This is a genomic window from Pseudomonas sp. HTZ2, assembly GCF_033173945.1.
Lineage (GTDB): Bacteria > Pseudomonadota > Gammaproteobacteria > Pseudomonadales > Pseudomonadaceae > Aquipseudomonas > Aquipseudomonas guariconensis.
The window spans coordinates 3,355,502-3,412,294 of sequence record NZ_CP137332.1; the positions used below are offsets into that span (position 1 = coordinate 3,355,502).

Annotated in this window: 49 protein-coding genes, 1 tRNA gene and 1 pseudogene (2 of these 51 only partly in view); 30 read left to right on the forward strand and 21 right to left on the reverse strand. The window is 61.6% G+C overall.

The features are described from left to right. Both rlmKL and R6G97_RS15580 read left to right on the forward strand, forming a co-directional pair. Positions 1-1,941, forward strand: the 3' portion of a protein-coding gene (gene rlmKL, locus R6G97_RS15575; RefSeq protein WP_090343852.1) for a bifunctional 23S rRNA (guanine(2069)-N(7))-methyltransferase RlmK/23S rRNA (guanine(2445)-N(2))-methyltransferase RlmL. The gene continues 252 nt to the left of window position 1, outside the view; the window shows 1,941 of its 2,193 coding nt (coding positions 253-2,193); its start codon lies beyond the left edge, outside the window; it ends in the stop codon at positions 1,939-1,941. Positions 1,942-2,037: 96 nt separating this feature from the next. Continuing rightward, positions 2,038-4,431: a sensor domain-containing diguanylate cyclase gene (locus R6G97_RS15580; protein ID WP_317847199.1), complete on the forward strand. Its 2,394-nt coding sequence runs from the start codon at positions 2,038-2,040 to the stop codon at positions 4,429-4,431. A 262-nt stretch (positions 4,432-4,693) separates the two neighbouring features. On the opposite strand, the gene dacB is transcribed toward R6G97_RS15580, so the two are convergent. Further along, positions 4,694-6,157 (reverse strand): D-alanyl-D-alanine carboxypeptidase/D-alanyl-D-alanine endopeptidase, encoded by a 1,464-nt coding sequence (gene dacB / locus R6G97_RS15585; RefSeq protein ID WP_317847200.1) that lies wholly within the window; start codon positions 6,155-6,157, stop codon positions 4,694-4,696. Between the two features lie 187 nt (positions 6,158-6,344). On the opposite strand from dacB, the gene R6G97_RS15590 reads away from it, so the two are divergent. Beyond that, on the forward strand, positions 6,345-6,692 hold the full coding sequence (locus R6G97_RS15590; protein ID WP_043206729.1) for a YggL family protein: 348 nt from the start codon (positions 6,345-6,347) through the stop codon (positions 6,690-6,692). A gap of 30 nt (positions 6,693-6,722) precedes the next feature. On the opposite strand, the gene R6G97_RS15595 is transcribed toward R6G97_RS15590, so the two are convergent. The 6 genes from R6G97_RS15595 to R6G97_RS15620 form a co-directional block, all read right to left on the reverse strand. Continuing rightward, positions 6,723-10,343 (reverse strand): transporter substrate-binding domain-containing protein, encoded by a 3,621-nt coding sequence (locus R6G97_RS15595; RefSeq protein ID WP_197853093.1) that lies wholly within the window; start codon positions 10,341-10,343, stop codon positions 6,723-6,725. A gap of 8 nt (positions 10,344-10,351) precedes the next feature. Further along, the gene (locus tag R6G97_RS15600) at positions 10,352-10,972 is read right to left on the reverse strand and encodes a response regulator transcription factor (protein ID WP_043206726.1); all 621 of its coding nucleotides are present in this window, start codon (positions 10,970-10,972) and stop codon (positions 10,352-10,354) included. Positions 10,973-11,244: 272 nt separating this feature from the next. Further along, positions 11,245-12,576, reverse strand: a complete 1,332-nt coding sequence (locus R6G97_RS15605) for a deoxyguanosinetriphosphate triphosphohydrolase (protein ID WP_090343858.1) — start codon at positions 12,574-12,576, stop codon at positions 11,245-11,247. Positions 12,577-12,651: 75 nt separating this feature from the next. Then, positions 12,652-12,981 carry a hypothetical protein gene (locus R6G97_RS15610; RefSeq protein WP_317847201.1) on the reverse strand — a complete coding sequence of 110 codons (330 nt, stop codon included), beginning with the start codon at positions 12,979-12,981 and terminating at the stop codon, positions 12,652-12,654. Further along, entirely contained in the window at positions 12,978-13,352 is a 375-nt protein-coding gene (locus R6G97_RS15615) for a phage holin family protein (RefSeq protein WP_043206723.1), read from the reverse strand. The genes R6G97_RS15610 and R6G97_RS15615 overlap by 4 nt, the downstream gene beginning before the upstream one ends. A gap of 9 nt (positions 13,353-13,361) precedes the next feature. Next, on the reverse strand, positions 13,362-13,676 hold the full coding sequence (locus R6G97_RS15620; RefSeq protein WP_043206722.1) for a DUF883 family protein: 315 nt from the start codon (positions 13,674-13,676) through the stop codon (positions 13,362-13,364). A 289-nt stretch (positions 13,677-13,965) separates the two neighbouring features. On the opposite strand from R6G97_RS15620, the gene R6G97_RS15625 reads away from it, so the two are divergent. The 4 genes from R6G97_RS15625 (at position 13,966) to R6G97_RS15640 (ending at position 16,791) form a co-directional block, all read left to right on the forward strand. Then, positions 13,966-15,174: an ammonium transporter gene (locus R6G97_RS15625; RefSeq protein ID WP_090343860.1), complete on the forward strand. Its 1,209-nt coding sequence runs from the start codon at positions 13,966-13,968 to the stop codon at positions 15,172-15,174. A gap of 73 nt (positions 15,175-15,247) precedes the next feature. Beyond that, positions 15,248-15,484, forward strand: a complete 237-nt coding sequence (locus R6G97_RS15630) for a glutaredoxin family protein (RefSeq protein WP_043206719.1) — start codon at positions 15,248-15,250, stop codon at positions 15,482-15,484. A gap of 63 nt (positions 15,485-15,547) precedes the next feature. After that, positions 15,548-15,856 carry a transcriptional regulator gene (locus R6G97_RS15635; protein WP_070573380.1) on the forward strand — a complete coding sequence of 103 codons (309 nt, stop codon included), beginning with the start codon at positions 15,548-15,550 and terminating at the stop codon, positions 15,854-15,856. A 50-nt stretch (positions 15,857-15,906) separates the two neighbouring features. Next, positions 15,907-16,791 (forward strand): pseudouridine synthase, encoded by an 885-nt coding sequence (locus R6G97_RS15640; protein ID WP_102081933.1) that lies wholly within the window; start codon positions 15,907-15,909, stop codon positions 16,789-16,791. A 77-nt stretch (positions 16,792-16,868) separates the two neighbouring features. Here R6G97_RS15640 and R6G97_RS15645 read toward each other — a convergent pair whose 3' ends face one another. From R6G97_RS15645 to acnA, 3 genes are all read right to left on the reverse strand, one after another. After that, entirely contained in the window at positions 16,869-18,434 is a 1,566-nt protein-coding gene (locus R6G97_RS15645) for a methyl-accepting chemotaxis protein (protein ID WP_043206714.1), read from the reverse strand. A gap of 198 nt (positions 18,435-18,632) precedes the next feature. After that, on the reverse strand, positions 18,633-19,409 hold the full coding sequence (locus R6G97_RS15650; RefSeq protein WP_043206713.1) for a CPBP family intramembrane glutamic endopeptidase: 777 nt from the start codon (positions 19,407-19,409) through the stop codon (positions 18,633-18,635). Positions 19,410-19,518: 109 nt separating this feature from the next. Next, complete coding sequence (gene acnA / locus R6G97_RS15655; RefSeq protein ID WP_090343865.1) at positions 19,519-22,260, reverse strand: aconitate hydratase AcnA; 2,742 nt, start codon at positions 22,258-22,260, stop codon at positions 19,519-19,521. 277 nt (positions 22,261-22,537) lie between these two features. On the opposite strand from acnA, the gene rlmM reads away from it, so the two are divergent. From rlmM to pdxB, 3 genes are all read left to right on the forward strand, one after another. Continuing rightward, entirely contained in the window at positions 22,538-23,602 is a 1,065-nt protein-coding gene (gene rlmM, locus R6G97_RS15660; protein ID WP_317847202.1) for a 23S rRNA (cytidine(2498)-2'-O)-methyltransferase RlmM, read from the forward strand. A 105-nt stretch (positions 23,603-23,707) separates the two neighbouring features. Further along, positions 23,708-23,950 (forward strand): sulfurtransferase TusA, encoded by a 243-nt coding sequence (gene tusA, locus R6G97_RS15665; protein ID WP_043206710.1) that lies wholly within the window; start codon positions 23,708-23,710, stop codon positions 23,948-23,950. Between the two features lie 57 nt (positions 23,951-24,007). Then, positions 24,008-25,150 (forward strand): 4-phosphoerythronate dehydrogenase PdxB, encoded by a 1,143-nt coding sequence (gene pdxB, locus R6G97_RS15670; protein WP_102081932.1) that lies wholly within the window; start codon positions 24,008-24,010, stop codon positions 25,148-25,150. Positions 25,151-25,294: 144 nt separating this feature from the next. Here the strand turns inward: pdxB and R6G97_RS15675 are convergent, their stop codons facing one another. Continuing rightward, a complete protein-coding gene (locus R6G97_RS15675; protein WP_167358070.1) occupies positions 25,295-25,468 on the reverse strand; it encodes a PA1571 family protein in 174 nt (57 codons plus the stop codon). A gap of 263 nt (positions 25,469-25,731) precedes the next feature. Here R6G97_RS15675 and R6G97_RS15680 point away from each other — a divergent pair, with 263 nt between their 5' ends. The 4 genes and pseudogenes from R6G97_RS15680 to mqo all read left to right on the forward strand — a co-directional run bounded on the left by R6G97_RS15680 (position 25,732) and on the right by mqo (position 31,308). Next, the gene (locus R6G97_RS15680; RefSeq protein ID WP_090344035.1) at positions 25,732-27,495 is read left to right on the forward strand and encodes an ABC transporter transmembrane domain-containing protein; all 1,764 of its coding nucleotides are present in this window, start codon (positions 25,732-25,734) and stop codon (positions 27,493-27,495) included. Positions 27,496-28,258: 763 nt separating this feature from the next. Then, positions 28,259-28,417, forward strand: a pseudogene (locus R6G97_RS24985) (HAMP domain-containing protein); the annotation flags it as partial. Between the two features lie 171 nt (positions 28,418-28,588). After that, entirely contained in the window at positions 28,589-29,302 is a 714-nt protein-coding gene (locus R6G97_RS24990) for a methyl-accepting chemotaxis protein (protein ID WP_390483911.1), read from the forward strand. A gap of 419 nt (positions 29,303-29,721) precedes the next feature. Then, complete coding sequence (mqo, locus tag R6G97_RS15690) at positions 29,722-31,308, forward strand: malate dehydrogenase (quinone) (protein ID WP_043206707.1); 1,587 nt, start codon at positions 29,722-29,724, stop codon at positions 31,306-31,308. Positions 31,309-31,514: 206 nt separating this feature from the next. On the opposite strand, the gene R6G97_RS15695 is transcribed toward mqo, so the two are convergent. Both R6G97_RS15695 and R6G97_RS15700 read right to left on the reverse strand, forming a co-directional pair. Next, a tRNA-Pro gene (locus R6G97_RS15695) sits at positions 31,515-31,591 on the reverse strand. Between the two features lie 82 nt (positions 31,592-31,673). Beyond that, positions 31,674-31,895 carry a YgdI/YgdR family lipoprotein gene (locus R6G97_RS15700; RefSeq protein ID WP_043206706.1) on the reverse strand — a complete coding sequence of 74 codons (222 nt, stop codon included), beginning with the start codon at positions 31,893-31,895 and terminating at the stop codon, positions 31,674-31,676. Between the two features lie 179 nt (positions 31,896-32,074). Here R6G97_RS15700 and moaB point away from each other — a divergent pair, with 179 nt between their 5' ends. Together moaB and R6G97_RS15710 are read left to right on the forward strand one after the other, a co-directional pair. Then, on the forward strand, positions 32,075-32,614 hold the full coding sequence (moaB, locus tag R6G97_RS15705; protein WP_317847204.1) for a molybdenum cofactor biosynthesis protein B: 540 nt from the start codon (positions 32,075-32,077) through the stop codon (positions 32,612-32,614). 22 nt (positions 32,615-32,636) lie between these two features. Beyond that, complete coding sequence (locus R6G97_RS15710; protein WP_182819130.1) at positions 32,637-33,824, forward strand: molybdopterin molybdotransferase MoeA; 1,188 nt, start codon at positions 32,637-32,639, stop codon at positions 33,822-33,824. Here R6G97_RS15710 and R6G97_RS15715 read toward each other — a convergent pair. Beyond that, positions 33,813-35,060 (reverse strand): glycosyltransferase family 4 protein, encoded by a 1,248-nt coding sequence (locus tag R6G97_RS15715; RefSeq protein WP_043206704.1) that lies wholly within the window; start codon positions 35,058-35,060, stop codon positions 33,813-33,815. The two genes, R6G97_RS15710 and R6G97_RS15715, sit on opposite strands and share 12 nt — an antisense overlap. 183 nt (positions 35,061-35,243) lie before the next feature. On the opposite strand from R6G97_RS15715, the gene yegS reads away from it, so the two are divergent. Beyond that, positions 35,244-36,131: a lipid kinase YegS gene (yegS, locus tag R6G97_RS15720; RefSeq protein ID WP_043206703.1), complete on the forward strand. Its 888-nt coding sequence runs from the start codon at positions 35,244-35,246 to the stop codon at positions 36,129-36,131. On the opposite strand, the gene R6G97_RS15725 is transcribed toward yegS, so the two are convergent. The 3 genes from R6G97_RS15725 to R6G97_RS15735 all read right to left on the reverse strand — a co-directional run bounded on the left by R6G97_RS15725 (position 36,115) and on the right by R6G97_RS15735 (position 38,546). Beyond that, positions 36,115-36,774 (reverse strand): response regulator, encoded by a 660-nt coding sequence (locus tag R6G97_RS15725; protein WP_043206702.1) that lies wholly within the window; start codon positions 36,772-36,774, stop codon positions 36,115-36,117. The genes yegS and R6G97_RS15725 overlap by 17 nt on opposite strands. Continuing rightward, complete coding sequence (locus R6G97_RS15730) at positions 36,764-37,660, reverse strand: sensor histidine kinase (protein WP_043206701.1); 897 nt, start codon at positions 37,658-37,660, stop codon at positions 36,764-36,766. Before R6G97_RS15730 ends, R6G97_RS15725 begins: the two co-directional genes overlap by 11 nt. Positions 37,661-38,030: 370 nt before the next feature. Further along, positions 38,031-38,546: a histidine kinase gene (locus R6G97_RS15735; RefSeq protein WP_317847205.1), complete on the reverse strand. Its 516-nt coding sequence runs from the start codon at positions 38,544-38,546 to the stop codon at positions 38,031-38,033. A 343-nt stretch (positions 38,547-38,889) separates the two neighbouring features. Between R6G97_RS15735 and R6G97_RS15740 the strand changes: the two genes are divergently transcribed. Further along, positions 38,890-39,825, forward strand: coding sequence for a chemotaxis protein (locus R6G97_RS15740; protein WP_317847206.1), 936 nt, complete (start codon positions 38,890-38,892; stop codon positions 39,823-39,825). Between the two features lie 58 nt (positions 39,826-39,883). Beyond that, complete coding sequence (locus tag R6G97_RS15745; RefSeq protein WP_182815921.1) at positions 39,884-40,687, forward strand: MOSC domain-containing protein; 804 nt, start codon at positions 39,884-39,886, stop codon at positions 40,685-40,687. Between the two features lie 271 nt (positions 40,688-40,958). Here the strand turns inward: R6G97_RS15745 and R6G97_RS15750 are convergent, their stop codons facing one another. Continuing rightward, on the reverse strand, positions 40,959-42,887 hold the full coding sequence (locus R6G97_RS15750) for a transglycosylase SLT domain-containing protein (RefSeq protein WP_317847207.1): 1,929 nt from the start codon (positions 42,885-42,887) through the stop codon (positions 40,959-40,961). Between the two features lie 221 nt (positions 42,888-43,108). Here R6G97_RS15750 and R6G97_RS15755 point away from each other — a divergent pair, with 221 nt between their 5' ends. Further along, positions 43,109-45,043 carry an ATP-binding cassette domain-containing protein gene (locus R6G97_RS15755; RefSeq protein ID WP_043206696.1) on the forward strand — a complete coding sequence of 645 codons (1,935 nt, stop codon included), beginning with the start codon at positions 43,109-43,111 and terminating at the stop codon, positions 45,041-45,043. A gap of 106 nt (positions 45,044-45,149) precedes the next feature. Here R6G97_RS15755 and R6G97_RS15760 read toward each other — a convergent pair whose 3' ends face one another. Next, positions 45,150-45,593: a universal stress protein gene (locus R6G97_RS15760; RefSeq protein WP_043206695.1), complete on the reverse strand. Its 444-nt coding sequence runs from the start codon at positions 45,591-45,593 to the stop codon at positions 45,150-45,152. 108 nt (positions 45,594-45,701) lie between these two features. Here R6G97_RS15760 and R6G97_RS15765 point away from each other — a divergent pair, with 108 nt between their 5' ends. The 7 genes from R6G97_RS15765 to R6G97_RS15795 all read left to right on the forward strand — a co-directional run bounded on the left by R6G97_RS15765 (position 45,702) and on the right by R6G97_RS15795 (position 53,865). Beyond that, positions 45,702-46,139 carry a hypothetical protein gene (locus R6G97_RS15765; protein ID WP_043206694.1) on the forward strand — a complete coding sequence of 146 codons (438 nt, stop codon included), beginning with the start codon at positions 45,702-45,704 and terminating at the stop codon, positions 46,137-46,139. A gap of 404 nt (positions 46,140-46,543) precedes the next feature. Further along, the gene (fadB, locus tag R6G97_RS15770) at positions 46,544-48,691 is read left to right on the forward strand and encodes a fatty acid oxidation complex subunit alpha FadB (protein ID WP_317847208.1); all 2,148 of its coding nucleotides are present in this window, start codon (positions 46,544-46,546) and stop codon (positions 48,689-48,691) included. Positions 48,692-48,722: 31 nt separating this feature from the next. Continuing rightward, positions 48,723-49,898 (forward strand): acetyl-CoA C-acyltransferase FadA, encoded by a 1,176-nt coding sequence (fadA, locus tag R6G97_RS15775; RefSeq protein WP_043206692.1) that lies wholly within the window; start codon positions 48,723-48,725, stop codon positions 49,896-49,898. 77 nt (positions 49,899-49,975) lie between these two features. Then, positions 49,976-50,227 carry a DUF1653 domain-containing protein gene (locus tag R6G97_RS15780; RefSeq protein WP_043206690.1) on the forward strand — a complete coding sequence of 84 codons (252 nt, stop codon included), beginning with the start codon at positions 49,976-49,978 and terminating at the stop codon, positions 50,225-50,227. A gap of 100 nt (positions 50,228-50,327) precedes the next feature. Further along, the gene (topA, locus tag R6G97_RS15785; RefSeq protein ID WP_070571021.1) at positions 50,328-52,937 is read left to right on the forward strand and encodes a type I DNA topoisomerase; all 2,610 of its coding nucleotides are present in this window, start codon (positions 50,328-50,330) and stop codon (positions 52,935-52,937) included. Positions 52,938-53,058: 121 nt separating this feature from the next. Next, positions 53,059-53,580, forward strand: coding sequence for a DUF6586 family protein (locus tag R6G97_RS15790; RefSeq protein ID WP_317847209.1), 522 nt, complete (start codon positions 53,059-53,061; stop codon positions 53,578-53,580). 51 nt (positions 53,581-53,631) lie between these two features. Continuing rightward, positions 53,632-53,865: a hypothetical protein gene (locus R6G97_RS15795; protein WP_043215749.1), complete on the forward strand. Its 234-nt coding sequence runs from the start codon at positions 53,632-53,634 to the stop codon at positions 53,863-53,865. Between the two features lie 50 nt (positions 53,866-53,915). Here the strand turns inward: R6G97_RS15795 and sulA are convergent, their stop codons facing one another. Together sulA and lexA are read right to left on the reverse strand one after the other, a co-directional pair. After that, the gene (sulA, locus tag R6G97_RS15800; protein ID WP_182815917.1) at positions 53,916-54,404 is read right to left on the reverse strand and encodes an SOS-induced cell division inhibitor SulA; all 489 of its coding nucleotides are present in this window, start codon (positions 54,402-54,404) and stop codon (positions 53,916-53,918) included. A gap of 13 nt (positions 54,405-54,417) precedes the next feature. Continuing rightward, complete coding sequence (lexA, locus tag R6G97_RS15805; protein WP_043215752.1) at positions 54,418-55,026, reverse strand: transcriptional repressor LexA; 609 nt, start codon at positions 55,024-55,026, stop codon at positions 54,418-54,420. 242 nt (positions 55,027-55,268) lie between these two features. On the opposite strand from lexA, the gene R6G97_RS15810 reads away from it, so the two are divergent. The 3 genes in view from R6G97_RS15810 to nagZ are tightly spaced (at most 39 nt apart) and all read left to right on the forward strand, a layout consistent with a single transcriptional unit that may run on beyond the window. Further along, the gene (locus tag R6G97_RS15810; RefSeq protein ID WP_043215753.1) at positions 55,269-55,982 is read left to right on the forward strand and encodes a TetR/AcrR family transcriptional regulator; all 714 of its coding nucleotides are present in this window, start codon (positions 55,269-55,271) and stop codon (positions 55,980-55,982) included. A gap of 39 nt (positions 55,983-56,021) precedes the next feature. Then, positions 56,022-56,546, forward strand: a complete 525-nt coding sequence (locus R6G97_RS15815) for a L,D-transpeptidase (protein ID WP_090343877.1) — start codon at positions 56,022-56,024, stop codon at positions 56,544-56,546. Between the two features lie 23 nt (positions 56,547-56,569). Next, positions 56,570-56,793 carry the 5' end (the start) of a beta-N-acetylhexosaminidase gene (nagZ, locus tag R6G97_RS15820; RefSeq protein ID WP_177343680.1) on the forward strand. Its footprint extends 775 nt past the window's final position, so only the first 224 of its 999 coding nucleotides appear in the window; the start codon lies at positions 56,570-56,572; the stop codon falls past the right edge of the window.

Sequence of the window (56,793 nt, forward strand, 5' to 3'; positions counted from 1 at the left end):
CAAGATCACTTGGCTGCTGACGGCACCTTGGCCGTGGAATTCAGTGGTCATGGCTCCGGAATCGACAACACCCATTTCGGTGCCCTTAAGGTCAAGGACGCGATCGTCGACAAGCTACGCAACCGCGAAGGACAGCGCCCGTCCGTGGACAAGATTGATCCTGACGTGCGTGTGCATCTGCGCCTGGATCGTGGCGAGGCGATCCTCTCCCTGGACTTGTCCGGACACAGCCTGCATCAACGCGGTTACCGTCTGCAGCAAGGTGCTGCGCCCTTGAAGGAGAACCTGGCGGCGGCGGTGCTGATCCGAGCCGGCTGGCCACGCATCGCCGCCGAAGGCGGCGCGTTGGCCGACCCGATGTGCGGTGTGGGCACGTTCCTGGTAGAAGCCGCGATGATCGCCGCGGATATCGCGCCCAACCTCAAGCGTGAGCGGTGGGGCTTCACGGCCTGGCTTGGCCATGTGCCGGCGTTGTGGCGCAAAGTTCACGAGCAAGCCCAGGCCCGCGCCCAGGCGGGTCTGGCCAAGCCTGCGCTGTGGATCCGCGGCTATGAGGCCGATCCGCGGCTGATTCAGCCGGGGCGTAACAACGTCGAGCGCGCAGGTCTGGGCGACTGGGTGAAGATCTATCAGGGCGAAGTCGGCAGTTTCGAACCGCGTCCGGACCAGAACCAGAAAGGCCTGGTCATCAGCAACCCACCCTACGGTGAGCGTCTGGGTGACGAAGCCAGCCTGCTGTACCTCTACCAAAACCTTGGAGAGCGTTTGCGTCAAGCCTGCCTGGGCTGGGAGGCGGCAGTGTTCACTGGCGCCCCCGAGCTGGGCAAGCGCATGGGTATTCGCAGCCACAAGCAGTACGCCTTCTGGAACGGCGCCTTGCCGTGCAAGCTGCTGCTATTCAAGGTTCAGCCCGACCAGTTCGTTACCGGCGAGCGTCGCCCGGCCGAGCCGGATGCAGGCGCTGCGCAGCGTCCGGCAGCCGTGGCCAGTGAACCGGCGCGCCTGTCCGAAGGCGCGCAAATGTTCGCCAATCGCCTGCAGAAGAACCTCAAGCAGTTGGGCAAGTGGGCCCGTCGCGAGCAGGTCGATTGCTACCGCTTGTATGACGCCGACATGCCCGAATATGCCCTGGCGGTGGACCTTTACCAAGACTGGGTGCACGTGCAGGAGTATGCCGCGCCACGCTCTGTCGATCCGGACAAGGCTCAAGCGCGTCTGCTCGATGCCTTGGCCGCCATCCCGCAGGCCCTGGGTATCGACCCACAGCGTGTGGTGCTCAAGCGCCGGGAGCGCCAGAGTGGGACGCGTCAGTACGAGCGCCAAGGTGCCGAAGGCCGCTTCCAGGAGGTGAACGAAGGGGGTGTAAAGCTGCTGGTGAACCTCACGGACTATCTGGACACCGGCTTGTTCCTCGACCATCGTCCGATTCGTCTGCGCATCCAGCGCGAGGCGTCGGGCAAGCGCTTCCTCAATCTGTTCTGCTATACCGCGACGGCCACGGTGCACGCCGCCAAGGGCGGGGCCCGCAGCACCACCAGTGTCGATTTGTCCAAGACCTATCTGGACTGGGCGCGTCGCAACCTGGCGCTCAACGGTTTTTCGGACCGCCATCGCCTGGAGCAGGGCGACGTGATGGCCTGGCTGGAAGGCAACCGGGACAGCTACGACCTGATCTTCATCGACCCGCCGACCTTCTCCAATTCCAAGCGCATGGAAGGGGTGTTCGATGTGCAGCGCGATCATGTGCAGTTGCTGGACTTGGCCATGGCACGCCTGGCGCCAGGCGGGGTGCTGTACTTCTCCAACAACTTCCGCAAATTCCAGCTCGATCCGAGTCTGGTCGAGCGATATGCCGTCGAGGAGATCAGTCATCAGACCCTGGATCCTGATTTCGCGCGCAACAATCGAATCCACCGGGCGTGGCGCATTCAGGCGCGATAAGCGGCGTGTATGAGGTTGCGTGGCTAGTGGCCAATAGCTATAACTGACGCGAAGGGCCCGACAATTCGCAGGACGCTGACGTGATGAGATTGCTTTATGTCGAAGTGTGGCGTTCGTGCGAAGGTACTCGGCATGTTCCGCGAAGCGCTGCCCGCCTGGGGGGTGGCGTTGGTGGTCCTGGTCGCTGGCGGTCTGTTGACGGCGGCCTTGGCCATTGCCACGCAGAGCTTCTACACGCAGCAACTGCGTCAGCGCTTCGAGCTGTTGGCTAACGAGCGGTACAGTCGCATCGCCGAACGTTTCGACGACCAGGAGCAGCGCTTGGATGGCCTGCGACGGTTTTTCAGTTATTCCAACGAAATCACCCCGCAGGAGTTTGACGGTTACGCGCGGCCACTGTTGTACCGGACCCAGGCGTATTCCTGGGCGCCCCGGGTCGATGCTGGACAACGCGCCGATTTCGAGCGACGTGCCAGTGCCTGGCTTGGGCAGGCGTATCAGATTCGTGATCAGGACGCACAGGGTATCTGGCATCCTGCGCCCACGCGTGACTATTACTATCCGGTGCTCTATACCCAGGCGGCGTCCCTGCAAGGGCAGCCTTACGGCCTGGACTTGCGTGGACAGCCCCTTCGCGAGGCCACCCTTGTTCGGGCTAAGTCACCCGGCAGCATGGCGGTCTCTGCGCCGCTGGACATGATCAATGTCGAGCCTACCTATGCCCGTGGGGTGCTGGTCGTGGCGCCGGTGTTCGCTGATGGTGATCCCGGTGGGTTGCCTTCTGGCTATGTCATGGCGTTGCTGAGCATGCAGCGCTTGGTCGCCGAAGGGCTGCCGCCTGCCGCGGATGACAACCTGGTGGTGCGCATTATCGATACCTCCGGAGCCAAAGGGCCGGAGGTGCTGTTCGACTCACGCAACACCGTCGCCCAGGTGCCATTGGCCAGCACCCACCTTTTGCATCTGGCCGATCACCATTATCAGCTCGATATTCGTCCCAGCCGGGCTTTTCTCCAAGCCAACCGCTCCTCCGCGGTGGTGGTGGTCAGTTTGCTGGGTGGTTTGCTCAGCGTCTTGCTCAGTGCCTTGCTCTACAGCCTGTTCAGCCAGCGTCAGCGTGCCCTGGCACTGGTCGATCAGCGCACTGGCGAATTGCGGGTCAGCGAGCAGTCCTTGCGCGATACCCACAATCAGCTGCGCAGCGTATTGGACGCCGCGACACAGGTCGCCATCATCGCCACCAGCCTCAAGGGCCTGGTCAGTACCTTCAATGCCGGTGCCGAGCGCATGCTGGGCTATTCGGCAAGCGAAGCCATTGGTCAGTTGCGGCTGGAGGATCTGGTCCCCCCTGAGGAACTCAGCCAGCGCGCCCACGCCCTGAGCGTGCGCTATGGACGCGAGATCGGCGGTGGCCAGGCGATGTTTGCCGAGACCGTGCAGGAAAAAGGGACCGAGGCAGGGGAGTGGACCTTGGTGCGCAAGGATGGCAGCCGCCTGCTGGCCAACATGCTGGTCACTGCGGTACTGGACGAGCAGGGGTTGTGGGTTGGCTACCTGGCCATCTGCATCGACGTCACCGAACGGCGGCGCGTCCATGAAGCGCTGGCGGCCCGTGATCGGTTGTTGGAGAAGCTCAGCGCCGAAGTGCCCGGTGGGATCTACCAGTACCGCCTGGATGCCGACGGACACTCTTGTTTCCCCTATGCCAGCCAAGGCCTGCACGATATCTATGAAGTCGATCTGAAGACGCTGCGTGAGGATGCATCGGCGGTGTTCGAACGCATCCACCCCGATGACCTGGAGCGCGTCCGTCGCTCGGTCCGTTATTCGGCCTTGCACCTGACACCCTGGCGTGAGGAGTACCGCGTGATACTGCCTCAGGCGGGCCTGCGCTGGGTGCGCGGGGAAGCTACCCCCGAAATCGGTGAAGGAGGATGCACCTTGTGGCATGGCTACCAGACGGACATCTCCGACCTCAAGCGGGTGGAGGAAGAGCTTCGGGCGCTTTCGGTCACCGATGCCTTGACCGGCATCCATAACCGGCGACATTTCCAGGAACGATTGCAGAACGAGCTGGAGCGTGCACAGCGTGACGGATTGGAGCTGGCGGTGATCATGCTGGATATCGATCATTTCAAGCGGATCAATGACCAGTACGGCCATGCGGTGGGCGATCATGTGTTGCGCAGCCTTTGCCAGCGGATCGGCAGTCGCCTGCGGCGTACCGATGTGTTTTGCCGTTTGGGGGGCGAGGAGTTCATGGTGCTTTGCCCGGGTAGCAATGCCGAGCAGGCACGATCATTGGCATTGGAGCTGTGGCAGGGGGTTCGCAGTGTTCCGGTCGATGGAGTGGGCCGGGTGACGGCGAGCTTTGGAGTGGCGGGTTGGCGACCGGGGGAGGGAGCTGATGCGTTGCTGTTGCGGGCTGACGCCGGGGTGTATGCGGCCAAGCAGGCGGGGCGGGATCGGGTTGAGGCGGAGTTGCGCTGAGGGTGGGATTGCCTGTAGGCGCGGCGGTTCGGCGCTCTGATTTACCCGCGAATTGGCCGGAACAAACAACACATTAATTAGCTTGTTTGCCTTTGGTGCGCTGTAGTTCAGTCGCCGCCGATCGTGACCTCAGGAGGCCGGAGGTGGGAGCCAGCGGTTTTGCCTACTTTGCTTGCGAGCAAAGTAGGTCGCCGTAAAGGCGAAAAGCGCCGGTGGCGCCCCACCCAGAATGGATATCACACTATCTGAAAGCCCAAGCCGATCAAGGCACGCCAGCCGCCGCAGTATTTCCCACCTTCGGCTGCCGGTAAAGATCCAGCAACACCTGATCCAACACCTGCGATGCCCCCCAGGGCTTGGGATCATTCAGAATCGCCGCCACCGCCCAGGTGTTTCCATTGCTATCCCGGCTGAACCCGGCAATCGCCCGAACGGTGTTCAGGGTGCCGGTCTTGATGTGCCCTTCACCGGTCATGGCCGTGCGCTTGAGCCGCTTGCGCATGGTGCCATCCATGCCTACCAGCGGCATGGAACTGATGAATTCGGCGGAGTAGGGGCTCTTCCAAGCTGCCTGCAGCAGCGCCGCCATCTCGCGAGTGCTGACCCGCTCTGCACGGGACAGGCCGGAGCCGTTTTCCATGATCAGGTGCGGCGCGGTGATGCCTTTTTTCGCCAGCCACTGACGTACCACACGCTGGGCTGCGCGGGCGTCGTCGCCGTCGGCATCCGTGCGGAACTGCGCACCCAGGCTCAGGAACAGCTGCTGGGCCATGGTGTTGTTGCTGTACTTGTTGATGTCGCGGATCACCTCGACCAAGTCCGGCGAGAATGCCCGTGCCAGCAGGCGTGCACCTTTGGGCACGTTCTCGATGCGATCGCGGCCCTGAATGCTACCGCCCAGTTCGTTCCAGATCGCTCGCACCGCACCGGCGGCATAGGTCGGATGATCGAGCAGCGACAGATAGGTCTGTGAGTTGCAGCCTTCGCCAAGCTGGCCACTGACGACTACGCTGACGCCGTCGGCCTGGGTGACCGGGTTGTAACGTACATCACCTGCACATTTTCTGGAGGCGACGGCCTTGACCTGGTTGTCGATGCGCACGTTCGCAAGCGGCGGCTCCATGGCCACAGTGACTTTTCCGCCATCGTTGCGGGCCACGAAGCGCAGGGCCTTCAGGTTGACCAGCAGCGAGTCGGGGCGGACCAGGAACGGCTTGTTCACATCACCGCCGTCGTCATTGAACTGCGGCAGGTTGGGCTGAACGAAATGGCTGCGATCCAGCACCAGGTCGCCCGTCACCGTGCGCACGCCGTTGGCGCGCAGGTCACGCATCAGCAGCCAGAGCTTTTCCATGTTCAGTTTCGGATCGCCACCGCCTTTGAGGTACAGGTTGCCGTTGAGTACGCCGTTGCTCAGGGTGCCATCGGTGTAGAACTCGGTTTTCCACTGGAAGGTGGGGCCCAGCAGTTCCAGCGCCGCATAGGTGGTCACCAGCTTCATGGTCGAGGCCGGGTTGACCGAGACATCGGCGTTGAACACGGTGGGCGTGCCGGGACCGTTGAGCGGCAGCATCACCAGGGACAGGGCTGAGTCCTGCAGTTTGTTGGCTTTGAGCGCCTGTTGCACTTTCGGCGGGAGGGTAGTGTTGACGGGCGCGGCCTGGCCAGGCATGGCGAAGGGCAGGAACAGGCTGGCGAGAATCAGGGGACGGAGCGTTTTGATCATGTGCAATTTGAACCCTGCGGACGAGGGAAAGTGACATTGGGGCTGTACAAGATGATGGCCCCAGGACGAAATATAGTGCGCATTATGCCCCAAGCGCATCCTCCATGGGCCATGTTCGACGGAAAAGCGCCGCAGCCGCCCGGAAACTGGTAAAGTGCCGCGCGTTAATACTCAAGAGGATAGTTTCATGGCCACCAACCGTTCCCGTCGTCTGCGCAAGAAACTGTGCGTGGACGAATTCCAGGAGCTGGGTTTCGAACTGAACCTGGAATTCAAGGAAGACCTGTCCGACGAAGCCATCGATGCCTTCCTCGATGCCTTCCTCGCTGAAGCCATGGATGCCAACGGCCTGGATTACGTCGGTGGTGATGACTTCGGCCTGGTTTGCCTGGCCAAGCGTGGCTCGGTCAGCGAAGAGCAGCGCGCCATTGTCGAAGCGTGGCTCAAGGGCCGCAGCGAACTGACCAAAATCGAACTCAGCCCGCTGCTGGACGCTTGGTATCCGGACAAGCCAATCAACACCCAGGCTTCCTGATCCGCCCCGAGCAGCGTATTTACGCGCTGCTCATCCAGCCCTGGCCGGGTGTTGCAAATGCCTGGCCAGCGCTTTCTCCGTTCGGCGCATATGCCGTGCCAATACCTGCCGTCGCAGTTTCAGCTGTGCCAATGGCAAGGTTTCCTGCTCCAGTGCTTCACACGCCTCCATCAGATCCCTGGCTTCCAGCATCCTGGCCGTGCTGAGGATCTTGTGTGCCTGAGCGGCAATGGCCCGTGCATCTTTCGGGTCGATGGCCATCAGCGTGGCCAGGTCTTGTATCAAACTTTCCAGTAAGGCGTTGAGGAGTCGAGTACGGCTGTCCGGGTCGTCACCAACGATGGCGGACAGGCCCTCAAGGGCGAGACGTTTGCTTGCCCTGCGCCTTGGCGACGCATGCCAACTCGGTTCGATGCCTGCCAGGCGCTGATTCAGCGTGTGCAGGCCTATCGGCTTGAGCAGACAGTCGTCCATGCCAACGTCCAGGCAACGCTGACGGACTTCCGGCTGGGCGTTGGCGGTGTAGCCAAGGATCAGGCAGCGTGGCCAGTCGCGTTGGCGCTCTATCGCGCGGATGGCTTCAGCGACTTGGTAGCCGTTCATTTGCGGCATGTTGCAGTCGAGGATCACCACATCGAAACCGCCCGCGCGCCATTTTTCCAGCCCTTCACGGCCATCGCTGGCGACGGACAGGCTCAGCCCCAGGAAACTCAACTGCTGTTCCATCAACAACAGGTTGGCCGGGTGGTCATCGATGACCAGTACGTTCAGCCCGCTGTTCGGTGTCTCCACGTCCTGCACCAGTGGGGTGGTCACCGGTGGCGCTTCGACGCGTTGCAGGGGCATTACCAGGGTCACCTGAGTGCCGACGCCAGGCAGGCTCTTGATGCTCAGCGTCCCTCCCATCATCTCGCTCAGGCTATGACTGATCGCCAATCCCAAACCGGTTCCAGCCCTTGCTCCCTCGCTGTGTGGATTGGCCTGGACGAACGGGTTGAACAGCTCCTTGAGTGCCTCCTCGTGGATCCCGATGCCGGTGTCGCGGACTTTGAGTTCCAGACACGGGCCATCGCGATCGGTGTCCTCGTTCACGAGCAAGTTGATCTGGATCTGGCCTTGGTCGGTGAACTTGATGGCATTGCTGACCAGGTTCGACAGCACCTGCTTGAACCGCAGTGGATCGAGCAGCGCGTGGCAACGGGCGTTTGGCGCGATGACCACTTGCAGGGCCAGGTCTTTCTGTCGCGCCAGGCCAGCGAATACCCTGGCCACTGACTCGACCAGAACGCTGGGATCGACCGACTCCGGGGAAAGGCATAAATGGCCGGACTCGATCCTGACGATGTCCAGGATGTCGCCGATGAGCCCGAGCAGGTCTTTTGCCGAATGGTAGGCGACCTCCAGGGATGGCCGGTCCAGTTGCCCGCGATCCGCCCGGCGCACTGCCAGCTCCAGCATGCCAATGACTGCATTCATAGGCGTGCGGATCTCGTGGCTAATGGTCGCCAGGAAGGTGCTTTTAGCACGGTTGGCGTCGTCGGCACGTTGCTTGGCCAGGCGCAGCTCCTGGACCAGCTCGCGACGGTCACTGATGTCGATCCAGCCACCGATGATCCCCTGGACTTCACCTAGGGAGTCGCGATAGGGCAGGATCCAGTGGTAGATGGTCAGCTCCCGTCCTCCCATGCGCAGTGGACGGTCCAGGATCAAGGGGGTGCCGGCGGCCATGACTTGCTCGTAGTCGGCCTCCATCTGTTGGGTATATTCCCGATCAGCACCCGGGCTTTCATCCAGTCGCTTGCCCATGACCTCGTCGGTTTGGGCATCGACAGCCTGCAAGTAGCTGTCATTACAGCTTTGCAGCCGCCCTTCACGATCCCGCACATACATCGGATGAGGGGTGCCGTTGAGCAAGGCTCGCATGAACTCAAGCTGGTCGTTGAGTGCCCGCTCGGCGCATTTGCGTTGCCTGATCTGCCACCGTAGGTGCGCGTTCCAGATCAGTGCCAAAAGCAACAGCAAGCCGACTGCCAGCAAGAACTTCAGCGCCAGGCGACGAAACTCCCGCCAATACACGTCGTCATGCAGCCGATAGCCTCCCCAGCGATTGTTGATCACGCCAAGCTCCTCCGGCGAGATGCTTTGCAAGGCTTTGTCCAAGATCGACGCCAGTGCATGGGCCTGGCTGTTGGTGGCCATCGCGACTGTGGCCGGCTCGCTGCCGATCGTACTGCGAATGACCAAGTCCGGGTTTCCGGCCAGGGCATGGTTGGCGTCGATCAGGGTGGTGATGGCCGCATCGACTTCACCACTGCTTAGCAGCGCAATGGAAAAGAATGGGCTGTCGGTCTCGATCTTGCTGATCTTCGGGTAACGGGCCGAGAGCAAGCCGGCCATGATGCTGTCGCGGGTGATCGCGACCTGCCGGTTCTGCAGGTGCTCCAGGGACGCCGCCTGGTCACTGCCTGCGCGGGTGACCAGTACATAGGTGCTTTCCAGGTACGGCCGGCTGATATGCAGGGCACCATCGTGCTTTTCGTCGCTGGAAATGGCGGCGATGACATCGGCCCGGCCGTCCTTGAGTCGGGCCAGCATGTCCCGGATGCCGCTGGCCCGCTCGATCTCGAAGCGCAGACCCGTGCGCAGCCGGATCAGGTCCAGCAGATCGGCGGCGATACCGCGAAAGTTGCCGTTGCTGTCGAAGTAGGAAACCGGAGCGGCGGTCTCGTTGATCGCCACGCGCATCACCGGATGTTCCCGCAGCCATTGCTCTTCGCCGGCCGAGAGCTGAAGCTTGCGATCAGTCAGCAGATAATCGCTTCCCGCCCCCCAACGCTTGAAGATGCTGGCGGCCATGATGGGTGTCTGGCTCTCTAGGGTCGCATCGATCACCTCCTTGAGAATGGTGTCCTGGCGGCGCAGGGCGAAACTAAAGCCAATGGCCTCGTGCTTGCCGAAGCTCGCCATGCGCAAAGGCGGGAGATGGCCGCGATTGAGTTGGTAATGGGTCGAAATGGTATCGCCAATGAACACGTCGGCCTGGCCGAAAGCGACAGCATTCAGCGCCAATGTGGAGGAGCGAAATGCCAGCAGTTCGGCCTTCGGATAGGCACTGAGTACTTCTTTGGGCGAGAGATAGTGATAGAGCATGCTCAGGCGCAGCCCTTTGAGTTCGTCATCCAGTACGCGGCGCTCATGTTCTCGCGTCACCAGCACTGGCTGGTCGATCGCATAAGGACGAGAGAGCGCAAGGCCTGCGACGGCTTCATAACCATTGGCGCTGCCAAGCAAGTCGATCCGGCCATGCTTGAGCGCTTCGATCGCTGACTGGCGGCTGTCGAAGCCCAGCACGCGGACCTTCAATCCCAACGCAATGCCGATCAGGCCAGCGTATTCAGCGGTGAGCCCCTGGTAGTCGCGCCCGCCTGTGGTGATATCGAAAGGTGGGTAGTCCGGGAAGGATGTACCGATCACCAACTCTTGTTTTTCAGCGAGCCATTGGCGCTGGGTCGGTGTCAGCATTGGCAGAACCGGCTTTAGCGACGAGCGCGTCAGGAGGTTAAGTGCTTTGGGCCTGTTTTGGTGGGCGTGCGCTGGATGGCAAGCCAGCGCAAGGGCAACGATAAACAGGCAGGTTAGGTACCGCCCCATGTCGCACCTCAAACCAGCGCGTTGCGTTTGGCGACATCAATCAGGTCGACCAGCGTCTGGACCTGAAGTTTTTGCATCAAGCGCTTTTTGTAGGTGCTGACGGTTTTGTTACTCAGAAACATGCCCTTCGCAATTTCCTTATTGCTCTTTCCTTGGGCGAAAAGTTGCAAAACCATAAGTTCTCTGTCGTTAACGTGTCGGAAAAGTCGTATCTCGTGGTCTGGAATAATCTGGCTGGTGTTAACCGCTTGGCTGGGGAAATAGTTGTAACCGGAGAGCACGGCTTTTATTGCACTAAGCAGTTCGCTCAGGTCCTCTTGTTTGCCGACATATCCGGCGGCTCCCGATTGCATGCAACGCACCGCGAAAAGGGCGGGGCATTGTGCTGTCAGTACCAGCACTTTCAAGGGCAAGGCCATGCTCTGGAAGCGGGACAGGATTTCGAGGCCATCGAGCTTGGGAATGGCAATGTCGAGGATCACCAAGTCGGGACGTGTCTCTCGGACCATCTGCATGGCATGGACGCCATTGTCCGACTCACCGACGACCTTGTAATTCTGGTTTTCCAGCAACATGCGAACCGCCATGCGGATAACGGGATGATCATCGACAATATATACAGAGTGCATATTCAACTTCCATGCGGCGGGTGTCGGAAATAATGCGCACCTTAGCTCAGTTGGAAGTCGTCGGACATGCGAGGAGCTGCCACGACTCGCATATGGGAAAATGCCTACAGTAAAAAGCTACGCGCGCTACGAATTGAGCGTGTTGACGTCACCAAAGGCACCTGGTTTAGTAACTTTTTATTTTTAGATATTGATAAGTATTTAATTCTGTTGAGGGCTAATAAGAAATTTCCTTCAATTACTAGCCCTCAAGACTATTGGGTACCCAGCCCTCAGGGAGGGCTGGAGCGTCCGGTCATTTCACTGGCCATCTCGCTGGCATAGCTGTCGGTCATGCCGGCGATGAAATCGATCATGCGCAGGAAGGCTGTATGCAGCGAGTCGTGCGGGTCTGGAGCGTGATTACCGATCAAATCCAGTACACGTCGGCTCTTGAAGGAAGGTGTACGCCCGCCGTGCTGCTCCAATGCCGCTCCACAAAATGCATTGAGGAGAATCTCGAGGGTAGTGTAGGCACCGATCTCGTGCAGGGTCTTGCGTTTGTCCTGGAAGATTTTCTTGCGGGCCATGTCCTTGGCCTGGAGCACGCAACGCTTGGCTGGACCGTGCATGTGTTCGACCAGATCGCCAGGCAGGTGCCCGGCAAGCAAGGCGGTCTGTTGTTCAACGAAGGCCTGGGCTGCCGCGTTGGTCAAATGCTCGATTGCCTTGCCACGCAGAATCGCCAGTTTACGCCGCCGTGAGTCCGTGGGCCCCAGTTGACGGTAGGTTTCGGGCAAATCGTCACCTACCAGGTCGAGCAGCAGGGCCTCGACCTCGGCGTACTGCAGCAACTCCATCTCCAGGCCGTCTTCGAGGTCGATCAGGGCGTAGCAGATGTCATCTGCCGCCTCCATCAGGTATACCAGCGGATGGCGCGCCCAACGCTGCTGTTCGAGCTGCGGCAGGCCGAGCTTGCGGGCGATCTGCTCGAGCAGCGGCAATTCGCTCTGATAGCTACCGAATTTGTGTTTCTTATAGCCCAGGGCGTCGGCGTGGCGGGCGCTCCATGGATATTTGAGGTAGGTACCCAAAGTGGCGTAGGTCAGGCGGGTGCCGCCATCGAACTGGTGGTATTCGAGTTGGGTCAGTACACGAAACCCCTGGGCGTTGCCTTCGAAGTTGAGAAAATCTGCGCGCTCGTCATCGCTCATGTCGTCCAGCCAGCCACGTCCGGCGGCCTGCTGGAACCAGTGGCGAATGGCATCTTCGCCGGAATGGCCAAAAGGCGGATTGCCGATGTCATGGGCCAGGCACGCCGACTGCACGATCATGCCAAGGTCGCTGGGCTCGCACCAGGCCGGTAAGCGCTCGCGCAGGGTTTCGCCAACGCGCATGCCCAGCGAGCGACCGACGCAGCTGACCTCCAGTGAATGAGTCAGGCGGGTGTGGATGTGATCGTTGCTCGAAACGGGGTGGACCTGGGTTTTGCGCCCCAGGCGGCGGAAGGCACCGGAGAAGATGATGCGGTCATGGTCTTTGTGGAAGGGGCTGCGCCCCAGTTCCTCGGGGCTGTACAGGGCTTTGCCCAGGCGTTCGCGGGTCAGCAGGGTGTGCCAGTCCAAGGCTCGATCTCCCGTCAGGTGGACGCCATAGCTTCCCGTGTCGGGCGCGCCCGTGCAAGCAGCGGGCGCGATCGATCAGGGGCGTCGACTGTTGCGCAGGAACAATCGCACCAGCGGTGCCAGGCTAGTCCCCAGGCGCACGAGTCTGCCGAGGTTGCCGCTGCGCACGCCTTTGCCGGTGAGAAATCCCAGGGCGACCACAGCGCCCAGGCCCCAGAGCGGCGCATGCTTGATCCCCAGCCCATCTTGCAATGAATCGCCTATGCCACGCAGGCGGCGGACCGGCTCGAGCAGTTGCGCCGATTCGTGGTGGATCTGTTGGCGATGCATTTCAAGGCGCAGGCGCAGTAACGCCTTGCGCAGTTCACGGGGATTACGGGTGTTGGGCAGTTCGGGCAGGCTCATGGCAATAGGCGCTCCCTGTCCTTGGCGAGTTCTTCGAGGGTGGCACTGAAGGGGGACGACTCATCGAATACCGCCGCTTTCAGGCGCAGCCCACAGTACAGGGCGGCGATGCCGTAGAACACGCACAAGCCGATGATGCCGGCCAGGCGATAGCTGTCCCACAGCAACACCAGCACCAAGCCCGACAGGGCCGTCAACAGCAGGAGGGCGAAGACCAGGGCGAGGCCTGCGAACAGCAGCAGGCTCAGGGTGCGGGATTTTTGTTCCTGCAACTCGATGCCGAACAGCTCGATGTGGCTGTGCAGCAGGCCGAGCAACGCCGCGCCGAGGCGCTTGCCGGATGCGCTGGTGCCGGGGGCGTCGTTTTCCATGCTCACCCCTTAGCGTCGACTGGCCAGCAGGCCGATCAACAGGCCAACGCCGGCGGCAATGCCGATGGCCTGCCAAGGGTTTTCCTGGACGTATTGCTCGGCGCTGCCCAAGGCTGCCTGGCCACGTTCGCGGACCGAGTCCTGTGTCAGTTGCAGGGTTTCGCGGGCCTGGGCCAGACGGTCATGAAGCTGTTCACGCAGTTCGTCGGCCTGGTCGCCTGCCAGGTTGGCGGTGTCGGCGAGCAGCTTTTCGGTGTCGCGCACCAACGCCTGGAAGTCAGCCATCAGTATCTCTTGAGCAGTCTTTGCCGGTTTGCTGGCCATGGAGGCTCTCCCTGTAAAAGTGTGTGGCTATTTCGAGTGATGGGGTTGGCGGAAGGTTCAGTATGGCCGCTGGTACGGCCCTTGCTACCTCACGGAGCGTGGCCGCGCCGAATGCGTGCGCGGGCCATGCGATACCGATAAACCTTAACCCAATCCACGACAAACCCAAGAAAAAACCACGCAGGTCGCGCCCGGCTCACCGAAATAGGGCAAAGGCCTGGCACCGAATCGGTGCAGGGATGCGGGCTCTTGAACTGTCCTGGTGCCTTTTCAGCAGGTCTGCCTATTCATGGAAAACATGCACAGCGCGATGGACTCCCTCGTTCACGGCTCCAATACCTTGTTCCTCCTCATGGGCGCCATCTTGGTGCTCGCCATGCATGCGGGATTTGCCTTTCTGGAGGTCGGGACCGTACGTCACAAGAATCAGGTCAACGCTTTATCGAAGATCCTCAGCGACTTCGCGGTCTCGGCCTTGGTGTACTTCTTCGTGGGTTATTGGGTGGCCTATGGCGTGAGCTTCTTCCAGCCCGCCGCAACGCTGGCCGACGACCACGGTTATGCATTGGTCAAATGCTTCTTCTTGCTGACGTTTGCGGCGGCGATCCCGGCGATCATCTCCGGCGGCATTGCCGAGCGCGCTCGCTTCGTGCCGCAGCTGTGCGCCACGGCCTTGATCGTGGCGGTGGTCTATCCGCTCTTCGAAGGCGTGGTATGGAACGGCAACTTCGGGCTGCAGGCTTGGTTGCAAGCGCGCTTCGGAGCACCGTTCCATGACTTTGCCGGCTCGGTGGTGGTGCATGCCATGGGCGGCTGGCTGGCGCTGGCGGCGGTGCTGTTGCTCGGTGCACGCCGTGGGCGCTATCGCGAAGGGCGCCTGGTGGCCTTCGCACCGTCGAGCATTCCATTCCTGGCATTGGGGTCATGGATCCTGATCATCGGTTGGTTCGGCTTCAACGTCATGAGCGCCCAGACCCTGCAAGGGGTCAGTGGGTTGGTGGCGATCAACTCGCTGCTGGCCATGGTCGGCGGCACCTTGTCGGCCTTGCTGGCCGGGCGTAACGACCCGGGCTTTCTGCACAACGGCCCGCTGGCCGGATTGGTGGCTGTGTGTGCCGGTTCGGACGTCATGCACCCTGTCGGAGCGCTGGCCACGGGTTTGATCGCTGGCGTGCTGTTCGTCTGGTGCTTCACCGCGGCGCAGAACCGCTGGAAGATCGACGATGTCCTCGGGGTCTGGCCGCTGCATGGCCTATGCGGCCTCTGGGGCGGTATCGCCTGCGGCATTTTCGGGCAGATGGCCCTCGGCGGGATGGGGGGCGTCAGTCTGGGCAGTCAGTTGGTGGGCAGCCTGGCGGGCGTCATCGTGGCGTTGGCTGGTGGTTTTGCGGTCTATGGCCTGATCAAGCGGGTACACGGGCTGCGTCTTAGCCATGAGCAGGAATTCCAAGGCGCAGACTTGTCGCTGCACCGCATCGGGGCGACCAATCAAGATTGACGCGCGTCAGATGCGCGGGAGCAAGCATGGTCCTAGAATGGGTATCCCGTTCCCGCAGACTCGAGGCGTGTCCATGCTGCCTGAATGCCAACTGTTCGGCACCTTGGGGTGCCACCTGTGCGAAGTCGCCGAGGCCATGCTGATGCCGTTCATCGAGCATGGCTTGTTGGTGGAGCTGGTCGATATCGCTGAAAGCGAGGCGCTGTTCGAGCGCTATGGGCTGCGCATTCCGGTACTTCGCCGGTGCGATACCGGCGCCGAGCTGGGCTGGCCGTTCGATGCCGAGCAAGTCGTGGCGTTTCTGGGGTGAGCCGTTGACGCAGGCTTGGGCGAATCCGTATGCTGTATATAAATACAGTATACGGATTCGCCCATGTTCAACGTCGAGCAACTGAAGTACAGCGTCAATCGCATGCCGCCCGAGCAGGTATGCGAGGCCGTGCTGGAACTGCGCCTCGAAGGCTTGGTGACCGACGACCGGACTCCGTTCGGCAAAGTCCATTTCAACACCTGTTTCGCTGAGATCGAGGCGTTGTTCCAGCGCGCGGGTTATCACCGTGCGCTGGATGTGGTGGGTTACCAGGGGCTGATCTATGCCCTTTACGATCCCGCCCGCTGGGAGCCAGTGCAAGTACTGCGCTGGCTCAAGGAGCGCACTGAACTGCAGGCCAAGGCTGGTTGAGCCTGTAGCCATGGGGGATAATGCCCGCCTTTGAATTCCCGAGCCCTGTCATGACCGCACCTTTCGACCCTGCCCATCAGCAAGCCAGTACTGTCTGCCTGCCTCCGGGCTCCTGGCAAACCGTGCTCGATTGCCTGTGCGAGCACTTCAAGGGGATCGATCGTGAACAGTGGTTGGACCGCTTCGCCCGGGGGCGGGTGCTGGATGCACAAGGGCAGCCCATTGCGGCGGACTTTCCCTACCGTCGGGGCATGCGCTTGCACTACTTTCGCGAAGTGCTCAATGAAAAGCCGATTCCCGTACAGGAGTCGATCCTGCATGTCGATGAGCATCTGGTGGTCGCGGACAAACCGCATTTTCTGCCAGTCACGCCGACCGGCGAATACGTCGAACAGACCTTGCTGCGCCGCCTGATCCGCCGTCTGGATAACCCGCATCTGGTGCCGTTGCACCGCATCGACCGGCATACCGCGGGCCTGGTGCTGTTTTCCGCCAATCCGCAGACCCGCAGCGCCTATCAACGGCTGTTTCCCGAGCGGCGTATCGACAAACGCTACCAGGCCATAGCGGCGGCACTGCCTGAGCGCGAATTCCCTTTGGTGCACCGTAGCCGCCTGGTGCATGGCGAACCCTTCTTCCGCATGCATGAGGTGGACGGTGTGGAGAACAGCGAAACCCTTGCCGAAGTGCTGGAGAAGAACGGCAAGCTGTGGCGCTACGGGCTCTCACCGGTGACAGGCAAGACGCACCAATTGCGGGTGCATATGGCGGCGTTGGGTGCCGGTATCTGCAATGACCCGTTCTATCCGCAGCTTTCGAAGGATGAGGACGACTACCAACGCCCCTTGAAGCTGCTGGCGCACAGTTTGCGTTTCCAGGATCCCCTGACTGGGGAGATGCGTTACTTCGAGAGCCGACTCTCGCTGGATTGGTGAAATCTGTCGGGGTGAGGGCAAGCCCGCGCCTACAGGTTGGTAATGCACCTGTAGAGACGGGCATGCGCCGACGTGCATCAGCGGTTGAAGCGTTCCACCAGTGAGTACTGACTACCGGCGGTGCTGGTCAGCTCTTCACTGAGCAAGGCAGAGCGCTGGGCCTGTTCGGCAGTCTGGTCGGCCAGATCGGCAATGGTGCTGATGTTGCGGCTGATCTCGTCGGCCACAGCGGTTTGCTCCTCGGTGGCCGCGGCGATCTGGGTGGCCATGTCGGTGATGTTGGCCACTGCTTCGCTGATACCTATTAGGGCCTGGTCAGCCTCCATCACCCGCTCCACGCCTTCCTGGGCCTGACGATGGCCATTCTCCATGGTCTGCACCGCATTGCTGGCGGTCTGCTGCAACTTGGCGATCAGGTTGTGGATTTGCCCGGTGGACTCTGCGGTGCGCTGAGCCAGCTGGCGGACTTCATCGGCCACGACCGCGAAGCCACGACCCATCTCACCTGCACGGGCAGCCTCGATGGCGGCGTTGAGGGCCAGCAGATTGGTCTGATCGGCGATGCCTTTGATCACATCGACTACGCCGCCGATCTCGTCGCTGTCCTTAGCCAGTTGGGTGACGGTCTGCCCGGTTTCGCCGACGGCTTGGGAAAGGCGAGAAATGGCCTCGCGGGTTTCTCCGGCGATCTGCCGACCCTGGCTGGTCAGTCGATTGGCCTCTTGGGTCGCATCGGCGGTGCGCTGCACATGGTTGGCCACCTCCTGGGTGGTGGCAGCCATCTGGTTGACTGCGGCGGCGACCTGCTCGGTCTCGACTCGCTGACGCTCCAGGCCGGTGGAGCTCTGATGGGCCAGAGTGTCGGACTCGCGTGCCTGGTCGCTGAGTTGCTCGGCGCTGTCCTGCAGGCGAGTCAGGCAGGTCTTCATGCGGGCGTCCTGGCTGAGCATGGCCATTTCCAGGCGCGCCTGTACACCCCGGCTGTCGGTGTACATCTGTGCAATCAATGGATCGGAAGTGGTCTGTTCGGCCAGGCGCAGCAGGCGCTTGAGGCCGCGCTGTTGCCAGCTCAGGCCGAGCAGGCCCAGCGGCACCGACAGGCCGGCAGCCAGGGCGAACCCCCAGGAGTGGCCGAGCCAGTTGCCGATCAAGAAGCCGATCTGGCTGACCAGGATGAATGGCAGCCAATCCTGTAGGACAGGCAGCCACTTGTCGCGGCGTGGAATCGCGGGCTTGCCTTGGTTGATGCGTTGATACAACGCCTCGGCGCGGCGGATCTGCTCGGCCGTGGGCTTGACCCGCACCGACTCGTAACCGACTACCTGGTTATTGTCGAAGATGGGCGTGACGTAGGCGTTGACCCAGTAGTGATCGCCAGACTTGCAGCGGTTCTTGACGATCCCCATCCACGGCAGGCCCTGCTTGAGGGTTTGCCACATGTGGGCGAACACCGCCGATGGCACATCGGGGTGGCGGACCAAGTTGTGAGGCGCTCCCGTCAGTTCCTCGCGGGAGAAGCCGCTGATATCGATGAACGCATCGTTGACGTAGGTGATCACCCCCTTGGCGTTGGTGGTGGAGATCAACCGCTGTTCAGCAGGAAACGTCCGCTCTCTCTGGGTAATCGGTTGGTTGTTACGCATGAGGTTCAATCCGCAAGGCTTTGAATCCGTATCGGCCAGCCGCCGGTTTTATTGAATGTTTATTTAATTTACTTGATCTGGCGCAATGAATGGCACCCAGGCTTGAGTAAAGAAATTCGGTTTTTTCCAATCAATTGGCGTCTATATTGCCGATTTTTTACGGTTTTGTGACGCGCTGGTCCGATCATGACCGATTGTTTAGCCAAGTGCCAGCATCGGATAGCTAAAGCCTGCAAAGTGGACAAGGTTCAGACCGAAATGGCAAAGCACCGCCGCCATCAACCCGCCCCGGCGGTAAGCCAGGCCGTAACCGATGCCGGCGAGACTGGCCAGGCAGAACCACTGCCATCCCGCTCCCAGGTGGGCCAGGCCAAACAGTAATGCGGCGGCGAACAGCGCCAGAGACTCATGGCCCAATAGCCGTTGCAAGCCACCTTGGATGTAGCCACGGAACAGCAACTCCTCAGTGAGGCTGACCAGGAGCAGGTTGTTCAGTAGCCAGAGCCAAGCCTGATCCGGCCATTTCGGTGCCCAGGTCACTACACCAAGCGCCCAAGCGCCGCCGAGGCACACGAGCACGGTAGGCGGCAGGATGAATGCCAGACTGGTGCTCCAAGCGGCCCCGCGCCAGGCCAGCACCCATGGGCACGTCAACAACAGCCAGAAGCCGATCAACGGCTTGTCGAGATTCAGGTACATGGAAAAGGGCAGGGCGCCGTCGCTGAAGGTCGCTTGGTCGATCACCTTGGCGCCCTGGAAGCCAGGTAGCCAGTGCACTGCCAAGGCGATGGCCAGGACGATGAACAGCACGTGCCCCGCCACTTGTTGCCAGCGCACCGCACGGTGCGCCAGCAGGGCGGCGCAGATCAGGGCGCCAAAGGTGGGCAGACTGGACAGGCCCAGGCTGCCATGGATCAAGGCCAGGCCGTAACCGAAACAGAGCGGGATCAGTGCGGGCCAGGAAAGCGGATACATGCGAATTCCTTGTCATGACGTCGTCGAAATCCTTTCGACTGCCCAGGTGGCGCTCAGGACACCACCTGGGTTCGCGTCGGTGATGGGGCTCAGGCGCCCCGATGTCCGATCAGGCTGCGATCAGCTGGCGCAGCACATAGTGCAGGATGCCGCCTGACTTGAAGTACTCCACTTCGTTCAGGGTGTCGATCCGGCACAGTACTTCGGTTTGCTGCTGCTGCCCGTCCTCGCGGGTGATACGCAGCGCCAGAGTCATGCCGGGGCGCAGCTGCGCGTCGGTGAGGCCCTGTACGTCGATGCGCTCCTTGCCGGTCAACCCAAGGGTCTTGCGGTTTTCGCCGGCCCTGAACTGCAACGGCAACACGCCCATCCCCACCAGGTTGGAGCGGTGAATACGTTCGAAACTCTCTGCCAGCACAGCCTTGACACCCAGCAGGTTGGTGCCCTTGGCGGCCCAGTCGCGGCTGGAGCCTGTGCCGTACTCCTGGCCGGCGATCACCACCAGCGGGGTGCCTTCGTCCTGGTAGCGCATGGCCGCGTCGTAGATCGACAGCTTCTCGCCGCTGGGTACATGCAAGGTGTTGCCGCCCTCTTCGCCGGCGAGCATTTCGTTGCGGATGCGGATGTTGGCGAAAGTACCCCGCATCATGACCTCATGGTTGCCGCGTCGTGAGCCGTAGGAGTTGAAGTCCCTTGGCTCCACGCCCTTGCTGCGTAAATAGCGACCGGCGGGGCTTTCGGCCTTGATGTTGCCTGCCGGGGAGATGTGGTCGGTGGTCACCGAGTCGCCGAGCAGCGCCAGGATGCGAGCGCCCTGGATATCGCGGACCTGTGGCAGCGGGCCGCCGATCGTGTCGAAGAACGGTGGATGCTGGATGTAGGTGGAGTCGTCCTGCCAGACATACGTGGCCGCCTGAGGCACTTCGATGGCTTGCCATTGGGCATCGCCGGCGAAGACTTCGGCGTATTCCTTGTGGAACATGGCGGTGTCGACCTTGGCCACGGCCTCGGCGATTTCCTGCTGGCTGGGCCAGATATCGCGAAGGAATACCGGTTGGCCATCCTTGCCGATGCCCAGTGGGTCACGTGTCAGGTCGGTGCGCACGCTGCCGGCCAGGGCGTAGGCCACCACCAGGGGCGGAGAGGCCAGCCAGTTGGTCTTGACCAGCGGGTGCACACGGCCTTCAAAGTTGCGGTTGCCCGAGAGCACCGAGGCCACCGTGAGGTCGGCGCTGCCAATGGCCTGCTCGATGGCGTCATCCAATGGGCCGGAGTTGCCGATGCAGGTGGTGCATCCGTAGCCGACCAGGGCAAAGCCGAGTTGGTCGAGGTAAGGCGTAAGGCCGGCTGCCTTGAAGTAGTCGGTGACCACTTTGGAACCCGGAGCCAGGGAGCTTTTCACCCAAGGCTTGCGGGTGAGGCCTTTCTCGACGGCTTTCTTGGCTACCAGGCCGGCCGCCATCATCACGCTGGGGTTGGAGGTGTTGGTGCAGGATGTGATGGCGGCGATCACCACTGCGCCGTCACGCAAGGTGTGGGTCTGGCCGTCATGGGTATAGTCGATTTCCCCGGCCTGGTCGGCATTGCCCACGGCCACACCGCCGCCTCCTTCGCTTTCCAGGCGTCCGACCTCCTTGGCCAACGGTTTGGGCTGCAGTTCGATGAAGCCCTCGAAGGCCTGGCTGACCTGCGACAAGGCCACCCGGTCCTGTGGGCGCTTGGGTCCGGCCAGGCTGGCTTCGACATCGTGCATGTCCAGCGACAGGGTATCGCTGAAAGCCGGTTCATGACCGGGCACACGCCACAGGCCCTGGGCCTTGCAATAGGCTTCGACCAACTGCACTGCCTCTTCCGGACGCCCCGAAAGACGCAGGTAATCGAGCGTCACCTGGTCCACCGGGAAGAACCCGCAGGTGGCGCCGTACTCCGGAGCCATGTTGGCGATGGTGGCGCGGTCGGCCAAGGGCAGGTCGGCCAGGCCATCGCCGTAGAACTCGACGAATTTGCCCACCACCCCCTTCTTGCGCAGCATCTGGGTGACGGTCAGCACCAGGTCGGTGGCGGTGATGCCCTCGCGCAGCTTGCCGGTCAGCTTGAATCCGATCACCTCGGGAATCAGCATCGACACCGGTTGGCCAAGCATCGCCGCTTCGGCCTCGATGCCGCCCACACCCCAGCCGAGCACGCCCAGGCCGTTGATCATGGTGGTGTGGGAGTCGGTGCCGACCAGAGTGTCGGGGAAGGCATAGGTACGGCCGTCGGCTTCACGGGTCCAGACGGTGCGGCCCAGGTACTCCAGGTTGACTTGGTGGCAAATGCCGGTGCCCGGCGGCACCACGCGGAAATTGTCGAAGGCGCTCTGGCCCCAGCGCAGGAAGGCGTAGCGCTCACCGTTGCGCTGCATCTCGATGTCGACGTTCTGGGCAAAGGCGGCGGGACTGGCGTAACGGTCGACCATCACCGAGTGATCGATCACCAGATCCACCGGGGACAACGGGTTGATCCGCTGCGGATCGCCACCGGCCTTGGCCATGGCGGCGCGCATGGCAGCCAGATCGACCACCGCGGGCACGCCGGTGAAGTCCTGCATCAGGACCCGTGCGGGGCGGTACTGGATTTCCCGATCCGAGTGACGCTCGCCCAGCCAGCCGGCCAGGGCGCGTAGGTCATCGCCGGTGACGGTCTTGCCGTCTTCCCAGCGCAGCAGGTTCTCCAGCAGTACCTTGAGCGACATGGGCAGACGCTGCAGGTCGCCGAGCTGCCGGGCAGCCTCGGCGAGGCTGAAATAATGATAGGTGTGGTCGGCCACCTTGAGGGTCTTCAGGGTCTTCAGGCTATCGAGCGAGGGCATTGCCAACTCCTTCTGCGCCGGTGTCCGGTCATTCCCGCTTCGAGTGTGCGGACTTGCCACACAAGCCAGTGGATGCCGGTATCACCGCTCTGTAACGGCCCGTACGCAACGGACCTGGCTGAATGGTCAGGGTAGACTGGTTTGCCGGTCCTGACCCACTTCTGGACAGGTGGGGCATGTCGCAGGTTCCGATCTTCCTTTATCATCGCCGCCCTGCCGGCGCCTGCTTTGCGCCGGATCAAGGCTGGCGATCCAGGCCAGCGACGTGGAGTGAAAGATGAATACCCTGTTCATGCATTGCCGGCCCGGTTTCGAGGGCGAGGTCTGCGCCGAAATCAGCGAACACGCCGCCCTCTTGGGCATTGCCGGCTACGCCCGGGGCAAGCCGCAGAATGCCTGCGCCGAGTTCGTCTGTGCAGAGCCCGATGGCGGCGAGCGCTTGATGCGTGAACTGCGTTTCGAGCGACTGATCTTCCCCCGCCAGTGGGCACGGGGCGCGTTCGTCGAACTGCCGGAGAGCGACCGGATCAGCGTCTTGCTCGAACACTTGGCCGATTACCCGGTGTTCGGCAGCCTGTGGCTGGAGGTGCTCGACAGCAACGAGGGCAAGGAGCTCTCGACCTTCTGCCGTAAATTCGAAGTGCCGTTGCGCAAGGCCCTGCACAAGGCCGGGCGCCTGGTCGAGAATGCCGCAGGGCCGCGCCTGCTGTTGACCTTCATCAGTGGGCGCCGGGTGTTCGTTGGCCTGGCCGAGTCGAACAATTCGGCCCTGTGGCCCATGGGTATCCCGCGGTTGAAGTTTCCTCGCGAAGCGCCCAGCCGCTCGACCCTCAAGCTGGAGGAGGCCTGGCACCAGTTCATCCCACGCGAGCAGTGGGACCTGCGGCTGAACGACGACATGACCGGCGTGGACCTGGGTGCCTCGCCGGGCGGCTGGACCTATCAGCTGGTCAAGCGGGGCATGTTGGTGACGGCCATCGACAACGGCCCAATGGCAGAAAGCCTGATGGAAACCGGTCTGGTCCAGCACCTGATGGCCGATGGGTTCACCTGGCAGCCCAAACACACCGTGGATTGGATGGTCTGCGACATCGTCGAGAAGCCTGCGCGCACTGCCTCGCTGATCGAGACCTGGCTGGGGGAGGGGCTGTGCCGCGAGGCGGTGGTCAATCTCAAGCTGCCGATGAAGCAGCGCTATGGCGAAGTACGCCGCCTGCTCGACCGGATCGAGGCAGGCTTCAAGGCGCGCAAGGTCAAGGTATCGATCGCCTGCAAGCAGCTCTACCACGACCGCGAAGAAGTCACTTGTCATCTGCGCCGGCTGGACCTCAAGTCGCGTTGATCGACCACAGGCCTGGCCAGCGCCCACCGTCGTGGAGCTGGCTCGGCCCTCTTGGACCCCGTCGTCCGATGCGCGACAATGCCCCATCATTTGTGGAGCCCCCCCATGACCGAATTCACCCCTGACGCCATCCTCGATGCCACCGGCCTGAACTGCCCGGAGCCGGTGATGATGCTGCACCAGCACGTGCGTGACTTGGCGGCCGGTGGCCTGCTCAAGGTCATTGCCACCGATCCCTCCACCCGCCGCGACATCCCCAAGTTCTGCAACTTCCTGGGCCATGAGCTGCTGGAGCAGCAGGAGCAGGCCGGCACCTACCTGTACTGGATCCGCAAGAAGGCCGACTGAGCCTGGATCGCGCACCGCAATAGGGCCTACACTGCGCTCCCCTCACAGGAGAGCGCCATGCTGATAGTTGCCGACGAGAATATCCCGCTGCTCGATGCTTTCTTTGCCGGGTTCGGCGAGATTCGCCGCTACCCAGGCCGCAGCATCGACGCCGCCTGCGTCAAGGACGCCGATGTGCTGCTGGTGCGTTCAGTGACCCAGGTCGACCGGCGACTGCTCGAAGGCAGCCAGGTGCGTTTCGTCGGTACCTGCACCATCGGCACCGATCACCTGGACTTGGACTACTTTGCCCAAGCAGGCATTCACTGGAGCAGTGCACCAGGTTGTAACGCCCGTGGCGTTGTGGATTACGTGCTGGGCAGCTTGCTGACCTTGGCCGAGCTCGACGGTGCCAAGCTCAGCGAGCGGGTTTATGGCGTCGTCGGCGCAGGGCAGGTCGGTGAGCGCCTGGTGCGGGTGCTGCATGGCCTGGGCTGGAAAGTGCTGGTCTGCGATCCACCTCGCCAGGCGCGGGAAGGTGGGGACTTCGTCAGCCTCGACACTCTGCTGCAAACCTGCGATGCAATCAGCCTGCACACTCCACTGCAGCGCGATGGCGAGTACCCCACCTGGCACTTGCTGGGCGCCGATCAGTTGGCGCGCCTGCGCCCTGGTACCTGGCTGATCAATGCCAGCCGTGGCCCGGTGGTGGACAATCAGGCCCTGCGCGAGCTGCTGCTCGATCGCGAGGACGTGCACGCGGTGCTCGATGTGTGGGAGGGCGAGCCTCAGGTGAGCCTCGACCTGGCCGACCTGTGCACCCTGGCCACGCCGCACATCGCCGGCTACAGCCTGGACGGCAAGCAACGGGGTACGGCGCAGATCTATCAGGCGTTCTGCCGCTGGCGGGGGGAGCCGGAGCAGGTGCAATTGTCTGAACTACTGCCTGCCCCGGCGCTGGCGCAGATCGATCTGGACGCCAGTTGTGACCCGGCCTGGGCATTGGCGACGCTGTGCCGTGCGGTCTATGACCCGCGTCGGGACGACGCCGATTTTCGTCGAAGCCTGAGCGAAGACCCCGCTCAACAGCGCGCCGCATTCGACCTGTTGCGCAAGCACTACCCACAGCGGCGGGAGATCGAAGGGCTGGCGGTACACCTGCGTGGCGAGGCGCCGCAATTGGCGCAGATGGTCTGCGCGCTGGGTGGTGTGCTGGTCTGATTCGGCAGGTTGAAACTGCGGCGTTTCCATTGCCAGAGGGAGGCTTTCGAAGGGGGCTTTTCCTTCAAGCGGGTTTCGAGCAGACACCAACGGGCGTGCAAATAAAAACCCGGCGCATGCGCCGGGTTGTAAGGAATGCTTGGCTCAGGCCTTTTTAACGCGTTCGACCCGGCTTTGCTCCAGGTCCTTGCAGGCCTTCTGGATCATCTGCTCGGTGATCGGGATTTCCCGCCCCTGTGCATCGATGATCGAACCACAGACCTGAGGTTGTGGTGGGTTGGGGGCCTTGGGTGTTTCACTGCCATGTTGCAGGCTCATTTCCTGTCTCCTCATCAGGTTCAAGCTCAGGATAAACCGTTGCCGTGACTGCCTTGTGACATATCCCTTGCGTCGCGGCAGGGGTAGTCCACCAGAAAGTTCATGAAAGCTCCAGCTTCGTTTTAGAACGAAAGCGCATAGGGACTGATCTATGCTCCCTTGCACGGCGTCTCGCTTGTTAACGATGGCTGCAGACGCTGTACAGTTCCGCATTGTCCGATGAGTGGTAGGCTGCAGGCTCTTCGCAGTGGATGGCCCCTTTCATGCCTGAACCGGTTTCCGTGCGTCAACGTCGGGCTCTGCGCCTGGCCTGGCAGTTCATCCGTCCTTACCGCAAGCAAGTCGTGTTGGCATTGCTGGCTTTGATCGTGACGGCTGCCATCACCTTGTCCATGGGGCAGGGCATTCGCCTGTTGGTGGACCAAGGCTTCATGACCGGTTCACCGCATCAGCTCAACCAGACCATCGGCCTGTTCCTCGTGTTGGTGCTAGCCCTGGCAGTGGGCACGTTCAGCCGCTTCTACCTAGTTTCCTGGATCGGTGAGCGCTGCGTGGCGGATATCCGCAGGGCGGTGTTCGATCACCTGCTCGGCCTGCATCCGGGCTTTTTCGAGGACAATCGCAGCTCGGAGATCCAGTCGCGGTTGACGGCAGACACCACTTTGCTGCAATCGGTCATCGGCTCGTCGTTGTCGATGTTCCTGCGCAACGCCTTGATGGTCGCCGGCGGTGTGGTACTGCTGTTTGTCACCAACCCCAAGCTCACCAGTATCGTGGTGCTGGCCTTGCCGCTGGTGCTGGCGCCGATCCTGCTGTTTGGCCGGCGGGTACGCAGCTTGTCGCGCCAGAGCCAGGATCGGGTCGCCGATGTCGGCAGCTATGTCGCCGAGACCTTGGGCCAGATCAAGACCGTACAGGCCTATAACCACCAGCCGCTCGATCGCGAACGCTTCGCCGAGACCGTGGAGGCGGCCTTTACCGTGGCCCGGCGGCGTATCGCCCAGCGTGCTTGGTTGATCACGTTGGTGATCGTGTTGGTGCTGGGCGCGGTGGGGGTGATGCTCTGGGTCGGCGGCATGGACGTGATAGCAGGGCGCATCTCCGGTGGCGAGCTGGCCGCGTTTGTGTTCTACAGCCTGATCGTCGGCAGCGCCTTCGGTACCCTCAGCGAAGTCATCGGCGAGCTGCAGCGCGCAGCGGGTGCGGCTGAACGTATTGCCGAACTGCTGGCAGCACGCAGTGCGATCCTGACGCCGGCCCAGCCCAGTGAGCAGGTGGCGGGACGGGCGAGCGGGCACATCGAACTGCGTGAGGTGCACTTTGCCTACCCGTCGCGCCCGGGCGTGGCGGCCATTGACGGCCTGAGCCTGATCATCGAGCCGGGACAGACCGTGGCTTTGGTCGGACCGTCCGGCGCCGGGAAGTCGACCCTGTTCGACTTGCTGCTGCGTTTCTACGAGCCCCAGCAAGGGCAAATCCTGCTCGATGGGCAGGCGATCACTGCGCTGGACCCCACTTGCTTGCGCCGGCAGTTCGCTCTGGTGGCGCAGACCCCAGCATTGTTTCGCGGCACGGTGGAGGCCAACATCCGCTATGGCCGACCCCAGGCCAGCCTGGCCGAAGTCGAGGCAGCGGCGCGCAGTGCCTATGCCCATGAGTTCATTGAGCAACTGCCTCAGGGCTACCAGACACCACTGGGTGAGGCAGGGATCGGCTTGTCCGGTGGACAGCGCCAGCGCCTGGCAATCGCCCGGGCCTTGCTGGTGGATGCGCCGATCCTGCTGCTCGATGAAGCCACCAGTGCCTTGGATGCGCAGAGCGAATACCTAGTCCAGCAGGCCTTGCCGCAGCTCATGGCCGGGCGCACCACGTTGGTCATCGCCCATCGCCTGGCCACCGTGCAGCATGCTGATCGCATCGCGGTGATCGACAAGGGGCGAGTGGTGGCGGTGGGCAGTCATCGTCAGCTCATCGAGCAAAGCCCACTTTATGCGCGCTTGGCTGCGCTTCAGTTTGCAGCGGTATAGCGCGCAATGCGCTTGTAACATTTCTGTAGCAATTGCTTGAGACTATCTAGCTCAACTGTTGCGTAAGTGCTCGACCTGGCTGCTATCGATCGATGGCAGCTTTTTTTTGGCCTGCGAACGAAGACAAGGACGTCTTGTGCGGCAGCCTTCGGCCTGTCGTTTCCCCAAGCCTTGCTTGCGAGATCTCCCGATGTTGCATAAATCCCTCAGAGTGCAAATTCTCACCCTGCTTGGCGGCAGCCTGGTGGCGATGCTGCTGATCGCCTTGGTGTGCTTCCAGTTCCTGTCCGCCAACGTGCGCGGCTATGCCGCGCTGGTCGATGGCCCGTTGCGTGATTCGCAGTTGATCGACGAGGCCAACCTGCAGTTCAAGATCCAAGTGCAGGAATGGAAGAACGTGTTGCTGCGTGGTCGTCAGAGCGCCGAGCTGGACAAGTACTGGCAGCAGTTCCAGGCCCGCGAACAGCAGGTACAACAGTTGCTTGAGCAGTTGATCGGCGCCAGCGACGGTGAGCTCAAGGCGCGATTACAGCACTTGCGCGACAGCCACCGGCAATTGGGCAAGGCCTATGCCCAGGGGCGTGAGGCGTTTCTGGCCGCAGGTGGCGATCCGGTTGTGGGTGACCAGGCGGTGAAGGGCGTGGACCGTGCCGCCAGCGAGCAAATGAGCGAGTTGGTCGAGCATTTGCGAGCCGACGCCCACGAGCGTTCGACAGAACTCAGCGCCGCTGCCCAGCGTACGGTGTGGCTGGGCATGTCGGTGATGCTCGCATCGGCGGTGCTGGTGGGCCTGTTCAGCCTGTGGCTGGTCAACCGCAGCCTGGTCGAGCCGATCCGTGGTTTGATCGAATATGTGGCGCAATTGAGCCAAGGCCGCTTCGGCGCTCGGGTTGACAGCCGTCGACAGGACGAACTGGGCCGCCTGGCCCGTGCCGCCAATACTTTGCGAGACTTCCTGGCCGAGACCGTTGGCCGGCTCAAGGACAACGCCGATGAGCTGGAAACCGCCAGCGGTCAGTTGCGCACCCTCGCCGGGGGAATGGCCCGGGGCACGGATGATCAGTTCCAGCGCACCGACCAAGTGGCCACGGCGATGCACGAGATGTCCGCCACCGCGCAGGAGGTGGCGCGGCACGCAGCCGAGGCTGCGCGGGCGGCAGACGATGCCGACCACAGCGCCCAGGCCGGGGAGCAAGTGATGCAGGCAACCATCGACATCATTGGCGTGGTCAACCGTGAAATTGCTGGCACCGCCCAAGTGATCCGCGAACTGGAAAGCGACAGCACACGTATCGGTAAGGTTCTGGAAGTGATTCGCGGTATCGCCGAGCAGACCAACCTGCTGGCGCTAAATGCCGCCATCGAGGCGGCCCGCGCTGGTGAAGCCGGACGTGGTTTCGCAGTGGTGGCCGACGAGGTCCGCAGCCTGGCCCAGCGCACGGCTGCGTCGATCGCTGAGATCAACCAGATCATCGACGCCGTGCAGTCCGGCGCGGTACACGCGGTCAAGGCTATCGAAAGTGGCCAGCGACGCAGCGAGGAAGGCGCCGAGCAGGTCGAGCAGGCAGGGCAGATGCTGCAGCGCATCACCACGGCGGTGGAGGCGATCCGCGACATGAACCGGCAGATCGCAACGGCAGCTGAGGAACAGACCAGCGTTGCCGAAGATATTTCCCGCAACTTGGTGGAGATCACCCGCATCGCCACGGCCAACCAGCAGGCCGTGCAGCATACCGAGCAGGCAGGCCAACGCCTGCATGGTCTGTCCGGGCAGCTGGCTGAAGTCACCTCCCGGCTCAATGCCTGACCAGGTTCTGGGCCGCTTGGCGGCCCAATCGCCACACAATGCCGTTCACACCGGTTTCGAACCTCTCCCACAATCTTGAGGGGGAAACCCGCCATTTCTCTTCTGGCGACCTGTCCCATGTGGCGGATTGTCGCCAGCGAAACCGCTAAAGATGGCCTGCGACCAAACGTCCTGGCTATTAGTCGTTGGTCTTGGCGTAACTGGCACAACTTCTGCTTAAGGGCGAGCGGGGCCAAGGCCCACGGCAATCCTGTCCCGATCCTTCGAAACCCCAGGCGTTGACCTTCAGCGGTCCTGCTGGCCAGTTGCCGCAGGATGTAGCGTCGCTGACGCGAAGGTCACGTGAGTCAGAACAACAACCGGGCGTGCACAGCAAGGGCAGCGAAAGGCCAGTCACTTCACTTCAATTGGATTGAATCATGAAAAAAATCCTGCTGACGCTCCTGTGCCTGAGCGTCATCGGTTGCTCCAAGCCCGGTGAACCGGAAAAAACGGTCGACGTCCTGCTGATTGGCGGTGGCATCATGAGTGCGAGTCTGGGGACCTACCTCACTGAGCTTGAGCCGGACTGGAAGGTCGATGTGTACGAGCGCATGGACCAAGTCGCCGAAGAAAGCTCCAACGCCTGGAACAACGCCGGTACCGGCCATTCGGCCTTTTGCGAGCTGAACTACACCAGCGAAGGCAAGGACGGCAAGATCGACATCAGCAAGGCGGTCAACGTCAACGAGCAGTTCGAGGTGTCCAAGCAGTTCTGGGCCTATCAGGTCGAGCAGGGCGTGCTGAGCAACCCGAAATCGTTCATCAACAACGTACCGCACATGAGCTTCGTCTGGGGGGATGAGAACATCGCTTTCCTGCACAAGCGCGTCGAAGCACTGCAGCACAGCTCGCTGTTCCGTGGCATGGAGATTTCCGAGGACCACGAGCAGATTCGCAAGTGGGTGCCGATCGTGATGGAAGGCCGCTCGCCCGAGCAGCGGGTCGCGGCCACCCGTATGGCCATTGGCACTGACGTGAACTTTGGCGAGATCACCCGCCAGCTGTTCGCATCCATGACTCGCAACCCGAACGTGCAATTGCACCTGCGCCACGAAGTGCGTGACATCGTGCGCAACGATGACGGTACCTGGAATGTGGTGGTGGCAGACCTGGCCGATGGCGGCAAGCAAACCCGCGTCAATGCCAAATTCGTGTTCATCGGTGCCGGTGGTGGCGCGCTGAAACTGCTGCAGAAGTCCGGTATTCCGGAGGCCGAAGGCTATGCAGGCTTCCCGGTAGGCGGACAATTCCTGATGACCGACAATCCGGACATCGTTGCTCGTCACAAGGCCAAGCTGTATGGCAAGGCTTCGGTCGGCGCGCCGCCGATGTCGGTGCCGCACCTGGACACTCGGGTGATCGATGGCAAGGAGGTGCTGCTGTTCGGCCCGTTCGCGACCTTCTCCACCAAGTACCTGAAGAACGGCTCGCTGCTGGACATGTTCGCGTCGCTGACCAGCCACAACATCATGCCGATGATGCACGCCGGTATCGACAACATCGACCTGAGCACATACCTGATGGGGCAACTGATGCTCAGCTTCGATGACCGCATGAACGCCCTGCGCGAATATTTCCCCAACGCCAAGAACGAAGACTGGAAGTTGCTCCAGGCTGGTCAGCGCGTGCAAGTGATCAAGAAAGATCCTGAGCACGGCGGCATCCTGCAGTTCGGTACCGAAGTGGTCGCCTCCGAGGATGGCACTATCGCAGCGCTGTTGGGCGCCTCGCCAGGTGCTTCCACTGCCGCGCCGATCATGCTGACCGTCCTGGAAAAGACCTTCAAGGATCGCATCAAGAGCCCGCAGTGGCAGGCCAAGCTTCAGCAGATCGTGCCGACTTACGGCCAGAAGCTGAACAACAACCTGGAGCTGACCAACAAGACGCGCGAATGGACCAGCTCGCGTCTGCAATTGCTGTACGTACCTGTGCAGCCCGAGCAAGCGCTGGCCGAGGCGCAGTAACGATGGATTGAAGAACGCCCTGCGGGGCGTTTTTCTGTCATGGCGGGACCAACCTCTTCGCGGGTGACCCGCCTCCACAAATGCAGCGTTGTGCAGGAATGCAGTGTCGGCCGGTGGGGGCAGGGTATATTCGAAAAGGCTGCACCGTTATTTTTTCGGGCACAACAAAAAGCCCGCGCAAGGCGGGCTTTTTGAAAATTAGGATTTGGTCGGAGAGACAGGATTCGAACCTGCGGCCTTCTCGTCCCGAACGAGACGCGCTACCTGGCTGCGCTACACTCCGATGAACAAAATCCTACTGCATCGTATTTTTCAACGCAAGCCCTTGTTGCGAAAAGGGGGTTTTGCAAAAAGGGCCTGTCAGATCACAGCTCTTTGACCGTGCGGATCTGGTCTTTGTTGATGCGTGTACGCTTGCCATCGAGCTGTTCAAATTCGTAGAAACCGGAGTCCTCATCATAAGAGGGGGTATCCACTGCCTGGATCTCGCGGCCGTCGTTCAGCGTGATGACGGTTGGCGATGCGCAACCGGCCAAGGCACCCAGGCCGAGGGCGAGCAGGAAGGCGGGAAGGGTCCGTTGAATCATTGCTTTTCTCCAGTACGATCGTGCTTGATAAGTAGTAGGACGCTCGGTGTCCATGCAAGTTCCTTCTCAGTGCAGCATAGCGGCATTACGCCGGCATTGACGGAGAACAATGCCGGCGTCGCGGCGTGCTGGGCTGTGATATAACAACCGCCATCTTTTTCCTCCTGCGACGCACTCTCATGAAAGCCAAGGCAGACATCCCCTTCGTTGCGCTGAATATCGCGGTGCTCACCGTCAGCGATACCCGTACTTTCGAGACCGACACGTCTGGCCAGCTGTTCGTCGACCGCCTGAGTGCGGCCGGGCATCGACTGGCAGAGCGTGTGCTGCTCAAGGACGACCTCTACAAGATTCGCGCGCAAGTCGCCAGCTGGATCGCCGATGAGCAGGTGCAGGTAGTGCTGATCACCGGCGGTACCGGCTTTACCGGCCGGGATAGCACGCCGGAGGCCGTGGCGTGCCTGCTGGACAAGCAGGTCGAAGGTTTCGGCGAGCTGTTCCGACAGATCTCCGTGGCGGACATCGGCACCTCTACCGTCCAGTCCCGCGCTTTGGCTGGCTTGGCCAATGGCACCCTGGTGTGCTGCCTGCCGGGCTCGACCAACGCAGTGCGCACCGGATGGGACGGCATTCTTGCCGAGCAGCTCGATGCGCGTCACAGGCCGTGCAACTTCGTGCCTCACCTGAAGCAGGCAGCGGCCTGTGACAGCCGTGGTTGAGGTCAAGCAGGCCCGGCCCCTGATGCCGGTTGAAGAAGCCCTGGAGCGCTTACTGGCGCTGGCCGAGGCCGCGCCGATCAAGGACAGCGAAGCAGTGGCCCTAGCGGACGCCGAAGGCCGGGTATTGGCCCGCGACGTGGTGGCCGGCCTGGACCTGCCGCCTTGGCCGAACAGTGCCATGGACGGCTATGCGTTGCGCCTGGCCGACTGGCAAGGCGAACCTCTGCCGGTGAGCCAGCGCATTTTTGCCGGCCATGCCCCGGCACCGCTGCAGCCGGGCACCTGTGCGCGGATCTTTACCGGGGCGCCACTGCCTGAGGGCGCCGATTGTGTGCAGATGCAGGAAAACGCCGAGGTCCTGGAAGACGGGCGGGTGCGCTTGCTCGAGCCGCTCAAGATCGGCCAGAACGTGCGCCCGCAAGGGCAGGAGACCCGCATTGGCGAGCACGTGATCGCTGCCGGCACGCGTCTGGGGCCGATCGCGTTGGGCCTGGCGGCCACCCTGGGCCATGCTCGGCTTGAGGTGGTACGCAAGGTCCGTGTGGCTGTGCTGTCCACCGGCGACGAGCTGGTGGAGCCGGGCCTGCCGCTAGGGCCAGGGCAGATCTACAACAGCAACCGGCGTCTGCTGGTCAGTTGGTTGCAGCGCCTGGGCTGCGAAGTGCTGGACGTGGGGATTCTCGCCGATGACCTGCAGGGTACTCGTGACTGCTTGGCCGGACTGGGCGAGGTCGACTTGATTCTGTCCACCGGTGGTGTCTCGGTGGGCGAGGCGGACTACCTTGGCATGGCCCTTCGCGAGGCCGGCGAGCTTGCGTTGTGGAAGCTGGCGATCAAACCGGGCAAGCCCCTGACATTCGGGCACTTCCGTGGTGTGCCGGTGATCGGCCTGCCGGGTAACCCGGCTTCGACCCTGGTGACCTTCGCCTTGCTGGCCCGCCCGTATCTGTTGCGCCGCCAAGGCGTCGAGAAGGTCACGCCGCTGCGCTTCACCGTTCCAGCGGGGTTCGAATGGACCAAGCCCGGCAGCCGCCGCGAATACCTGCGCGCGCGAATCGAAGAGGGCACGGTGCGAATCTACAAGAACCAGAGCTCCGGTGTGCTGCGCAGTGCAGCTTGGGCCGAGGGGCTGGTGGAAGTGCGAGAAGGCACCACGGTGCGCGAGGGCGACAACGTGGTGTTCATTCCCTTCAGCGAGCTACTTGGCTGACCGACCAAGCCACACGTTGCCCAGGGGCGAGGCATCTGCCGGCCCCAACTGGCTCAAGCGCATGTGCACGTTCATCAGCTGCTGCGCCGCGACGCTCCAGTCGTGGCGCTGGCGTGCGAACTGCCGGCCAGCCTCGCTCAACTGGCACATGCGCCAGGGCTGGTTGAGCAGTTGAGTGATCAGCAGCGCCAGTTGGCCACTGTCATCGCTGCCCAGGTAATGCTCGCCATTGTTGGCTGCCAGGCCTGACACACCTTTGCTGGTGGTAATGACCGGCAGCCCGGCGGCCATGGCTTCAAGGATTTTCACCTTGGAGCCACCTGCGTAGCGCAGCGGTGCAAAGAACAGCGCCGAGCGCCGCTGCAGTTCGCGCAGGTCCGGGCGATAGCCGATCCACTCGATGCGCGGGTCGTTCCAGTGCAGTTTCCAGCTCGCTGGCAGGGCATGCCCGGCGATGGCCAGGCGCACGGCCGGGTTGCTCATCCAGACCTGAGGCAGGATTTCTTCGAGTGCCCATTCGATGGCTTCGAGGTTGGCGCCGTATTCGAAATTGCCAACGAACAGTAGGCGCTGGCTGTGGTAGGCAGGGTGCACGTCCTGGTAGAAGTCACAATCCACGCCATTGACCACCACGTTCACCGGCCGGCCGCTGATGTGGCTGATCAGCTCGGCATCGTGGGCGCTGACGGCAACCACTTCGCTGGGTTGACGTAGAACGCGTTGCTCCCAACGCCGATAGCGCCAGCGGTCGAAGGCATTGAGGGGACGCAACCACAGTGGCAACCGGTCATGACAGGCCGCGCCCATCACCGATTCCAGATTATGCTCACTGAGCACAAAGGGCAGGCGGCGGGTCTGCAGGGCCTTTTCGAAGGGCTGGAAGCTGTAGCTATGTTCGATCTGGATGATGTCCCAGGGCTCGTCCAGCAATTGCTCGAAGCGATGGCGCAGACAAGGCGCTAAACCGTTGATGATGGCACGCATCGGGTAATCGATGATGGGGGAGGCCAGCAGGTTGAGCGGGCTGTGCAGCGGGCGCCTGGGCAGGACGATCAGACGTTCGACCACCGCCTCCAGTGCTTGCCGGGCGGCGTCACCAAGCGGGACTTTGGACTGCACCAGCAAGGTGATCCGGTGGCCTTGGCGCGTCAGTTCGCGCATGAGGTGATATTGCCGGGTCTTGCTGCCGCTGGTGGTGGGCCAGGGCAGGTAGGGCAGTGTCCAGAGTATACGCATGGCCCCGCTACCTCATCGTCGGCTGGTGTGGTCGGTTCGGTGTATTGCAGTAGCTTAGTCAATAAAATGGCCTGGTGGCCGTGCAGGTGGTCAGATAGCCAAGTATCTGGCGGAAGCTGCATGCAGCAATGAAGCGCTGCCGATGGTCGAGATTGAAAACCGCAGGTTTCAAGGAGTGGCGTGATGGGCGAACGCAAGGCGATGTTGATCCTGCATGGCAAGCAAGCCATGAACGAGGAGGTGCGCAGCGCCGTGGGCGGGCTGCGCGAGCGCGGTTGGACGCTGGACGTGCGCCTGACCTGGGAGGCCGGAGATGCTCAGCGGTGGGTCGCACAGGCATTGGCCGCAGGTTTTCGGCAGGTGGTGGCCGGTGGTGGAGACGGCACCTTGAGAGACGTGGCCGAGGCCATGGCGCAGGCTCGCTCGGATGCCAGCCTTGCACTGCTGCCCTTGGGCACGGCCAATGACTTCGCCAAGGCCGCAGGTATACCGCTGGAGCCTGCGGCGGCTCTGGACTTGCTCGAGCAGCCGGCACGGCCGGTGGATCTGGGCAAGGTGGGTGATCAGATGTTTCTCAACATGGCCACCGGTGGGTTTGGCAGCCAAGTTACGGCCAATACATCCGAAGATTTGAAGAAAGTACTAGGCGCCGCGGCCTACCTGTTCACTGGTCTGTCTCGTTTCAGCGAGCTGCAGGCGGCATCGGTGGAGCTTCAGGGGCCGGATTTTCATTGGCAGGGCGAGTTGCTGGCGCTGGGTATCGGCAATGGTCGTCAGGCGGGCGGTGGGCATGTGCTGTGCCCCGATGCTTGGGTGGACGATGGCTTGCTGGATATCGGTATCTTGCCTGCCCCCCAGGAAATGATCGGTGCTTTGCGCGATCTGCTTGCCGGAGAGGGGTTGTTCGTGAGGGCTCGGCTGCCTTGGGTCGAGATCAAGAGCTCACAGGGGGTGGACATCAACCTCGATGGCGAGCCGTTGCAGGCCGACAGTCTGCGCTTCGAGGCGTGTCCGGCCGCGTTGCGCCTGCATTTGCCGGCGGACTCGCCCTTGCTCAGTCGTCCAGGCTGATGATCTTCTCGCGAACGGCGAACAGCACCAGGCCGGCCACGTCATAGATCTGCAAGCGTTTCATGATCTGCGAGCGGTGGGTTTCGACTGTCTTGATCGATAGGCCCAGGCCGTTGGCGATTTCCCGGGTCGACTTGCCGCGCACGATCAGACGCAGGATCTCCAGTTGGCGAGCGGTCAGGTTGTGGCGCTCGCCCGCCGTTTGCTTACCGTCCTGGGCGTGAAGCAAGGCTTGGTTGATCACGGTATGGGCAATCGCCGGGCTCAGGTAGCGCTCGCCGTTGTGCAGGGCGGCCAGGGCTTGTTCCAGTTCGTTGGCCGTGGTGTCCTTGAGCAGGTAGCCATGGGCGCCGCTTTCCAAGGCGCGCATGATCAGATCCGGATCGGTGTGCATGGAGAGGATCAGTACTTTGCACACGAAACCGTTTGCGCGCAGTTGGCTGAGAGCGTCCAGGCCGCTGGTCGAGCGCATGGAGATGTCCAGCAGGACAATGTCTGGCGTCACGCGCTGCACCATCTCCAGTAACTGGCTGCCATCATCGGCTTCGCCTACTACCGAATAGCCAGGAATATCGGTCACCAGCGCGCGGACGCCCGCGCGGATCAGCGAGTGGTCGTCCACCAGCAGCAATCTACAGGTCATGGGAGGCGGGAGTCCTGGCGCGCTCTTCGGTGCGCGGTGGCCATGGGAACAGCGCGTCGATCCGGGTGCCCTGACCCGGTTGGCTGGAGATGCTCAGCGTGCCTTGCAGGGCCGCCGCGCGTTCAAGCATCCCAGCCAGGCCTCGTTGGCCGGCTTCGGCCGGGTTGGCGGCGGGCTCGAAGCCCTGGCCGTCATCCTGGATCGACAGGCTCAGGCCCGCAGGCGTGCGGCGCAGGCTGATCGTGAGATTGCACGCATGGGCGTGACGCAGCATGTTGGTCACCGCTTCCTGGGTGATCCGGAATGCGGCCATGGAAACCGCTTCGTCGATACCGCCGAGGCGCTGATGGCACTCCAGGCTCCAGTGAACATCGCTGCTCTCCAGGGTGCGCACCAGATGGGCCCGCAGGCTCGCCTCCAGTCCCAGACTGGCCAGTTGACGCGGGTTGAGAATCGCCGAGACGTCCCTGACATTGCTCAATGTGCTTTCGAGGGTCTTGCGCAGGGTCTGGCAGTGCTCTTGAAGCTCTGCCGGAATGCGCCGCTGTAGCCAGTCGAGCTGAAGCTTCGCGGCCGTGAGCGATTGGCCTATATCGTCATGCAACTCTCGGCTGAGGCGCTGGCGTTCGCCTTCCTGGACCTTCAGCATACGGTCGGCCAGTTCCGCTGGGCGCAGGCTGATCGATCTTGCCCACTGGCGCCAGTGCCAGAGGATCCCGATCAAGGCAATCGATTGCAGCAGTAGCAGGCTGGCGGGCAGGGGGAGGGCTCGTACGGCAAACGTTAGGTTGGCGAGCAGTGATCCCACGCACAGCAACGCGGTCGCCCAGCGCAGCAAGGTGGCGCGGGAGCGGCAATGCTGAGGGAGTTTCAAGCGTGGAAGCATAGATAGAAAAGCCACTGAATTGTTGCTGTTGGAGGCCTTGCATGGGACTGGTCAGAGGCTTTGGCGTCCTGCTTTCAAGCACTTGCCGACGACGGTTCACTCAATTGAACAATACCTGCGGCGCATGCATTCAACTGCGTGCATGGTATCACTTCAAGTTGATTTGGTCGCGGTGGCCGGTGGCTTGAAACCTCAGGTTTTTCGGGGCCATGCAGGGGCATAGCCCAACTCGACAGATATCAAAACGCCATTATTCATTGAAATGGTTTTTCTTCAAGCGCAACTAATACGTACATGCCTGCTAGAGCGTTTTCCGAACTAAGAAAAACTTTGCGCTTTGTATTTTTTATTGTTTGTTCGTCACAAACGCTCAGTGCCGGTGACCGGGCACCACGACGGACGAGGCAAGATGGGCTTGGGACAGGTGAGGGTGGGTGCACAGGTCGCCGCGCGACTGGCAGGGCCCGCACAGTTCCGGACGAGGTTGCCCCAGGGCGTTCGCCAGTTCTTCGAGCAACAGGGACTGCTCGGCGGTATCTAGGTTCAAGCGGCCTGTCGTCGCATCGACCAGCTCCAGCTGCCAAGCCAGTAGATTCATGCAGGCATGCAGCGTGCTCAACGCCTGCTCGCCCAGATGATGTTGCTGCTGGCAGACGGGGGCCAGCAGTTGCTGGAGCGCGGCGGTGTAGCGGGCGACTTCAAGCAGCCCAAGCGCGTCAGCACGACGGGCTAGGGTGTCGAGCGTCTCGTTCAGGCATTGGCATGCATCGGGATCGTTATCGATCAGCTCCAGATGCTGAAGGCATTCCTGGGTTTTGGTCAGCCATACCTGTGCATCCAGCAGGAAATCCTGCAGGGCGCCGTTGTTCAGTGGTGCGCTATCCATCATGAAACGCCTGCGCACGGGGCAGGAGGATCTGCGCTTGGCAACACCGAGACCGTCGCTAGCAAAGCCTGACTCCATTCATGCATTGAGAATGGCGTCACATTAATGGCTATTGGATACGGGGAACATCAGGTCGCACCCGATTGCTACTAGGGGATTCCCTGATGGCGGTCGGATAAATGATGAGTCGGCAACGGATATGTCCGCGCAGGCAGTAAAGCATGATGTTAAAGTGATATCAAATGTCGGCAATACAATTTCCCTGAGGGGTCAAGCTGCGCGCAGTTGCGCCGATACAAGACAGATGAATTCACATTCCTGACTCAAGCCTGGGGGTTTTCCAATGGCTGGTATTCTCGATACGGTCGATCAACGTACACAACTGGTAGGTGAGAACCGCCTGGAAATCCTGATGTTCCGACTGGCGGGGCGCCAGTTGTTCGCCATCAACGTGTTCAAGGTTCAGGAAGTGCTGCAACTGCCGAAGCTGACCTTGATGCCGCAGCGCCACGCCTTCGTGTGTGGTGTGGTCAATCTGCGTGGCCAGACACTGCCGGTGATCGACCTCTCTCAAGCGATCGGTATGCGGCCCCTACAGCCCGGCCCGGACAGCACCATCATCGTCACCGAATACAACCGCTCGGTGCAGGCCTTTCTGGTGGGCGGCGTCGACCGCATCGTCAACATGAACTGGGAAGCCATCATGCCGCCGCCGTCCAGCGCCGGTCGCCAGCACTACCTGACAGCGATCACCAAGGTCGATGAGCAGTTGGTGGAGGTGATCGATGTGGAAAAGGTCCTGGCCGAGATCGTGCCCTACAACACACGCGTCTCGCGGGACAAGCTCGATGACCCGGTCCTGGCGCGCGCCCGCGGTCGTGAAGTGTTGTTGGTGGATGACTCCAGCGTGGCCTTGGTTCAACTGCGCGAGACTCTGTCTCAGCTCGGCATGAAGCTGCACGTGGCAAGCGATGGCCTGAAGGCATTGCGCATGCTCAAAGGCTGGGCGGATGCCGGAGAAGATGTCTGCGAGAAACTGCTGATGGTGTTCACCGACGCGGAAATGCCCGAGATGGACGGTTACCGCCTGACCACCGAGATCCGTGGCGACGCGCGCCTGCGTGGGCTTCACGTGGTGCTGCATACGTCGCTGTCGGGCAGTTTCAACGAATCAATGGTGAAGAAGGTTGGCTGTGACAACTTCCTTTCCAAATTCCAGCCTGACCGCCTGGTGGATGTGGTGCGACAGCGCCTGATGCTGGATCACGCCACAGTCTAGTGGCCTGCCGTGGCCGGGTATAAGCTTGGCATTTTCGGCTGGCTCGAGGCGGGCAGGGATGTTTTTGAGTGCGTTGTATCGATACCCGGTGAAATCGGGGCAGGCCCAGAGCCTGGTGGACTCGCCGGTTGACCTTCTGGGGTTGCGGGGTGACCGGCGCTGGATGGTGGTGGAGCAGGACAATGGACGCTTCCTCACCCAACGCGCCTGGCCAGGCCTGGGACAAATCAATGCCAGCTACGACGAGCATGGGCAACTCTTGCTCCAGGCCCCAGGGCAGGCGCCTTTGGCCGTTCCCGTACCTGGAGTCGATGACGACCTGCGTGGTGTTACCATTTGGCGTGACACACTGCGAGTACCGGACGCCGGCGATGCCGCCGCAGCCTGGTTGAGCGAACTGCTCGGCAAGTCGGTTCGCCTGGTGTATTGCCCAGAGCAGCGGGCGCGTTATCTACCTAATGGCTATGGCCTGAACAGCGACCGGGCGGCGTTTCCGGACGGGTTTCCGTTGCTGCTGATCGGGCAAGGGTCGCTTGACGAGCTGAACCGGCGGATCGGACGCCCCATGGAGATGTTGCGGTTTCGCCCGAACCTGGTGGTGGAAGGGGCTGCGCCTTTTGCCGAGGACGGCTGGAAGCGGATTCGCATTGGCGAGTTGACCTTTCGGTTGCTCAAACCTAGCGTGCGATGCATCTTGACCACGCTTGACCCTGCCACGGGGGAGCGCAGCGCGGATCGTGAGCCTTTGACGACACTGAAGACGTTCCGGGAGAGAGAAGGGGACGTGTTGTTTGGGCAGAACGTGGCGGCCGATGGACCTGGGGCGTTGCGGGTCGGGATGGCGGTCGAGGTGATCGAATAATACGTTGTGGCTGGCTTGTTTGTTCGTTGGTGATGGTTTGAGGGGCGTGGGTGTATCCGTTTGATTTATTGACGGTTAGTCACCTTTGCGCGTACGCCCCGCAAGACACCGCAGCGAGGGGACTCCGGAGCGTAGCGCAGGGGCCGGATGTGGGAGCCAACGGTTTTTGCCTACTTTTGCCCAAGAGCAAAAGTAGGTCGCCGTAAAGGCGAAAAGCGCCGGTGGCGCCCCACCCAGAATGGATATTCACACTATCTGAAAGCCCAAGCCCTCACATATCGTCGAAATACCGTTCGTGCCAATCCACCAACGGCTGCGGCGAGTTCAGCTTCTGCCCGTAGATCACCGAATAAGACAACACGTTCTGCACATACTGGCGTGTTTCGTCGAATGGGATCGACTCCACCCACACATCGAAGCTCAGATGCTTGGCCCCTTTGAGCCACTGCCGCACCCGCCCGGGACCTGCGTTGTACGCCGCCGAGGCCAAGACCCGATTGCCATTGAACTGCCCATGCACCTGGCTCAGGTAAGCCGCACCAAGCTGGATGTTCTTGTCCGGATTGAGTACCTGCGAAGGCGAGGCCAGCGGAATGTTGAATTTGCGCGCTGTCTCCTTGGCCGTGGCCGGCATCAGCTGCATCAGACCACTGGCTCCCACACTGGAGCGGGCGTCTTCCATGAAGGCGCTTTCCTGGCGGGTGATGGCGAATACCCAGCTCGAATGCAATCCGCGCACCTTGGCTTCGCGCACCAGCGTGTCGCGGTGAGCCATGGGGAAGCGGATGTCCAGATCATCCCAGTACTGGGCCTGACTGATCGTACGGATCGCTGGGAAGTACCAGCGCAGGTCGTAGGCCAGGCGGGCCTGGGCGACCATCTCGTCGCGGTTGAAGTGGCGGCTGACGTGGTACCACTCACGACGACCCTCGACGATCTGGCCGCGAGCATGGAACTCCAAGGCGCGACGCACTCCGGGGGTGTTGCGTACCTTGTTGATCACCTGCTGGCTCAGCATCAACGGCTTGTTGTTGAGCTGGTAGGGCGTCTGTGCCCGATCGGCGGCGAGGAATCCATAGAAATCACGCTCGCGGGCCACTGTCTTGTACAACAGTGGGATTTGGGGGTTGTTCGGCTGCGCCAGCTCCAGGCTACGGGCCTGCCAATAACGCCACCGGTTGCTGCTGGCCAAGTCCTGAGGCAAACGCTTGGTCAACTCGTAGGCGTCTTCCCAGCGACCCAGGCGCAACAGCAGGCGCAGGCGCCACTCACTGACGGTATTGTCACGCAGCTCGGGGTCGTATCGGGTCATCAGGTCCAGGGCGCGCGGGTCGTAACGGCGTGCCAGGGTCAGGCCGATTTCGCGGGCGATGGCGACCTTCTCGTCGCGCGAGAAGTGCATGCGCTGGGCGTAGTCGTCGAGCAGTGACATGGCCCGCTCTGGGTCCTGACGCGCCAGGCGACGCAGGCCCAGGCTGACCACATCGGACATGGCTTCGTTGACGGGCGTAAAACGCGACGGCTGGTTGAGCAGCTCCGGCTTTTGCGCCACATCGATCAGCAGTCGGCCCTGGGGGGCGAGGGTGGTCAGGGTCTTGACCAGGTTATTGGCCAGGCTGTAGTTGCGCGCCTGGGCCGCGAGCTTGGCCCGTTGCCAGCGTTTGGCCTCGGTCAGCTGGCCTTCGGCCGCCCACAGGCCGAACAGGGTGTCGCAGGCGGCAGGTTGCGACTTGCCGACGTTCCACAGTTTTTCGGCGCTGGCAAAACCTTCGGCGCGCAGGCCGTGGGTGAGCTGGTACTGGCCGTTCAGGCAATCCAGTTCTGTGAAGTTGAGCTTGGGGTCGTAGTATTTGACGAAGGTGTGCCATTCGCCGCGTTCGGCCAGCCAGCGTAGCCAGCGCAGTTTCATCCAGTTGGCCTGGGGCAGGTCGCCATGCCGGGCGAGGAAGCCTTCGATTTCTTCGTTACTGGCGCTCTTGAGGCGGGCGGTGAGCTCGTCATAGGCCAGGTAAGGTGTTAGCGGATAATCACGAAGCGCATTGGCGTAGCGCAGGTAAGGCCCCTTGTCGCCCTTGGCCAGGGCGCGCTTGGCCTCATCGTAATATTGACGCTGCTGAGTGATATCGATGGCCTGTGCCGCGCTCGCGGTGGTGGCGGTGAGCAGCAGGCAGGAAACGAGTTGGAACAGGCGGCTGCGCATGAGACGTCCGGGCAAGTGAACCAAGGAAAAGTGACGGCGAAGCCAGCACTGTTGGGATCTATTGCCTTAGCTTAGCCGTTTGCCGGCAGCGGGTGAAAGCACTGTGCTTGTATCCAATCATTATCTTCGACCGGATGTCGCAAGGTCTGCGGGGTGCAGTCTGGCTAATGCCCGCAAGGGGCAAGTCAGGTAGAATGCGCGCCCGGTTTTTGGAGAAGATTATGACCCTGCTCAAATTCAGCGATGTGTCCCTTGCGTTCGGCGCCATGCCGCTGCTGGACAAGGTGTCCTGGCAGATCGCGCGTGGCGAGCGGGTGTGCATCATCGGCCGCAACGGCACTGGCAAGTCGAGCATGCTGCGCCTGGTCAAGGGCGAGCAGAAGCCTGACGACGGCGAAATTTGGCGTGCTCCGGGCCTGAAGATCGGCGAATTGCCGCAGGAATTGCCGGTTGCTGACGAGCGCACAGTGTTCGATGTGGTGGCCGAAGGCCTGGACGGCGTCGGCGCGCTGCTGGCCGAGTATCACCACTTGAGCCAGAACATTCAGGGCGATGCCGACCTCGAGAAACTGATGCACGTCCAGCATGAACTCGAAGCGCGCGATGGATGGCGACTGCAGCAAGTGGTGGAAAGCACCCTGAGCCGTCTGCAGCTGCCCGCTGACAAGACCCTCGCCGAGCTGTCCGGTGGTTGGCGTCGGCGTGTGCTGCTAGCCCAGGCGCTGGTGTCCGAACCGGACCTGCTGCTGCTCGACGAGCCGACCAACCATCTGGACATCGGTGCCATCGCCTGGCTCGAGGAGGCCCTCAGCGGGTTCAACGGGGCCGTGCTGTTCATCACTCACGACCGTTCCTTCCTGCAAAACCTGGCTACCCGCATCCTGGAACTGGATCGCGGCGGTCTGATCGACTGGAACGGCGATTACGCCAGCTTCCTGGTACACAAGGAGGCCATGCTGGCCGCCGAGGAAACTGCCAATGCGCTGTTCGACAAGCGTCTGGCTCAGGAAGAGGTTTGGATTCGCCAGGGCATCAAGGCCCGGCGTACCCGTAACGAGGGTCGTGTGCGCGCCCTGAAGGCATTGCGTGTCGAGCGCGGCGAACGTCGCGAGCGCCAGGGTAAGGCGAACATCCAGATCGAGGTTGCGGACAAGTCCGGCAAGCAGGTCATGACGCTCGAAAATGTCAGCTTCGCGCACGCCGATGGCCCGATGCTGGTCAAGAACTTCTCCATGGTTCTGCAGCGCGAGGACCGTATTGGCCTGCTGGGCGCCAACGGTACTGGCAAGACGACCTTGCTCAAGCTGATGCTGGGCGACTTGGAGCCCACTTCGGGCAAAGTCGAGCGCGGCACCAAGCTTGAGGTCGCCTACTTTGACCAGTTGCGCCATCAACTGGACCTGGAGAAGACGGTAATCGACAACCTCGCGCAAGGGCGGGACTTCATCGAGATCGACGGCCAGAGCCGGCACGTGCTCAGCTACCTGGGCGATTTCCTGTTCAGTCCACAACGTGCCCGTACGCCGGTCAAGGCGTTGTCCGGGGGCGAGCGGGCGCGGCTGTTGCTGGCCAAACTGTTCAGCAAGCCGGCCAACCTGCTGGTGCTGGACGAGCCGACCAACGACTTGGATGTGGAGACCCTCGAGCTGCTCGAGGAAGTGCTCTCCAACTTCAAGGGCACCGTGCTGATGGTCAGCCATGACCGGGCATTTCTCGACAACGTGGTGACCAGTACCCTGGTGTTTGAAGGCGAAGGCCGGGTGCGTGAGTATGTCGGTGGCTATGAGGACTGGATCCGTCAAGGTGGCTCGCCGAAGTTGCTCGGCGTTGCCGAGAGCAAGGGCGGCAAGGCCGAGCTGGGCAGCGCCGTAGTGGAAAAGCCTGCGGAGCAGGCGGCACCGGCTGCAAACCTTGCGGCTGCTGCGTCGGATCCGGCCAAGAAAAAGCTGAGCTACAAGCTGCAGCGTGAGCTGGAGGCGCTGCCAGGGCTGATCGATGAATTGGAGCAGCGCATGGCTACGGTGCAGGAAGAGGTCAATGCCCCGGGCTTCTATCAACGACCGATCGGTGAGACCTCGGCGGTGCTGGCCAAACTTGAGCAGATGCAAAGTGAGCTGGATACGCTGGTCGAGCGCTGGGCTGAACTGGAAGGGTAAGGCTGTCTCAGGCCATCAGGGCGCCTGGCGCCCTGCCGCAGGCTTCGCCAGCCCAGGACCAAGCTGGTGAAACCTGCGAGTGGCTGTTGGATGCCCCTGGGGGCGTTTAGCCTTCTTTTTTCTGCAGGCGTACGGCCAGGACGTCACAAGGCGCGCCATGCAGCACATCGTTTGCGGTGGAGCCAAGCAGCAAGGCAAGACCGTGGCGGCCATGGCTGCCAACTACGATAAGGTCGCAGTTCTGGTCCTTGGCCAGTTGATGGATTTCCTGACGTGGCTGACCGTAGGTCAGGTGCGAGTCGCCACGGTTGATGGTCGGATACTTGTTGAACAGGCGATCCATGCGCTCCTTGGCCTGATCGAACTGTTGCTGCTGCAATTGCGACAAGTCCATCGGCACGTCGCCACCGAAGGCCATGGCCATGGGTTCGACGATGTGCACCAGCGAGACCTTGGCTCCAGTAGGTTCGGCGAGCTTCATGGCGCGCTTGATCACCGGGTCGCATTCTTCGGTCAGGTCGACAGCAACCAGAAGATGTTCGTAGGACATGGTGGTACTCCTGACATTTGCGATAGTAGAAGTATGGTCGCTTTCGGGCCGAGTGCCGAGAAACCTGGCTAACCAGCTCATTTGCAACGCTTTATGGAATCTACAGATATGACGGTATGGCTGGTGGTGTCAATCCTTGCGCTGATTCTGAGCCCTATGGCCTGGTTGCGCCCTTCGCGAAAACAGAGCGAGCAGATGAATCTACGTCTGGAAGGCCGGCGTATGGGGTTGGCCATGCAGCTGGCGCCTCAGCAGTGGCCTCATTGGCTGGAAAAAGAGCCTCCCAGCCCCTGTCCGCAATACCATCGAGCCCGGCGCAAGGGGAGCGACGATACCTGGTGTTATTGGCAGGTCACGCCAGGGGTTTGGTGGAACCAGTGGCGCGAGCCCTGCGCAGACCCGCGCCTGAATGAAGCCTTTGCGCGCCTGCCGGCAACGGTCTACAAAGTCGAAGCCGACAGTCGCATGCTGGCCCTGTACTGGAGCGAGCGGGGCGACAAGACTGTTTTGCAGGATATTGCCCGCGTGCTCGAAACCCTCGCTTGATCTCTACCCTCCCTGGGCCGCTTTTCGCGGCCCCAATAGCGTAACGCCTCTGCCTTGTGCCCCATTTTCCTCATTTACCAGTGCATTTCTGGGTGTATGGGGTGTCTATGTTCCCGATGAATGTGCCGCAATCACCGTCATCATGTTTGGTACCTGTGCGGTGCAAAATGACCGGAAAGTCGCGTTTTAAGGGTGCTTTCGAGCATTTGACAACGCCGATCTTTTCGGTGAATGTGTGCATACCCAAATCAAACGGGCGTATGAATTGAGCGTTTGTATGTCAGATCGCTCTTACAGAATCCCGACTATCGCGCTGACGGGTGTGCCTGGAAAGAAGGCTTGATCGGCCTTCGCACCAGCGATCGGCGTGTACAGTTCAGCTTCCATATCGTGGAGATCAGTTGATGATTTACGAAGGTAAAGCCATCACGGTTAAGGCTCTTGAAAGCGGCATCGTCGAACTGAAGTTCGACCTCAAGGGTGAGTCCGTCAACAAGTTCAACCGCCTGACCCTGGAAGAGCTACGCCAGGCCGTAGACGCCATCAAGGCCGACGCCGCCATCAAGGGCGTGATCGTCAGCAGCGGCAAGGACGTGTTCATCGTCGGCGCCGACATCACCGAGTTCGTCGACAACTTCAAGCTGCCCGAGGCCGAGCTGGTCGCCGGCAACCTGGAAGCCAATCGCATCTTCAACGACTTTGAAGACCTCGCCGTGCCGACCGTCGCTGCCATCAACGGCATCGCCTTGGGTGGCGGCCTGGAAATGTGCCTGGCGGCCGATTACCGCGTCATGTCCTCGAGCGCGAAGATCGGTCTGCCCGAAGTCAAGCTGGGCATCTACCCAGGCTTCGGTGGCACCGTGCGCCTGCCGCGCCTGATCGGTTCGGACAACGCGATCGAGTGGATCGCCTCCGGCAAGGAAAACCGTGCCGAGGACGCGCTCAAGGTCGGCGCCGTGGACGCCGTGGTTGCCCCTGAACTGCTGCAGTCCGCTGCTCTGGACCTGATCAAGCGTGCCATCAGCGGTGAGCTGGATTACAAGGCCAAGCGCCAGCCAAAGCTTGAAAAGCTCAAGCTCAATGCCATCGAACAGATGATGGCCTTCGAGACCGCCAAGGGCTTCGTCGCAGGTCAAGCCGGCCCGAACTACCCAGCACCGGTCGAAGCCATCAAGACTATTCAGAAAGCCGCCAATTTCGGTCGTGACAAAGCGTTGGAGGTCGAGGCCGCAGGTTTCGCCAAGCTGGCCCGCACTTCGGTCGCCGAAAGCCTGATCGGCCTGTTCCTGAACGATCAGGAGCTCAAGCGCAAGGCCAAGGCCCATGACGAGATCGCCCGTGACGTGAAGCAGGCTGCCGTGCTCGGCGCCGGCATCATGGGTGGCGGCATCGCCTACCAGTCCGCCGTCAAGGGCACGCCGATCCTGATGAAGGACATCCGTGAGGAGGCCATCCAGCTGGGCCTGAACGAGGCCTCCAAGCTGCTCGGCAAGCGTGTCGAGAAGGGGCGCGTGACCCCGGCGAAGATGGCTGAGGCGCTCAATGCCATTCGTCCGACCCTGTCTTACGGTGATTTCGGCAACGTCGATATCGTCGTCGAAGCGGTGGTAGAGAACCCGAAAGTCAAGCAAGCGGTGTTGGCGGAAGTGGAAGGGCAGGTCAAAGAGGACGCGATTCTCGCCTCCAACACCTCCACCATCTCCATCAACCTGTTGGCCAAAGCCCTCAAGCGTCCCGAGAACTTCGTGGGCATGCACTTCTTCAACCCGGTGCACATGATGCCGCTGGTGGAAGTCATCCGTGGCGAGAAGTCCAGTGAAGTCGCGGTCGCTACCACCGTCGCCTACGCCAAGAAGATGGGCAAGAACCCGATCGTGGTCAATGACTGCCCGGGCTTCTTGGTCAACCGTGTGCTGTTCCCGTATTTCGGCGGTTTCGCCAAGCTGGTCAGCGCCGGTGTCGACTTCGTGCGCATCGACAAGGTGATGGAAAAGTTCGGCTGGCCGATGGGCCCGGCCTACCTGATGGACGTCGTCGGTATCGACACCGGCCACCATGGTCGCGACGTCATGGCCGAAGGCTTCCCGGACCGCATGAAAGACGATCGCCGCTCCGCCGTCGATGCCCTGTACGAGGCCAATCGCCTGGGCCAGAAGAACGGCAAGGGCTTCTACGCCTACGAAACCGACAAGCGCGGCAAACCGAAGAAAGTCGCCGATGCCTCGGTGCTGGATGTGCTCAAGCCGATCGTCTTCGAGCAGCGTGAAGTGACCGACGAGGACATCATCAACTGGATGATGATCCCTCTGTGCCTGGAAACCGTCCGCTGCCTGGAAGATGGCATCGTCGAGACCGCCGCCGAAGCCGACATGGGCCTGGTGTACGGCATTGGCTTCCCTCCCTTCCGTGGTGGTGCGCTGCGCTACATCGATTCGATCGGGGTCGCTGAGTTCGTCGCCCTGGCCGACCAATATGCCGATCTGGGGCCGCTGTACCACCCGACCGCGAAGCTGCGCGAAATGGCCAAGAACGGTCAGCGCTTCTTCAACTGAGCGCCCAACGAGTTAGAGCGAGAGTATTGATATGAGCCTGAATCCAAGAGACGTGGTGATTGTCGACTTCGGTCGCACGCCGATGGGTCGTTCCAAAGGTGGCATGCACCGTAACACCCGTGCCGAGGATATGTCCGCGCACCTGATCAGCAAGCTGCTGGAGCGCAATGACAAGGTCGATCCGAAAGAAGTCGAGGACGTGATCTGGGGCTGCGTCAACCAGACCCTGGAGCAGGGCTGGAATATCGCCCGCATGGCGTCGCTGATGACCCAGATCCCGCATACTTCTGCGGCCCAGACCGTGAGCCGCCTGTGCGGCTCGTCGATGAGCGCGCTGCACACCGCCGCCCAGGCGATCATGACTGGCAACGGTGATGTGTTTGTCGTCGGTGGTGTCGAGCACATGGGTCACGTCAGCATGATGCATGGCGTGGATCCCAACCCGCACCTGTCCCTGCATGCCGCCAAGGCGTCGGGCATGATGGGCCTGACTGCGGAGATGCTCGGCAAGATGCATGGCATCACCCGCGAGCAGCAGGACCTGTTCGGCCTGCGTTCGCACCAGCTGGCCCACCAGGCGACGGTCGAAGGCAACTTCAAGGACGAGATCATCCCGATGCAGGGCTATGACGAGAACGGTTTCCTGAAGGTCTTCGACTACGACGAGACCATTCGCCCGGAAACCACCCTTGAAGGCCTGGCGTCGCTCAAGCCGGCGTTCAACCCGAAAGGGGGTACCGTCACCGCTGGTACTTCGTCGCAAATCACTGACGGCGCTTCGTGCATGATCGTCATGTCCGGCCAGCGTGCCATGGACCTGGGGATCCAGCCTCTGGCGGTCATCCGCGCCATGGCGGTGGCCGGCGTCGACCCGGCAATCATGGGCTACGGTCCGGTGCCGTCGACCCAGAAAGCCCTCAAGCGTGCCGGCCTGACCATGGCCGACATCGACTTCATCGAGCTCAACGAAGCGTTCGCCGCGCAGGCCCTGCCGGTACTCAAGGACCTGAAAGTGCTCGACAAGATGGATGAGAAGGTTAACCTGCACGGCGGCGCGATTGCGTTGGGTCACCCGTTCGGTTGCTCGGGAGCGCGGATTTCCGGCACCCTGCTCAACGTCATGAAGCAAAAAGGCGGTACCCTCGGCGTCGCCACCATGTGTGTCGGCCTGGGTCAAGGCATCACCACTGTCTTCGAACGCGTCTGATCGCGTCGATGACAGCAACCGGGGCCTTGTGCCCCGGTTTTTGTTTTTTACAGGATTTGTTTCAAGAGGTGGGCGACATGCAGATACAACCCGGTGTGTACCGGCATTACAAAGGGCCTGAGTACCGTGTGTTCGGCGTTGCGCGGCACTCCGAGACCGAAGAATGGGTCGTGTTCTACCAGGCGTTGTATGGCGAATTCGGGCTTTGGGTAAGGCCGTTGTCGATGTTCCTGGAGTCTGTCGAGGTTGACGGCGAGCAGGTGCCACGCTTTGCTTTGGTCAAGGCCGAAGAGGGACGGTTCGAGCAGCCTGGTGTAGCGCAAGGCTGAACCTGAGCGCTTGACCTCACCCTGTTGCCACTATATATAGCGGTGCCGCGTCTGGCACCTGACGCGTTTTTCATCTTCAGATTCAGGAATACTCCGATCCATGGGCAAATCGCTGGTCATTGTGGAATCCCCGGCCAAGGCCAAGACCATCAACAAGTACCTGGGCAGCCAGTACGTGGTGAAGTCGAGTATCGGCCATATCCGAGACCTCCCCACCAGCGGTTCGGCCAGCGCCACCAAGGAGCCGGCGGCCAAGCGCGGTAAGACCGCGTCCGAGGCCCCCGCGCTGTCGCCGAAGGAGAAGGCGCGCCGCCAGCTGGTCGCCCGCATGGGGGTCGACCCGGAAGCCGGCTGGAAAGCCAAGTACGAAATCTTGCCCGGCAAGGAAAAGGTCATCGACGAACTGCGTCGCCTGGCCAAGGATGCCGACACCATTTATCTCGCAACCGACTTGGACCGCGAAGGGGAAGCCATCGCCTGGCACCTGCGCGAGGCTATCGGTGGTGATGACAGCCGCTACAAGCGCGTGGTGTTCAACGAGATCACCAAGAAGGCCATTCAGGAAGCCTTCTCCCAGCCAGGCGAGCTGGACATCGATCGGGTCAACGCCCAGCAGGCCCGGCGCTTCCTCGATCGCGTGGTCGGTTACATGGTCTCGCCGTTGCTGTGGGCCAAGATCGCCCGGGGCTTGTCCGCCGGTCGGGTGCAGTCGGTGGCCGTGAAGCTGGTAGTGGAACGTGAGCGGGAAATTCGGGCTTTCAATCCTGAAGAATACTGGGAAGTGCATGCTGACCTGGGGACCGCCAAGAACGCCAAGGTGCGCTTCGAAGTGGCACGTGAGAAGGGCGAAGCCTTCAAGCCGTTGAACGAAGCCCAGGCCATGGCGGCGCTTGAGAAACTCAAGGCTTCCAGCTACAGCGTTGCCAAACGCGAAGACCGCCCGACTAGCAGCAAGCCGTCGGCGCCGTTCATTACCTCGACGCTGCAACAGGCCGCGAGCAACCGCCTGGGCTTTGGTGTGAAGAAAACCATGATGATGGCCCAGCGTCTCTACGAGGCGGGCTACATCACCTACATGCGTACCGATTCGACCAACCTGTCGGTCGATGCGCTGGATATGGCGCGCAGCTACATTGAGCGCGAGTTCGGCAAGCAGTACCTGCCGGAAAAGCCAGTGGTGTATGGCAGCAAGGAGGGTGCCCAGGAAGCGCACGAAGCGATTCGCCCCTCTGATGTCAACACTCATCCGACCAAGCTCAGTGGCATGGAGCGTGACGCCGAGCGCCTGTACGAATTGATCTGGCGCCAGTTCCTGGCGTGCCAGATGCCTCCTGCGCAATACCTGTCCACCAGCGTCACGGTCAATGCCGGTGACTTTGAATTGCGTGCCAAGGGCCGCATCCTCAAGTTCGACGGTTATACCCGTGTACTGCCTCAGCAGAGCAAGCCGGGCGAAGATGACGTGTTGCCGGAAATGGCCCAGGGCGAGTCGCTCAAGCTCATCCAGCTCGACCCGAGCCAGCACTTCACCAAGCCGCCGGCGCGCTACACCGAAGCCAGCCTGGTCAAGGAAATGGAAAAGCGTGGGATCGGTCGACCATCGACTTACGCGGCGATCATTTCTACCATCCAGGACCGCGGCTATGTGACTTTGCACAATCGCCGCTTCTACTCCGAGAAGATGGGCGACATCGTCACTGAGCGTCTGTCGGAAAGCTTCTCCAATCTCATGGACTACGGTTTCACCGCCGGCATGGAAGAGAACCTCGATGACGTCGCCCAGGGCGAACGCGACTGGAAGAACGTTCTGGACGAGTTCTATGGCGATTTCAGCAAGAAGCTGCTGGCTGCCGAATCCGCCGAGAACGGTATGCGTGCCAACCAGCCGACCCTGACCAACATTCCCTGCAAAGAATGTGGTCGACCCATGATGATCCGTACCGCCTCCACTGGCGTGTTCCTGGGATGCTCGGGTTACAGTCTGCCACCCAAGGAGCGCTGCAAGGCCACCGTGAACCTCGTACCGGGCGATGAAATCGCTGCCGACGATGAAGGTGAGTCCGAGTCCTTGGTCCTGCGTGGCAAGCACCGTTGCCCGATCTGTTCCACGGCGATGGATGCCTACCTGCTGGATGAAAAGCACAAGCTGCACATCTGTGGCAACAACCCGGACTGTGCCGGTTACGAGATCGAGCAGGGCAGCTATCGCATCAAAGGCTATGAAGGGCCTAGCCTGGAATGTGACAAGTGCGGTAGCGAGATGCAGCTCAAGACTGGCCGTTTCGGCAAGTTCTTCGGTTGCACCAATCCTGCGTGCAAGAACACCCGCAAGCTGCTCAAGAGCGGTGAGGCAGCGCCACCGAAGATGGACAAGGTGGACATGCCCGAGCTCAAGTGCGAGAAGGTCGATGACACTTATGTGCTGCGCGACGGCGCCTCGGGGCTGTTCCTGGCTGCCAGCCAGTTCCCGAAGAACCGCGAAACACGCGCGCCACTGGTGCTGGAGATCATCCCGCACAAGCACGAGATCGATCCGAAGTATCACTTCTTGTGCGATGCCCCGCAGAAAGATCCCGACGGGCGTCCGGCGGTGATTCGCTATAGCCGCAAGACAAAAGAGCAGTACGTGCAGTCCGAGGTCGACGGAAAGCCGACCGGCTGGAAGGCATTCTTTGACGGCAACAGCTGGAAAATCGAAGACAAGCGCTGATCCAAAGTGCTGAAAGGGGGCCGCGAATCGGCCCCTTTCTTTTTGACATTGAGCTTGCGGCGGGGCAGGGCAATCCCTGACACTGGGATATCGCCTTGCAGCCTCAGGGAGGCCACTGAAGATGGCCCAGGAACTCTACACCCGCACCAATCAGAAACTCTTCTTCGCCGGGCTTGCCCTGGAGTCCATGGCCAAGGCTGAAGGTAGCCAGGCGATGAATGCCCAAGGCCTGATACAGGCCGAGCGCGAGTCCGCGCTGTTCCACTTGTATGGCGCTTTACTAGGGCTGTGCCATGAAATTGCAGGTTTCTACCGCTTGCCTCAGGCTGGGGCGTCGCGGGTCGAGCTATTGCTCAACGACGAGGCGCTGAACAGCATCGCCATTCCTGAGGTGGCCGAGTTGCTTGAGCTGGTGCGTCAGCCAGAAACCTGGCTTGCCCAGATGCTGAGTGCTTATGCCGATTTGTTCCGACCGCCGGTCGCCAAAAAAGCCCCTAAATCCGATGTCACCCAGCCGCTGATCCAGGCCGTCAATTTGGACGAGCCCGAGCAACAAGCGCTTTCCCGGCAAGAGCTGGAAAGTTGGCGGGCCAACCTCAAGGACGTGGTTCGGCGCTTTCGTGACGCGTTGAGTGAGTGCTGATAGCGCTGGCGGCTGGTACAATAATCGCCTTTCGTGAAAAGCAGGCCCTATATGTCAACGTCCTTTCTAGAAATTGTCGAGTTGCCTGATGGCCGGATCGAACTGCGCCGCGCCGAGGACGAGGGTTCCCTGGTGACCCTGGATTTCTCCGAGGACGCCAAGGCCTTCCTGCAGGGCCAGCATGTTGAAGTGGCCAAGGCCATGTTGAGCGTGGGTGTGCAGATGGCAGGTCGCCTGGTAGAGGGCGATTTCGAGCGTGACGAAGGACCGCGCGTTTTGCACTGAGCACCGCGCTCCGATTCAGGGATTGGATTGAGACAGGCAAAGCCTGAACATCAGCCGAGGCGGATGTTCAGGCTTTGTGCGTTTCCGGTGTTGGCGGCGCGGATCAATTGCTGGCGTGCATTGGCATTGACGTTGCCAAGCCAACTGACGACGGTGTGACTGTGGCCCAGGCGTAGCGCTTCACATGCCAGTTGCAAGGCGCTCTGGTTTGCGCCTGGTTGCAATAGCAGAATACGTTCGCGGTTCAGGCCGGCATCACGCAACCAGGCCTGGGTCAGGCTGACAGGGGGCGCGATGAGCGTCAGCCAACGGGTTTCGTCCTCTTCGCTCAGCTCGCGCAGGATCGGGGCCAGCAGGCCCTGGCAATGACCTGGAGCGCCGCGCAAAGACAGTTCGCTGAACAACTCCGGCTGGGTGCCCTTGCGCGGCTTCTCACCGGCAGAGTCTCTAGGCTTGAGACCTGGCAGCGCCGGCTGGGCCAGGAAGGCTTCGAACAGCGGCAACTGGGCTTGCTGGGGTGTTTGGATGAACTGCTGCATGACGCCTCCTGGATCAGCGGCGAATGACGCCGACACTCAAGCCCTCGATCACCAGCTCCTGTTCTTTCAGGTCGACTTCGATGGGGGCGAATTCGGGATTCTCGGCGATCAACCAGACCTTGCTGCCTTCGCGCTTGAAACGCTTGACGGTCACTTCGTCACCGATGCGGGCGACCACGACCTGGCCGTTGCGGGCCTCCCGGCAGGTGTGGACCGCCAACAGATCGCCGTCGAAGATGCCGATGTCCTTCATGCTCATGCCGTGGACACGCAGCAGATAGTCGGCGCGAGGATGGAAGAAGGCTGGGTTGATGTTGCAGGATTCTTCGATGTGTTGCTCGGCGAGGATCGGTGCGCCGGCAGCGACCCGGCCGATGATAGGCAGGCTGTTCTCTTCTGCCTTGGTCTCAAGCCCTGGGATGCGAATGCCGCGGGAGGCGCCCGGGGTCATTTCGATCGCTCCTTTGCGGGCGAGCGCCTTGAGGTGCTCTTCGGCGGCATTGGGCGATTTGAACCCAAGTTCCTGAGCGATTTCCGCGCGGGTCGGCGGAAAGCCGTTGTCTTCCAGGCAGCGTTTGATGAAGGCCAGGATTTCAGCTTGGCGTGGCGTCAGTTTAAGCATGGCAAGCGCTCTGTCTTTTTATACAGTGACTGGGATTATATACAGTGGCTGGCCAGCTGCAAGCACTGTGGGCCGGGAAAACACGTCACTGTGTCGTGCATATAGGGCGAAGCCTGCGCCAACCGTGGCTTGCAGCGAATGTTTCAATGCTGTGGTTAAATGGCGACTGGCGGGTCACGTGTCTTGACAGATGAAAGCTTGAAACGTATGTTTCAAACAACTGTTTGTCAGGCGGAGTAGTCATGGCCCAATCGGAAACCGTTGAACGCATTCTCGATGCTGCAGAGCAGCTGTTTGCGGAGAGGGGGTTCGCGGAAACCTCGTTGCGGCTGATCACCAGCAAGGCCGGGGTCAACCTGGCAGCGGTCAACTACCATTTCGGCTCCAAGAAAGCCCTGATCCAGGCGGTATTCTCGCGTTTTCTCGGCCCGTTCTGCTCCAGTCTCGAACGTGAGCTGGATCGTCGTCAGGCGCGCCCCGAGCCCAAACCGAGCCTGGAGGAGTTGCTCGAGATGCTGGTCGAGCAAGCGCTGGCCGTGCAGCCTCGCAGCAACAACGATCTGTCGATCTTCATGCGCCTGCTTGGCCTTGCCTTCAGCCAGAGCCAAGGTCACCTACGTCGATACCTCGAAGACATGTACGGCAAGGTGTTCCGCCGCTACATGCTGCTGGTCAACGAAGCCGCGCCACGTATCCCGCCGCTGGAGCTGTTCTGGCGCGTGCACTTCATGCTTGGGGCTGCCGCTTTCAGCATGTCGGGCATCAAGGCGCTGCGTGCCATCGCCGAAACCGACTTCGGCATCAATACCTCGATCGAGCAAGTGATGCGCCTGATGGTGCCGTTTCTCGCCGCTGGCATGCGTGCCGACAGTGGGGTCACCGATCCGGCCATGGCCACCGCACAATTGCGTCCACGCAGCAAAAGCAGCGTCGCGCCAGCGCCTGCCAAGGCCTGACACTGTGCGCTAAGAGGCGCTTGGGCTAAGCTAGCGCCCATGCCTGACCTCGACTACCTACATATCTCTCTTGCCGACCAGCGCCTCTACGGATTCACCCGTGGGGCGCTGCGTGTGCGCCTGGAGGTATCCACGGCGCGAAACGGTGCCGGGGAGCTCAATGGCTCCGGCTGTACGCCGCGAGGCCTTCACCAGGTCCGCGCCAAGATCGGTGCCGGCCTGCCGCAGGGCGCTGTACTGCGCAGCCGGCGCTGGACGGGCGAGGTCTGGTCCCTGAAGCTGCATGAGCAGTTTCCCGGGCGCGACTGGATCCTGAGCCGCATTCTCTGGCTCAGTGGTTGTGAACCTGGGGTCAATCGGCTTGGCAAGGTCGACACCTTTCGCCGCTACATCTACCTGCACGGTACGCCGGACACTGAACCTATGGGCATCCCGTTGTCCCATGGTTGCATACGTCTCAGGAACAGCGACTTGATCGCGTTGTTCGATCGGGTACCGGACCATTGCGCGGTGCGGATCGATGAGTCTGCCTGCCCGCACTGGGGCGTGCTGCCCCTCCCATGAAGGAATCCAATATGACTGCCCGCCTGCAAGGCTCCCTGATGGTGGATATCGCCGGTAAATGGCTGACCGCCGAAGACCGTCATCTCCTGCGCCAGCCCGAAGTGGCCGGCCTGATCATTTTTGCCCGCAACATCGATAGCCCTCGCCAGGTGCGTGAGCTGTGCGCCTCCATCCGCGCGGTGCGCCCCGACCTCATCCTGGCTGTCGACCAGGAGGGTGGGCGGGTCCAACGCCTACGCCAGGGGTT

Coding starts and splice junctions, on each gene's coding strand:
- R6G97_RS15790 (WP_317847209.1), top strand. CDS start 53,059: ATGGCCCAGGAACTCTACACCCGCACCAATCAGAAACTCTTCTTCGCC.
- topA (WP_070571021.1), top strand. CDS start 50,328: ATGGGCAAATCGCTGGTCATTGTGGAATCCCCGGCCAAGGCCAAGACC.
- R6G97_RS15780 (WP_043206690.1), top strand. CDS start 49,976: ATGCAGATACAACCCGGTGTGTACCGGCATTACAAAGGGCCTGAGTAC.
- acnA (WP_090343865.1), bottom strand. CDS start 22,260: ATGCCCTCGCTCGATAGCCTGAAGACCCTGAAGACCCTCAAGGTGGCC.
- lexA (WP_043215752.1), bottom strand. CDS start 55,026: ATGCTTAAACTGACGCCACGCCAAGCTGAAATCCTGGCCTTCATCAAA.
- R6G97_RS15810 (WP_043215753.1), top strand. CDS start 55,269: ATGGCCCAATCGGAAACCGTTGAACGCATTCTCGATGCTGCAGAGCAG.
- R6G97_RS15715 (WP_043206704.1), bottom strand. CDS start 35,060: ATGCGTATACTCTGGACACTGCCCTACCTGCCCTGGCCCACCACCAGC.
- R6G97_RS15590 (WP_043206729.1), top strand. CDS start 6,345: ATGGCCACCAACCGTTCCCGTCGTCTGCGCAAGAAACTGTGCGTGGAC.
- mqo (WP_043206707.1), top strand. CDS start 29,722: ATGAAAAAAATCCTGCTGACGCTCCTGTGCCTGAGCGTCATCGGTTGC.
- R6G97_RS15675 (WP_167358070.1), bottom strand. CDS start 25,468: ATGAGCCTGCAACATGGCAGTGAAACACCCAAGGCCCCCAACCCACCA.
- R6G97_RS15635 (WP_070573380.1), top strand. CDS start 15,548: ATGTTCAACGTCGAGCAACTGAAGTACAGCGTCAATCGCATGCCGCCC.
- R6G97_RS15640 (WP_102081933.1), top strand. CDS start 15,907: ATGACCGCACCTTTCGACCCTGCCCATCAGCAAGCCAGTACTGTCTGC.
- R6G97_RS15735 (WP_317847205.1), bottom strand. CDS start 38,546: ATGGATAGCGCACCACTGAACAACGGCGCCCTGCAGGATTTCCTGCTG.
- moaB (WP_317847204.1), top strand. CDS start 32,075: ATGAAAGCCAAGGCAGACATCCCCTTCGTTGCGCTGAATATCGCGGTG.
- R6G97_RS15710 (WP_182819130.1), top strand. CDS start 32,637: ATGCCGGTTGAAGAAGCCCTGGAGCGCTTACTGGCGCTGGCCGAGGCC.
- R6G97_RS15765 (WP_043206694.1), top strand. CDS start 45,702: ATGACGGTATGGCTGGTGGTGTCAATCCTTGCGCTGATTCTGAGCCCT.
- dacB (WP_317847200.1), bottom strand. CDS start 6,157: ATGATCAAAACGCTCCGTCCCCTGATTCTCGCCAGCCTGTTCCTGCCC.
- fadA (WP_043206692.1), top strand. CDS start 48,723: ATGAGCCTGAATCCAAGAGACGTGGTGATTGTCGACTTCGGTCGCACG.
- R6G97_RS15795 (WP_043215749.1), top strand. CDS start 53,632: ATGTCAACGTCCTTTCTAGAAATTGTCGAGTTGCCTGATGGCCGGATC.
- sulA (WP_182815917.1), bottom strand. CDS start 54,404: ATGCAGCAGTTCATCCAAACACCCCAGCAAGCCCAGTTGCCGCTGTTC.
- R6G97_RS24990 (WP_390483911.1), top strand. CDS start 28,589: ATGCACGAGATGTCCGCCACCGCGCAGGAGGTGGCGCGGCACGCAGCC.
- R6G97_RS15580 (WP_317847199.1), top strand. CDS start 2,038: ATGTCGAAGTGTGGCGTTCGTGCGAAGGTACTCGGCATGTTCCGCGAA.
- R6G97_RS15760 (WP_043206695.1), bottom strand. CDS start 45,593: ATGTCCTACGAACATCTTCTGGTTGCTGTCGACCTGACCGAAGAATGC.
- R6G97_RS15625 (WP_090343860.1), top strand. CDS start 13,966: ATGGAAAACATGCACAGCGCGATGGACTCCCTCGTTCACGGCTCCAAT.
- R6G97_RS15700 (WP_043206706.1), bottom strand. CDS start 31,895: ATGATTCAACGGACCCTTCCCGCCTTCCTGCTCGCCCTCGGCCTGGGT.
- R6G97_RS15755 (WP_043206696.1), top strand. CDS start 43,109: ATGACCCTGCTCAAATTCAGCGATGTGTCCCTTGCGTTCGGCGCCATG.
- pdxB (WP_102081932.1), top strand. CDS start 24,008: ATGCTGATAGTTGCCGACGAGAATATCCCGCTGCTCGATGCTTTCTTT.
- R6G97_RS15680 (WP_090344035.1), top strand. CDS start 25,732: ATGCCTGAACCGGTTTCCGTGCGTCAACGTCGGGCTCTGCGCCTGGCC.
- R6G97_RS15725 (WP_043206702.1), bottom strand. CDS start 36,774: ATGACCTGTAGATTGCTGCTGGTGGACGACCACTCGCTGATCCGCGCG.
- R6G97_RS15750 (WP_317847207.1), bottom strand. CDS start 42,887: ATGCGCAGCCGCCTGTTCCAACTCGTTTCCTGCCTGCTGCTCACCGCC.
- R6G97_RS15650 (WP_043206713.1), bottom strand. CDS start 19,409: ATGTATCCGCTTTCCTGGCCCGCACTGATCCCGCTCTGTTTCGGTTAC.
- fadB (WP_317847208.1), top strand. CDS start 46,544: ATGATTTACGAAGGTAAAGCCATCACGGTTAAGGCTCTTGAAAGCGGC.
- R6G97_RS15730 (WP_043206701.1), bottom strand. CDS start 37,660: ATGCTTCCACGCTTGAAACTCCCTCAGCATTGCCGCTCCCGCGCCACC.
- R6G97_RS15740 (WP_317847206.1), top strand. CDS start 38,890: ATGGCTGGTATTCTCGATACGGTCGATCAACGTACACAACTGGTAGGT.
- yegS (WP_043206703.1), top strand. CDS start 35,244: ATGGGCGAACGCAAGGCGATGTTGATCCTGCATGGCAAGCAAGCCATG.
- R6G97_RS15600 (WP_043206726.1), bottom strand. CDS start 10,972: ATGCACTCTGTATATATTGTCGATGATCATCCCGTTATCCGCATGGCG.
- R6G97_RS15745 (WP_182815921.1), top strand. CDS start 39,884: ATGTTTTTGAGTGCGTTGTATCGATACCCGGTGAAATCGGGGCAGGCC.
- R6G97_RS15620 (WP_043206722.1), bottom strand. CDS start 13,676: ATGGCCAGCAAACCGGCAAAGACTGCTCAAGAGATACTGATGGCTGAC.
- R6G97_RS15595 (WP_197853093.1), bottom strand. CDS start 10,343: ATGGGGCGGTACCTAACCTGCCTGTTTATCGTTGCCCTTGCGCTGGCT.
- R6G97_RS15645 (WP_043206714.1), bottom strand. CDS start 18,434: ATGCGTAACAACCAACCGATTACCCAGAGAGAGCGGACGTTTCCTGCT.
- R6G97_RS15615 (WP_043206723.1), bottom strand. CDS start 13,352: ATGGAAAACGACGCCCCCGGCACCAGCGCATCCGGCAAGCGCCTCGGC.
- R6G97_RS15610 (WP_317847201.1), bottom strand. CDS start 12,981: ATGAGCCTGCCCGAACTGCCCAACACCCGTAATCCCCGTGAACTGCGC.
- rlmM (WP_317847202.1), top strand. CDS start 22,538: ATGAATACCCTGTTCATGCATTGCCGGCCCGGTTTCGAGGGCGAGGTC.
- tusA (WP_043206710.1), top strand. CDS start 23,708: ATGACCGAATTCACCCCTGACGCCATCCTCGATGCCACCGGCCTGAAC.
- R6G97_RS15630 (WP_043206719.1), top strand. CDS start 15,248: ATGCTGCCTGAATGCCAACTGTTCGGCACCTTGGGGTGCCACCTGTGC.
- R6G97_RS15815 (WP_090343877.1), top strand. CDS start 56,022: ATGCCTGACCTCGACTACCTACATATCTCTCTTGCCGACCAGCGCCTC.